We start from the raw sequence: 56,741 nt of genomic DNA, 5'->3' as shown, positions 1-56,741 counted from the left end.
AACAAGCTGTACGTTTTTCAGGGCGCGGACTTTATCACAGCGCAGGCCTTATCCTTCAGGCCTGTGACGATCTGCCACCGATCATGTCGGCAAGATCGACAGGTTTGTGCAAGTCAGTGCGGACACTCTCTGTTAAGATTCTCCATCCTCATTTTCAAACTCTGCCAGCGGACCTCCGGGTCAACGCTGGTGTCGTCGTTTTGCTGGAGTTGCGCATGCTGTTGCCCATTCTTCTGTTGTCCGCCGCCGGTTTCACGGTGCTGACCACGGAATTCGTTATCGTCGGCCTGCTGCCGGCGATTGCCCGAGACCTTGAAGTCACCATCCCGCAGGCCGGATTGCTGGTCACTCTATTCGCTTTTACGGTCGCGATGTTCGGGCCATTCCTTACTGCGTATTTCGCCCGATTCGAGCGCCGCCGGCTGTTTATCACCATCCTGATCATGTTCGGTCTGGCCAATACCGTGGCCGCGCTGGCGCCGAATATCTGGGTCATGGCGATTGCCCGATTGATCCCGGCGCTGGGGCTGCCGGTGTTCTGGGCGCTGGCCAGTGAAACGGCGGTGGACATTGTCGGGCCGGATTACGCCGGTCGCGCCATCGCCAAGATCGGCTTCGGGATTGTCTGTGCCACGGTGTTCGGCATTCCGGTCGGTACGCTGATTTCCGATGCGTTCGGCTGGCGCAGTGCCTTTGGCATTCTGGCGGTGATCGCGTTTGCCAAGGCCTTGCTGTTGTTTGTTTACCTGCCCAAGACCAGCCTGCACCAGCATCAGGTCAGTTTCCGCTCGCAGTTCAAGATCCTGCGCAGTCCGTTGATGATCGGGCACATCCTGCTGTCGATCCTGGTGTTTAGCGGCATGTTTACTGCTTATACGTATCTGGCGGACATCCTTGAGCGCCTGGCCGGTTTCAATGGCACGGTGGTCGGCTGGTGCCTGATGGGCTTCGGTGCGGTCGGCTTGATCGGCAACTCGCTGGGTGGCCGTGCGGTGGATCGTCATCCGCTCGGGGCGTCGGTGTTGTTCTGCGCGTTCATGATTGCCGGCATGGTGTCGCTGGTGCCGAACATCCATTCGCCGCTGGGCCTGGCGGTGGCAATGGGGATCTGGGGCGTGACTCAGGCTGCGTTGTTCCTGGTCAGCCATGTGCGCCTGATGAAAGCCGCACCGGAAGCGCCCGCGTTTGCCGCTTCGTTGAACATCGCCGGGGCCAACCTGGGGATCGGCCTGGGCGCGATGATCGGTGGACGGGTGATCGACAGTGCCGGTCTGGGCTTCCTCGGGTTCGCCGCCGCCGGGTTCATCCTGCTGTCGGTGTTCCTCGCCATGGTGCTGATGACCCTCAAGCCGCGCGACGCCTGCGCGCAAGCGTCATAGCGCGGTAAACAGCTCGCGTCGGGCACCTTCGGTAATCGCCACAATGCCGGGGTGCTTGACCTTGCGTTCTACCGAAATCGCGTAGAACGACTCGGTCACCGCGTCCGTCTGGCCAATCAATTCCACGCCGTACTGGCGCTTCACTTCATCGGCAATCACGCTCGGGCCGATAAAAATCCCGCTGCCGGACTGGCCGAACGCCTGCATCAAGGCACTGTCATCGAATTCGCCGACGATTTGCGGCTGGACCTGCTGCTCGGCGAACCAGCGCTGCAAACGGCTGCGCACCACGGTTTCCGCTCCGGGAATCAATAAGGGGGCGCCGTGGAGGCTGCGCGGGAAGTCTTGTCCGTATTGAGCCGCCAGCTGCGCGGTGGCGAAGAAACTGATCCCGCATTCACCGAGTTTCTGACTGTAGCCCTTGATGTCGAGGTGCGAAGGCATCGGGCTGTCGGAGATCACCAGATCCAGGCGCTGGATCGCCAGGTCCGCCAGCAAACGTTCGAGTTTGTCTTCGCGGCAGGTGATGCGCAGCGGCTCGTTCAGCTCCATGGTCGGCGCGATCAGCCGGTAGACGATGGACTTGGGCACCACGTCCGCCACGCCGACCCGAAACAGGATCTGCTGTTCATTGGGTTGCGCGCGCAGCATCAGTTCCAGCTCGCCGCCGAGCTGGAACATCTGCTCGGCGTAGGGCAGGGCCTGGCGCCCGGCTTCGGTCAGTTCAAGTTGCCGGCCGACCCGTCGGAACAACTCTATGCCGTAGGTTTGTTCAAGCAGCGAAATCTGCCCGCTGATGGTCTGTGGCGTCAGGTTCAACTGTTCGCAGGCGCGCACGATGCTGCCGGTCTTGGCGACCACCCAGAAATAATGCAATTGTCGGTAATTGAGCATAAGCCCGCAGTCCTTGTGTGGGCGCTGCCGGAGGCTGTGATCCTTTGATCCTGTTTTTCAAGAAACAAAGATCGCAGCCTGCGGCAGCTCCTGCATGAATGTTTGGGTTCGTAAAAACCGAAGTATAGCCGCTAAAAATACGAATTTTCCTGAAGTGTCTGCTTGCCTAGAATGCCCAGCCATCGACGGCCGGTCTGCGACCCTGTCTGTTCATTCGAAGGAAAGCCCAATGAAATACACAATCCCTGCGTTGATGTTTACGTCTTTACTGCTCATGGCCGGTTGCGATCAGGCGGAAAAGAGCGCCCAGCAGTTGATGGGCAAAGCCGCCGAAAGCGCCAAGCAGGCCATCGACGACACCCACAAGGCCGCCGAACAAGCGCTGAGTGACGCCACGGGCGGGTTGATCGAGAAAAAAGAAACACCGGAAAAAGACGCGGAAAAATCCGAATCTTCCTCCAAGACCATTTAAACCGTCGTACAACGAGTCAGGACTGACCCATGGAATATCTATTAGAACTCGCCGCCAGCCCTGCCGCCTGGGTTGCTTTGGCCACACTGGTGGTGATGGAGATCGTGCTCGGCATCGATAACCTGATCTTTATCTCGATCCTGACCAACAAACTGCCCGAGCAGCATCGGCAGAAAGCCCGTCGCATCGGTATCGGCATGGCGTTGATTCTGCGTCTGGCCCTGTTGAGCACCATCGCCTTTATCGTGCAGTTGACCGCCCCTGTGATTGAAATCATGGGCCAGGCATTCTCCTGGAAGGACATGATCCTGATTGCCGGTGGTCTGTTCCTGGTGTGGAAAGCCACGACCGAGATCCATCACAGCATGGACCCGGCGCCGGAAGACCCGAAAACCGCGACATCGACCGTGACTCTGGGTTTTGCTGCCGCCATCGGTCAGATCTTGATGCTGGACATGGTGTTCTCCATCGACAGCATCATTACTGCGGTGGGCATGACTGAGCACTTGCCGATCATGGTGATCGCGGTGGTGGTCTCGGTGCTGGTGATGCTGTTCGCGGCTGAGCCTCTGGCCAAGTTCATCAACGACAACCCGACGGTGGTGATGCTGGCCCTGGGCTTCCTGATCATGATCGGCATGACGCTGATCGCCGAAGGCTTCGGCGCCCACGTACCGAAAGGCTATGTGTATGCGGCGATGGCGTTCTCGGCAGCGATTGAAGTGCTGAACATGCTGTCGCGCCGGACGAAGCAGAAGAAGCTCGCTCAGCAGGCTTAATCGGCAACCAAGTAAAAAGGCCGGCTGGACTCCTGGAGTCCAGCCGGCCTTTTGCTTTATGCAGGAACTGCCGAAGGCTGCGATCTTTTGACGTTCATGATCAATGGATCGCGGTCTGCGGCAGCGCTTGCATCGGGTTTATGTCAAACGACCTGTCAGTGCGCAGTCGCGTGGCGCACGCGTTGTTTTTCCGGTTTGTGAGTCGGCGCCAAATCGACAGGATGATGGTGGCGCCGGGCAATACGCAGCACACCCCACAGCATGGCGGTGGCAACGGCCAGCCAGCCGGCAATCAACATCACGATGGTCATGGTCAGGCTCATCAGTGCCTCCTCTTCGCCCTGCATCGGGCGCACACTTATTCAATTCGCTCTGTTTCAGTGACAGTCTAGACAATGCGGTGTTTCAGGCTATTGACCAAAGGTCGCTGGTGACCAATCAGTTCGCTCTATGCAAACGCTGCGGCTACGGTTTAAGGCTATACCGCAGCCGTGCGCGGCCCTATGATCGCTGGCGTTGCCGGAACACGATGACCGGCGTCTGAACAGAGAGTAACGATGGTCCAGGTATTTTCTCGAATTCGTGTGGCGCTGCTGGCGGCCGGTTGCGCGGCGCTGCTGGCCGGTTGTGCGGGCAGTGTGGCGCCAGAGGTCAAGCGTTTGCCGGAGCGGGTCGAACTCAGTGGTACGTTCTATCGGGGCGACGCCCATCAGAGTGGGCCGCAAGTGTTGGCGAGCCTGTTGTCGCAGCAGGGCATCGTGACCACCCCGGGCCTGCTGGAAAAACCGCTGCACCTGCCCGGTGGCGAAGACAAGCTGCAAGAGAATATCCAGAACCTGGCCCGCGAGTACGGCATGGTGGTCTACCCGCTGGACGCCAACCTGCCGGCGCTGCTGACGCAGGTCGCGGCGGGATACCCGGTGATGGTGCGTTTCAGCGAGGGCGCGGCGTTCTGGGCGGAACCGCGTTACGCGATCCTGTCCGGCTATGACCGCAATAAACAGAAGGTGCTGCTGCGTGCCGGTATGAACCGTCGCGAACTGATGAGCTTCAGTTCCTTCGAATCGGCGCTGGAGAAGTCAGGTGGCTGGGCGATCCTGATTCAGAAACCTTCGCAGATTCCGGCGGCAGTCGACCGTGGCCGTTGGCTCAAGGCGGCCGATGAGCTGGCTCAGGCCGGTCAGGAAAACGAAGCGGCACAGGCGCGCAAGGCGCTGGCTGCGCACTGAGGCTCCGTTCGTCATTTGCCGGGCACGACTGCGCCCGGCAACCCTCCAAATCATAGAGCCCGCTTTTCGCGGGTGAACCAGGAGGCGACATGACAGATTCCCCATCACCGAAAGGCCCGCATTCTTCCGAGCATTCCTCGGGAGATGATCTGGGGTTTGATCCGGACTCGCCTGACCTCGATGATCCGCAGGTCGACCCTGTCGGCCCGGCCAAGGCGCCTCTCGATGTGGTGCCCGGCGAGGACCCGAAAAAACCTGCCAGGCCCTACGATCCCTTAGCCAATCTGAAACCTTGATGTGAGGTGCGTATGAGTACCGATTCAAGCTTCGATGACCAAAAACCGGACAGCGTGCCGACCACGCCCGAGACCGATATCGACCCGGTGCTGGACCCGGACAGCGCGCTGCGCGACCCGTTGGCCCGACCGTTGGTGGCGCCCGGACTGTTACCAGATCCGCAAAAGGGCGATGGCATCCCGGATGATGATCAGATGCCATTGCCCAATGATTGAGCAAGGCTGACCGGCGGACTGCCTTTGTAGTGAGGGAGCAAGCTCCCTCACCTCGGGGAAATCTGTCTGAAAGCGTGTTGAATTACTTCGAAGCCTCAACCACGCCGCTCTGCCGCGACTTGAGGTTTTTATCCGCTTTGTATTGCTGCGCCACTGCCGGAACGCTGGCGCTTCTGCCGGTTTCCACCCAACTGCGGATACGGCTGGCATCGGCAAAATGGGTGTATTTGCCAAACGCGTCGAGAATCACCAGGGCGACGGGGCGATTGCCCATCTTCGTCACCAGGACCAGGCAATGACCGGCCGGGTTGGTGAAGCCGGTTTTGGTGATCTTGATGTCCCAGTCGGCTTTGTTCACCAAATGATCGGTGTTGCGAAAGCCCAGGGTGTAATTGGGTTTGCGGAACGAAACGGTCTTTTCCTTGGTAGTGGTCAGCTCGCTGAGAATCGGATGTTTGCTCGCCGCTACCAGCAGCTTGCTCAGGTCGCGGGCCGTCGAAACGTTGCGCTCCGACAGGCCGGTCGGTTCAACGTAGTGGGTGTGGTTCATGCCCAGTGCCTTGGCCTTGGCGTTCATCGCAGCAATAAACGCTGCATAACCACCGGGGTAGTGATGGGCGAGGCTGGCGGCGGCGCGGTTTTCCGAGGACATCAGGGCGATCAGCAGCATTTCGCGGCGCGGCAGTTCACTCTTGAGTTTGACTCGGGAGAACACGCCCTTCATTTCCGGCGTGTTGCTGATATCGACATTGATCCATTCGTCCATGTTCTGCCGGGCTTCGACCACCACCAAACCGGTCATCAGCTTGCTGACGGAGGCGATCGGGACGATCACGTCAGGGTTGCTGGAATAAATGACTTTATTGGTCTGCATATCCATGAGCAGAGCGCTGCCGGAGGCGATCTTCAGTGTCGAAGCATCGCGAGGGGCAGCGGTGGTTTCCGCAGCGTTGATCGTTGGCGTGATGAATGTGCCTGTAAAAGCGAAAAACAGGCTCAGAATCGAAAGACGAATTTTCACGCGGGCGAACTCATAAAGGTTGGATATTCCGTTAGTTTGTAACGGGTTATTTCTTCAAAGCGTCGCATTCTAGGAGTATGGCTGAAGATCTGTCGATGGTTGTTTGAATGACCTGAAAAACTCGTGAAAAGGCCTGTAAAAAGAGGGGTTTCCGGCGAACGGTTAGTGTTTTTTCTCAGGCATGAAAAAACCCGCACGAGGCGGGTTTTTCAACGGTGCAAAATACGCCTCAGGCGTGCAGGGTTTCCGCTGCGTAGAGGGTGTTTTCCAGCAGGCAGGCACGGGTCATCGGGCCAACGCCGCCCGGTACTGGCGTAATCCAGCCGGCGCGGGGCAGGGCGGTGTCATACACCACGTCACCGACCAGTTTGCCGTCGTCCTGGCGGTTGATGCCGACGTCGATCACGATCGCACCTTCCTTGATCCACTCGCCCTTGACCAGACCCGGCTTGCCGGCGGCCACGACGACCAGATCGGCACGGCCGATGTGTCCGGCCAGATCCTTGGTGAAGCGGTGCGTGACAGTGACGGTGCAACCGGCCAGCAGCAGTTCCATCGCCATCGGGCGACCGACGATGTTGGACGCGCCAACCACCACTGCATCCAGACCATAAAGGTCCACACCCGTGCTTTCCAGCAGCGTCATGATGCCTTTAGGGGTGCATGGGCGCAGCAACGGAATGCGCTGTGCCAGGCGACCGACGTTATAAGGATGGAAGCCGTCGACGTCTTTGTCCGGGCGGATGCGCTCCAGCAGTTTGGAAGCGTCCAGGTGCTCGGGCAGCGGCAGTTGCAGCAGCACGCCGTCGATTGCCGGATCGTCGTTGAGACGATCGATCAGATCGGTCAATGCTTCTTGCGTGGTTTCGGCGGGCAGGTCGTAGGCTTGAGAGAGGAAACCGACCTCTTCACAGTCTTTACGCTTGTGCGAGACATAAACCTGAGAGGCAGGATCGCTGCCGACCAGGATCACCGCGAGGCCGGGCGTGCGCAGGCCTTGCTGGCGACGCTCGGCAACACGTTGGGCGATCTGCTGGCGCAGGCTGGCGGCGATCGATTTGCCGTCGATTAGTTGTGCAGTCATTGCGCGTGATTAACCATCGAGAGGGGAAAAAATGAGAACGCATTCTCGCATGTCGAGCGATGAGGGCAAAGGCGCTTGGTCAGCAAATTCCCCTAACTCCTTTAATTAAATGAATTTTTTTCAAAAAGGATTTGACGACCTTCGGAGCGCTCTATACTATTCGTCGCACTTGTCGGGCACAGCCTAGCACTGGTTAAGAAGGTGAAGCGGAATTACGATTCTGTGACACTGGAAAGCACTTAGTTTGTAGTCCTTTAAGAGTACAGATTAATAAGGCGCCCGTAGCTCAGCTGGATAGAGCATCCGCCTTCTAAGCGGATGGTCGCAGGTTCGAGTCCTGCCGGGTGCGCCATTAGGCAGCTTTGGCACAAGTAGCGCGATATGGTGGGCGTAGCTCAGTTGGTAGAGCACGGGATTGTGACTCCCGTTGTCGTGGGTTCGATCCCCATCGTCCACCCCATATTTCGAAAGGCGCCGGATGTAACAGTCTGGCGCCTTTGCTTTAAAAGCTTCATCTGCGGATGTGGTGGAATTGGTAGACACACTGGATTTAGGTTCCAGCGCCGCGAGGCGTAAGAGTTCGAGTCTCTTCATCCGCACCAATTAAAGCTTCATTCATGCCTTGTGCCGGGTGGGGTTTCAACAAAGAAGTTATTTGGCTTTTTTGTTACGCAATATGGTGGGCGTAGCTCAGTTGGTAGAGCACGGGATTGTGACTCCCGTTGTCGTGGGTTCGATCCCCATCGTCCACCCCATATTTCGAAAGGCGCCAGATTTAACAGTCTGGCGCCTTTTTTGTTTTAGTGGTTTGGAAATCCGGCGATTGCCGGTTTCAGGTCGCAGGAGTAGGGCAGTTCGTCGTATTTGTGCGCCACGATGACGCTGCGCTGCTTGCCGGTCCTGCTTGCGGGAGCGGTCGTCAGGGAGTGATTGGCAGTCTCTTCTATATATAGAAGAGGTTGGCGCAGAGCCCTGGCGTGATTGGTTGTATTCGCCTGTGGGGCGTGCTGTATTCGTGCGGCGGTCCCGATAAATTGCCTGCTGTTTTTTTACCCGTTTTCAGTAGGGTGACTTCTTGAGTTTGACCCACTAGAATGCATGCCCTTGATTCTGGGGTCGGAAACGGCCGGCTAACGTCTGTGCAACGAGGAATATCCATGCAAGTTTCTGTTGAAAATACTACTGCTCTCGAGCGCCGCATGAGCGTCACCGTGCCGGCTGAGCGCATCGAGACTCAGGTCAACAAGCGTCTGCAGCAGACCGCCCAAAAGGCCAAGATTGCTGGCTTCCGTCCAGGCAAAGTGCCAATGAGCGAAATCAAGCGCCGTTTCGGTGCTGATGCTCGCCAGGAAGCTGTAGGCGACGTGATCCAGTCCTCCTTTTACGAAGCTGTGGTTGAGCAGAAGCTGAACCCGGCCGGTTCGCCGTCGATCGAGCCGAAGTCGCTCGAAGCTGGCAAAGACCTGGAATACGTAGCCGTATTCGAAGTGTTCCCTGAGTTCACCGTTGCCGGTTTCGAAGGCATCACCGTTGAGCGCCTGAGCGCTGACGTGGCTGACGCTGACCTGGACAAAATGCTCGACATCCTGCGCAAGCAGAACACCCGTTTCGAAGTGGCCGATCGTGCTGCCCAGAACGAAGATCAGCTGAACATCGATTTCGTTGGCAAGGTTGACGGCGAAGCATTCGCTGGCGGCTCCGCCAAAGGCACTCAGCTGGTGCTGGGTTCCGGTCGCATGATCCCTGGCTTCGAAGAAGGCCTGGTTGGCGCTAAAGCCGGTGAAGAGCGCGTTCTGAACCTGACCTTCCCAGAGGACTATCAGAACCTGGACCTGGCTGGCAAAACCGCCGAGTTCACCGTGACGGTCAACACCGTTTCCGAGCCAAAACTGCCAGAGCTGAACGAAGAGTTCTTCGCTCAATTCGGCATCAAGGAAAGCGGCATCGACGGTTTCCGCACCGAAGTTCGCAAGAACATGGAGCGTGAACTGCGTCAGGCGATCAAGTCCAAGGTCAAGAATCAGGTCATGGACGGTCTGCTGGCCACCAACCCGATCGAAGTGCCAAAGGCGCTGCTGTCCAACGAAGTTGACCGTCTGCGCGTGCAGGCTGTTCAGCAGTTCGGTGGCAACATCAAGCCTGACCAACTGCCGGCCGAGCTGTTCGAAGAGCAAGCCAAGCGCCGCGTCGTGCTGGGCCTGATCGTGGCTGAAGTGGTCAAGCAGTTCGACCTGAAGCCTGACGAAGCTCGTGTTCGTGACATGATTCAGGAAATGGCTTCGGCTTATCAAGAGCCTGAGCAGGTCGTGTCCTGGTACTACAAGAACGAGCAGCAACTGAACGAAGTGCGTTCGGTTGTGCTGGAAGAACAAGTTGTGGATACTGTTCTGCAGAAAGCTAGCGTGACCGACAAATCGGTCTCTTACGAAGAAGCGGTCAAGCCGGTAGAAGCTCCAAAAGCCGACTGATTGTTTTTGCGTTAGAAGTGCACACCATAAGCCAGCTCTCGAGCTGGCTTATGCGTATTCAAGACATAACTATTTGGGAGTGACTGCAGAGCATGTTCCGTAATTCGTATATTCAGCAGAACTCTGATATCCAGGCCGCAGGCGGCCTGGTCCCGATGGTTGTCGAGCAATCTGCTCGTGGCGAGCGCGCCTATGACATCTACTCGCGCCTTCTGAAGGAGCGTGTAATCTTTCTGGTGGGTCCTGTAGAGGACTACATGGCCAACCTGATCTGTGCGCAATTGCTGTTCCTTGAAGCGGAAAACCCGGACAAGGACATCCATCTCTATATCAACTCCCCGGGCGGTTCGGTGACAGCGGGCATGTCGATCTACGACACCATGCAGTTCATCAAACCCAACGTATCGACCACTTGCATCGGTCAGGCCTGCAGCATGGGCGCGTTCCTGCTGACTGCCGGTGCGCCGGGCAAGCGTTTCTGCCTGCCAAACTCGCGCGTGATGATTCACCAGCCACTGGGCGGTTTCCAGGGCCAGGCGTCGGACATCGAAATCCATGCCAAGGAAATCCTCTTCATTCGCGAGCGTCTGAACACGCTGATGGCCAAGCACAGCGGCCGTACTCTGGAAGAAATCGAGCGCGATACCAACCGCGACAACTTCATGAGTGCAGAAGCTGCGAAGGAATACGGTCTGATCGATGAAGTGATCAATCAGCGTCCAGCTTAAAAATAAGCAGCTCAAAACAGGCTTGGTCGGCTGGTCTGATCACCAGCGGGCTTGAAAAAGCCCGCAATAGCCTTCATCTTGTGTTGCAAGCCTATCGGATTTGGATCGAACGAATGACTGACACCCGCAACGGCGAGGACAACGGCAAGCTGCTCTATTGCTCCTTCTGTGGCAAAAGCCAGCATGAAGTGCGCAAATTGATTGCCGGCCCCTCGGTCTTTATCTGCGACGAGTGCGTCGACCTGTGCAATGACATCATCCGCGAGGAGGTGCAGGAAGCCCAGGCCGAAAGCAGCGCGCATAAATTGCCTTCGCCTAAAGAAATCAGCGGCATCCTTGACCAGTACGTCATTGGTCAGGAGCGTGCAAAAAAGGTTTTGGCCGTAGCGGTGTACAACCACTACAAGCGCCTGAATCAGCGTGACAAAAAGGCTGACGACGTCGAACTCGGCAAGAGCAACATCCTGCTGATCGGCCCGACCGGCTCGGGTAAGACCCTGCTGGCCGAAACGCTGGCCCGCTTGCTGAACGTTCCGTTCACCATCGCCGACGCAACCACCCTCACCGAGGCCGGTTACGTAGGTGAAGATGTCGAGAACATCATTCAGAAGCTGTTGCAGAAATGTGACTACGATGTAGAAAAAGCCCAGATGGGCATTGTCTACATCGACGAAATCGACAAGATTTCCCGCAAGTCCGACAACCCGTCGATCACCCGCGATGTTTCCGGTGAGGGCGTGCAGCAGGCCTTGCTCAAGTTGATCGAAGGCACGGTCGCTTCCGTTCCGCCGCAAGGTGGCCGCAAGCATCCGCAGCAGGAATTCCTGCAGGTCGACACCCGTAACATCCTGTTCATCTGCGGTGGTGCATTCTCGGGTCTCGAGAAGGTTATCCAGAACCGTTCCACCAAGGGTGGCATCGGTTTCAACGCAGAAGTGCGCAGCAAGGAAGAAGGCAAGAAAGTCGGTGAATCCCTGCGTGAAGTCGAGCCTGACGATCTGGTCAAGTTCGGTCTGATCCCGGAGTTCGTCGGTCGTCTGCCGGTTCTTGCAACGCTCGACGAGCTCGACGAGGCTGCGCTGATGCAGATTCTCACTGAGCCGAAAAATGCTCTGACCAAACAGTATGCCAAGCTGTTCGAGATGGAAGGCGTGGATCTGGAGTTCCGGACCGACGCACTGAAATCGGTCGCCAAGCGAGCCCTGGAGCGTAAAACCGGTGCCCGTGGCCTGCGTTCGATTCTCGAAGGTGTACTGCTCGACACGATGTATGAAATCCCCTCGCAGTCCGAGGTGAGCAAAGTCGTGATCGATGAAAGCGTCATCGAAGGCAAGTCCAAGCCACTGTATATCTACGAAAACAGTGAGCCGACGGCCAAGGCAGCGCCGGACGCCTAAGCGTCCACTCTGCTGCAATAAGGAAGGGGCCTTCGGGCCTCTTTTTTTTTATGTTGTTTTTTACATCCGCTTTGCGCTTGTTTTTTTTCAAGGCAGACCCCATCTTGGTTTCAAGCTTAATTCCATCTGATTACGGCCATATGGCCGCCGTAGAGGCGAAATCATGAAGACAACCATCGAATTGCCTCTCCTGCCATTGCGTGATGTCGTGGTGTATCCGCACATGGTTATCCCGCTGTTCGTGGGGCGCGAGAAATCCATCGAAGCTCTCGAGGCAGCGATGACGGGCGACAAGCAGATCCTCCTGCTGGCCCAGAGAAATCCGGCTGATGACGATCCCGGTGAAGATGCTCTCTATCGCGTAGGTACCATTGCCACTGTTTTGCAGCTGCTCAAGCTGCCTGACGGCACCGTCAAGGTGCTGGTCGAAGGTGAGCAGCGCGGTACCGTTGAACGCTTCAGCGTGATTGACGGGCATTGCCGTGCCGAAGTCTCGCTGATCGAAGAAGTCGATGCCGCCGAGCGCGAATCCGAAGTGTTCGTGCGCACGCTGCTGTCGCAGTTCGAACAATATGTGCAGTTGGGCAAGAAAGTCCCGGCTGAAGTCCTGTCGTCGCTCAACAGCATTGATGAACCGGGTCGCCTGGTCGACACCATGGCGGCGCACATGGCGCTGAAAATCGAGCAGAAGCAGGAAATCCTCGAAATCATCGATTTGTCGGCCCGGGTCGAGCACGTTCTGGCCTTGCTGGATGCCGAGATCGACCTGCTGCAAGTTGAAAAACGCATTCGTGGTCGCGTCAAAAAGCAAATGGAGCGCAGTCAGCGCGAGTACTACCTGAATGAGCAGATGAAGGCCATTCAGAAAGAGCTGGGCGACAGCGACGAAGGCCACAACGAGATCGAAGACCTGAAAAAGCGTATCGACGCTGCCGGTCTGCCGAAAGACGCATTGGCCAAGGCCACTGCGGAGCTGAACAAACTCAAGCAGATGTCGCCGATGTCTGCAGAAGCCACCGTGGTGCGCTCCTACATCGACTGGCTGGTGCAAGTGCCGTGGAAGGCGCAGAGCAAGGTGCGCCTTGACCTGGCGCGCGCAGAAGACATTCTCGATGCCGATCACTACGGTCTGGAAGAGGTCAAGGAGCGTATCCTTGAGTACCTCGCCGTGCAGAAGCGCGTGAAGAAGATCCGTGGTCCGGTGTTGTGCCTGGTCGGTCCTCCGGGCGTGGGTAAAACCTCGTTGGCCGAGTCGATCGCTCATGCTACCAACCGTAAATTCGTGCGGATGGCCCTGGGTGGCGTGCGTGACGAAGCGGAAATTCGTGGTCACCGCCGGACTTACATCGGTTCGATGCCAGGAAGATTGATTCAAAAGATGACAAAAGTGGGCGTGCGCAACCCGCTGTTCCTGCTCGATGAAATCGACAAAATGGGCAGTGACATGCGTGGCGATCCGGCTTCGGCGCTGCTGGAAGTACTCGATCCGGAGCAGAACCACAACTTCAACGATCACTATCTTGAAGTCGATTACGATTTGTCGGACGTGATGTTCCTGTGCACCTCGAACTCGATGAACATTCCGCCGGCATTGCTGGACCGGATGGAAGTCATTCGCCTGCCGGGCTACACCGAAGACGAAAAGATCAACATTGCTGTCAAATACCTGTCGCCAAAACAGATCGCTGCCAATGGTCTGAAGAAGGGCGAGCTGGAATTCGACGAAGAAGCGATCCGCGACATTATCCGTTACTACACTCGTGAAGCCGGTGTGCGGGGCCTCGAACGTCAGATCGCCAAGGTCTGCCGCAAGGCCGTGAAAGAACACGCGCTGGAAAAACGCTTCTCGGTGAAAGTGACAGCTGATCTGCTGGAACACTTCCTCGGTGTGCGCAAGTTCCGCTACGGTCTGGCCGAGCAACAGGATCAGATCGGACAGGTGACGGGCCTCGCCTGGACTCAGGTTGGCGGCGAATTGCTGACTATCGAAGCCGCAGTCGTACCGGGCAAGGGGCAGTTGATCAAGACCGGTTCGCTGGGCGATGTGATGGTCGAATCGATCACAGCAGCGCTCACCGTTGTCCGCAGCCGTGCCAAGAGCCTGGGCATTCCCTTGGACTTCCACGAGAAGCGCGACACGCACATTCACATGCCGGAAGGGGCGACCCCGAAAGACGGTCCTAGCGCCGGCGTAGGCATGTGCACGGCGCTGGTGTCGGCATTGACCGGCATTCCGGTGCGCGCCGATGTGGCCATGACGGGTGAAATCACTTTGCGTGGTCAGGTACTGGCAATCGGTGGCCTGAAGGAAAAACTGCTCGCGGCTCACCGCGGCGGAATCAAGATTGTGATTATTCCGGAAGAGAACGTGCGCGATCTGAAGGAGATTCCTGACAATATCAAGCAGGATCTGCAGATTAAACCGGTTAAATGGATTGACGAGGTCCTGCAAATTGCGCTGCAATACGCGCCGGAGCCCTTGCCGGATGTGGCTCCGGAGATAGTTGCCAAGGACGAAAAACGTGAGTCTGACTCTAAGGAAAGAATTAGCACGCATTAATACGTTTTTGCCTGGGGGGCTTCCTTGACAGCTTTTTAGAGCCCTTGTTATAAAGCGGCTCTTAAGTGTCTGTAGGCCATTCAGCACTCGTTTTTGCTTTCACCAAAAAACTTAGAATCATCTCAAAATAGATATAAGGGGACTTAGAGTGAACAAGTCGGAACTGATTGATGCTATCGCTGCATCCGCTGATATCCCGAAAGCTGCTGCTGGCCGTGCGCTGGACGCTGTAATCGAATCCGTCACTGGCGCTCTGAAGGCTGGCGACTCCGTTGTTCTGGTTGGTTTCGGTACGTTCTCCGTGACTGATCGCCCGGCTCGTACCGGTCGTAACCCACAGACTGGCAAGACTCTGGAAATCCCGGCTGCCAAGAAGCCAGGTTTCAAAGCCGGTAAAGCTCTGAAAGAAGCTGTTAACTAAGTTTCAGGTTTTTACCCATCCGGGTCGGGGTCATGCCTGACTTGGCAGCGGAGCGGTAGAGCAGGTAGCTGATGCAGTTGCCTGTAACGCCGGGATCGAGGGTTCGAGCCCTGTCCGCTCCGCCAGTTACGAGAAGGCGCATCCTCGGATGCGCCTTTCTTCTATCCGGATTCTACCCACGCTCCACGGTTGCCAAATTTTGAAGTTCAACCGTTTCTGGGGGACGCATGCTGCAGAATATCAGGGACAATTCACAAGGCTGGATTGCCAAGACCATTATCGGGGTCATCGTTGCACTGATGGCTCTGACCGGTTTCGATGCCATTTTCAAGGCCACCACTCACAGCAATGAGGCGGCCAAAGTCAATGGTGAAGAAATCAGCCAGAACGAGCTGAGCCAGGCCGTTGATATGCAACGCCGTCAGCTGATGCAACAGCTGGGCAAGGATTTCGACGCTTCGCTGCTCGACGAAAAAATGCTCCGCGAATCGGCCCTCAAGGGTCTGATCGATCGCAAGCTGTTGCTGCAAGGCGCCGAACAGTCGAAATTCGCTTTCTCCGAAGGCGCACTGGATCAAGTGATCCTGCAGACACCTGAGTTTCAGGTGGATGGCAAGTTCAGTTCCGAGCGTTTCGACCAGGTGATCCGTCAACTGGGCTACAGCCGTATGCAATTCCGCCAGATGCTGGCCCAGGAAATGCTGATCGGCCAACTGCGCGCCGGTGTGGCGGGCAGTGGTTTTGTCACCGACGCGCAAGTGCAGGCATTTGCTCGTCTGGAAAAACAGACCCGCGATTTCGCCACGCTGAACGTCAAGGCCGATCCGGCGGCGGTCAAACTGACCGACGACGAGGTCAAGGCTTACTACGACGAGCACGCCAAGGAATTCATGACCCCGGATCAAGTGGTCATTGATTACCTGGAGCTGAAGAAGTCCTCGTTCTTCGATCAGGTTGCCGTCAAGGACGAAGACCTGCAGGCCGCGTATCAGAAAGAGATCGCCAACCTGTCGGAACAGCGTCGTGCGGCGCACATCCTGATCGAAGTCAACGACAAGACCACCGAAGCTCAAGCCAAGGCGAAAATCGAAGAAGTCCAGGCGCGTCTGGCCACGGGCGAGAAGTTCGAAGCATTGGCCAAGGAGTTCTCGCAGGATCCGGGTTCGGCCAACAATGGCGGCGACCTGGGTTACGCAGGTCCTGGCGTGTATGACCCGGCTTTCGAAAAAGCCTTGTACTCGCTGGCCAAGGATCAGGTGTCCGGTCCGGTTCGCACCGACTTCGGCTACCACTTGATCAAGCTGCTGGGCGTTGAAGCGCCGGAAGTGCCGACCCTGGCCAGCCTGAAAGACAAGCTGACTCGCGAGCTGAAAGCTTCGCAGGTCGAGCAGCGTTTCGTCGAGGCGACCAAACAACTGGAAGACTCCGCATTCGAAGCGTCCGACCTGGCCCAGCCAGCGGCGGATCTGAAGCTGACCGTGCACACCTCCAAGCCGTTTGGCCGTGAAGGCGGCGAAGGTGTTGCGGCCAACCGTGCCGTGGTCACTGCAGCCTTCAGCACCGAAGTGATCGATGAAGGCGCCAACAGCACCGCCATCGAACTCGATCCGGAAACCGTGATCGTCCTGCGTGCCAAGGAACACTTGAAGCCTGCTCAACTGCCGCTGGAAAGCGTCGCTGCGGCCATCCGCACTCAGTTGACCAAAGAGCACGCCAGTGCGGCTGCCAAGACCAAGGCGGAGAAGCTGATCGCTGATCTGCGTGAGGGCAAGGCGCCGCTGGACAAGGCGGTTGACGGTCAGAGCTGGAAAGCCACCGCTGCGGCCACTCGTGCGCAAGAGGGGGTTGATCCTGCGGTGCTGCAGGCGCTGTTCCGTATGCCGAAGCCGGCTGCCAAGGACAAGCCGACGTTCAGCAGCGTGACGCTGTCGGATGGCAGTCTCGTGATCGTGCGCCTGAACGGCGTTAACGAAGCGGCTGCGCCGACGGATGAAGAGAAGGCGCAGTATCGTCGCTTCCTGGCTTCCCGTGAGGGGCAGCAGGACTTTGCGGCGTATCGCAAGCAGTTGGAGAGTCAGGCGGATATCAAGCGGTTCTGATGTTTGCTTGAGCTGTCATGAGAAAGCCCCGGCTCGTTGGTCGGGGCTTTTTTTTGGGCTGTGAATCGTGGCGGCCTTTGGGCCGGCCATGCTTTGGGTGGGATGTGTGTATATCCGTTGCTGCGGGTGTTGCTGATTGGGGTTCCGCCCTTACGGCGGGTCACTTTTTCCAGACGCCGAAAAAGTAACCAAAAAGGCTTTACCCTGACGTTCGGCCCTCGCCGTGGCTCGGGTCCCTTCGCTCCGGGATTGATCCGGGGGCATCGCCTCCGGTTTGCTTCGCTGCACCTCCTCTCGATGTGTTTGGCTTCGCCAAACGGTCGCTACGCTCCCACCCCCGGATCAATCCCTCCACTCAGCCTGCCGACGGGCCCTCAGATCAAAAGCGGTACTCGAGCTAACGCTCATCGTGTTGAGTGGTGAGAAGCAAGGGCTGTATGCTGTGTGCTGTGTGCTGCCTTTGCTTTTCTGTGGGAGCTGGCTTGCCAGCGGTGGCGGCCTGCCAGCCGACCAAGCTCTTGCAGACTGCACGCGATCCACCTGTAGGAGTGAGCCTGCTCGCGATGGCGGCCTGCCAGCCGACCAATCCCTAACAGAATGCACTCAACCCCTGTGGGAGCTGGCTTGCCAGCGATGGCGGCCTGAAAGCCGACCAAGCTCTAGGGCGCAATACCGAAGCGAGGCCACTCCATCGAAGCCGTCAGTCATGCGGCGCTGGCCGGGATGGTCTGCCAGCCGGACTTCATGACCCACGAGGATGTGGCGCGGTCGGCTAAAGCGGGCGCTGGATGCGCATCTGCAGCATGTCGGTCAGTTCTGGGTATTGTGGCCGTCCAGTCGTCATGCCTGCGCCAAATTGCGCGTCTTCATTGATCACTTGTCGTTGCGACTTTTCCCGGCAAATGATGGTCAATAGGGTTGTAACGGCTTTAAGACACAATCCATGCGCCGCAGGGCCAAGTTCTGTTGCACAATATGCCCCGGACTGTTTTCCCTCAGGATGTTTAATGTTGATTTCAACTCCCATGCGTGTCGTTGGGTTGGCGCTGTTGTTGACCGCTGTCGCTGGCTGTTCGAAGGACAAGCCGATGTATGAGCATGAGAACTTCGATGATTCCGGCACGTTCTCGCGCAATTATCCGGTGGCTGACACCGCGAGTTGCGAGGCGGCCCGTCGCGCGTTGCTCAGCCAGGGTTACATCATCACCAGCAGTGACCCGAAACTGATCAGTGGCCACAAAAGCTTCCAGCAAACCGGTGAAACCCACATGGAGATCAGCTTCAACGTGGTGTGTACCGAAGATGGCAGTTCCAAACACCATGCCACGATGTTCGCGAATGCCTTGCAGGACCGCTACGCACTGAAAAAAACCAACAATTCCGCCAGCCTCGGGGTTGGCGTGTTGGGTTCGGTGTCGATGCCGATCGGCTCATCGGACGATTCGATGGTCAAGGTCGCCAGCGAAACCGTGACTTCGCAAAAGTTCTATGAGCGTTTCTTTACTCTGGTGGAACTGTTCCTGCCGGCGGATGCGAAGAAAGCCGCACATATCGAAGAAAAGCCCAAGACTGATCTGGGTATGCCGGAGCCGAAGCCCGCCGCAGTCGCGCCGGCAACACCGGCACCGGCGGTAGAGGCGGCGCCCGCGCCGCCGCCTGCGGGGATTGTCGAGCCAGCACAGAGCATGACGCCGGCAGCCCCTGCAGCGACTCCAGCGCCCGCTTCGGTGTCACCGACGCCAACGGGCTCCGAGCCGGTCGTGCCGCCGGTCGAGTCCGCGCCGATCACCCCGGCACCGAGCGCTGAGCCTGCGCCGGCCACCGACACGATCACGCCGCCGGCGAACCCGAGCAATATCCCGCCGCCGTCCGAGCCGATTCCGGCGCTGCAGTAAACGCAGACGGCCCTTTGTGGGCGTGAGCCTGGTCGCGAAGACGGAGTATCAGTCGACATTCATGTTGTCTGGTTCACCGCTTCGCGAGCAGGCTCGCTCCCCCATCAGTTTTGCGGCGTACTCAAATCTCGTTACATTCCCCCGACAAAAATCCCGCGATAAATTCCTGACCGCCTGCTACGTTTTATTCATGAAGGCCGGGTTTCACTTTTCCTTCATACGGGCACGTTATGCTCGAGGCACTGGTTATTTGACCGGGCCCATTCAAGAGACCAGCAGGGGGATTGCACGATGGACGACTATCAAGAAGAGCTGCTCGAGTTTCAGGCCTTTGAACTGGATCAGCCAGAGGCCGCCGAAGACGCCACCGAGCTTTAAGGCTTCAAGCCGTTTTGCGGTGACTGCGGCGGAATTCGCCCGGGGTCTGACCGCTCCAGCGTTTGAATGCGCGCTGGAAGGCTTCGGCTGAGGCGAACCCGAGCAGGTAGGCGATCTCGCCGAAGGCCAGTTCGGTATCGCGGATGTAGGTCATCGCCAGATCACGGCGAGTGTCATTGAGGATTGCGCGAAACTGCGTGCCTTCCTCGGCGAGTTTGCGCCGCAACGTCCAGGTCGGCAGCTTCAGGCGTGCCGCCACTTCTTCCAGGTCCGGTTCGCGACCACCATTGAGCAATGGCCCCAGTAATTGCGTGATGCGTTCGCGCAGGCTGCGGGTGCGCGTCAACTGCTCCAGTTCTCGTTCGCACAAAGCGAGTAAATGCTTCCAGGTGCTGGGGCAGTGCTCGGGATTGCGCTGGGCCAGGCTGCTCAGGCTCAGGCGCAGTTGGTTGCGCTCGGTACCGAACTGAATCGGGCAATCACCCAGTACGGCGTAGGCTTCGCGGTAATCCGGTTCGTCGAATTCAATCTCGATGCGCTCCGCCCGCAACGTCTGCCGGCTGACACTGGACAACTGATGCAGCCACCCGGCGATGATCGAATCCACCACGAACCGGTTGTAGGCGTTGTACGGGCTGATCGAATAGAAACGCAGCCAGGCGCCATGGGCGTCTTCGTGGAAGCTTGACTGGCCCCGATAATTGGAACCGTACAGCGGTTCAAAACGAGTCAGGCAACGAGCGGCTTCGCGCACGGTCGGGGCTTGAGCGGCAGTCACCCCGGCCAGTCCAGCCTGGCTCAAGCGACTGAGCTGGCCCATGCGCAGACCGAGTGCCGGGTCGCCGGTCAACTGAATCGCCGCGTGGCCCAGGCGCATGTAACGCGGTATGGATAAACGCGCCCCGGCCTCGGCCAGGCGGGCAGCATCCAGTCCATATTGCTCCAATAAGGGCTGCGGATCGACACCGTGACTGTGCACCGCGTCGGCGAGGCTGTGCACGAAGCCTACCGATAGATCGCCCAGACGCATCGGCAGCGGTTTCATGGCTTACAACCAGATATTCAATAAACGCGCGCCACGGGCATCGCCGTCGGCGAACTGCTGACCGTTGCTGCTGAGAAAACTCTGACCCGAACCCGCCAGGTTCCAGAACTGCCCGCGCAGGAACACGCTCATACCGGCAAGCGCACGGCTGCTCGGTGGTTGCGCGGTCAGGGTCAGGCGATGCCACGCCTGGCCCTCGCTGACTTCACCAGGCTTGAGGCTGACCGAGCCCGGCGTACTCGAACCCTTGTAGCCGCGCCACGGTTGGTCCCACGCGCCATGGCCGAATACTTGCGCCGGCACGGCCACCAGTTGCACGCCTTGTTCGTCGAGTTTGCGGTAGTTGTCCGGGTACCAGCTGTCGCTGCCGATCAGCACGCCGAGGCGTCCGGCCGGGGTGTCGACCGCGTTGATGGTTTGATCGGTTTCGCCGGCCAGCACTTCCCGTTGATCGAAGACCGGGTGCATCTGCCGCTGCGGTTGCCCGAGCGGTACACCGTCACGCCCGAACACCACGCTGCTGTTGAACAGGGCGCCGCTGCCGGGTTTGAGCTGGCCGTCGCGGATGCTCGGTTCCGGCAGCACGATAGTGCCGGCCACCAGGGTTACATTGAATTCTTTGGCCAGGCCACCGAACAGCGCCTGGTAATCCTTGGCCATGGATTTGGACTTCATCCGCAGGTGCGCGTCGTTGAGCCGGTCGCTGCCCTTGGCGCTGAGCCAGGCGCGGGCGAACAGCAGCGGATTGCTTGCCGCCAGCCAGTTCATCGCTTCGGTGAGGGTCGGTGCCTGATACAACTCGTCCTTCTCGCCGCTGATCATCAACCAGGTGCCGACATGTTCCGGTAACACCACCACGGTTTTTTCATTCAACAGGCCCTGATCCTGTGCTTGCTGCAAATACGCCGCGAGTTTGCGGTGCAGGCGGTCGGGGCTCTGGTAGTCGGTGGGAAACAGCTCGGGCTGGATGCCCAGCAAGTTACCTCGGTCGGCCGGCGTACCCAGATCGACCGCCAGTTTGATGCGCAGGTCCGACAGGTAATGCCCCGCCGGCCGGTCCGCCGCCCACATGGCGTAGGTGGTCAGGGCGGCAACAATGGCCATGGAGAAAAACAGGTACAGAAGTTTGCGCATGAAAACCAACAACAGCCGGGTACAGGGTGTGACGACTAGGGTAGGGCCCATGACGCCGGTTGCCAAGGGGCGCTGCGCATTTGGATCAATAAGTTGTCAGTTACGGTCATTGAGTGACAGCGATGCGACTCTTAGTCTGTCGAACATGACTGACGGGGGACGCAGAGCTCCCGCACTTTTTCCGTGATCGCTCGTTGTGGAGTTACCGATGACCGCCGCTCATTACCCGCACCTGTTGGCCCCGCTGGACCTGGGATTCACCACACTGCGTAACCGCACCCTGATGGGCTCGATGCATACCGGCCTTGAAGAAAAACCGGGTGGTTTCGAGCGCATGGCGGCGTACTTCGCCGAGCGTGCCCGTGGCGGCGTCGGCCTGATGGTCACCGGCGGCATTGGCCCGAACGATGAGGGCGGGGTGTATTCCGGCGCGGCCAAGCTGACCACCGAGGAAGAGGCGCTCAAGCACCGCATCGTCACCCGCGCGGTGCACGAGGCCGGCGGCAAGATCTGCATGCAGATCCTCCACGCAGGGCGTTATGCCTACAGCCCGAAACAGGTCGCGCCGAGTGCGATCCAGGCGCCGATCAACCCGTTCAAGCCCAAAGAGCTGGACGAGGAAGGCATCGAGAAGCAGATCAGCGATTTCGTCACCTGTTCGGTACTGGCGCAGACCGCCGAGTACGACGGTGTCGAGATCATGGGCTCGGAAGGTTATTTCATTAACCAGTTCCTCGCCGCCCACACCAACCACCGCACCGACCGCTGGGGTGGCAGCTACGAAAACCGCATGCGCCTGCCGGTGGAAATCGTCCGCCGCGTGCGTGAAGCGGTTGGTCCGAACTTCATCATCATTTTCCGTCTGTCGATGCTCGACCTGGTCGAGGGCGGCAGCTCCTGGGAAGAAATCGTGACCCTGGCCAAGGCCATCGAGCAGGCCGGCGCGACGATCATCAACACCGGCATTGGCTGGCACGAAGCGCGGATTCCAACCATCGCCACCAAAGTGCCGCGCGCCGCGTTCAGCAAGGTCACCGCCAAGCTGCGCGGTTCGGTGAACATTCCGCTGATCACCACCAACCGCATCAACACCCCGGAAATCGCCGAGCAGATTCTCGCCGAAGGCGACGCCGACATGGTCTCGATGGCGCGGCCGTTCCTCGCCGACCCGGACTTCGTCAACAAGGCCGCTGAAGGCCGCGCCGACGAAATCAACACCTGCATCGGCTGCAATCAGGCCTGCCTCGATCACACCTTCGGCGGCAAGCTCACCAGTTGCCTGGTCAATCCGCGTGCCTGTCACGAAACCGAGCTCAATTATCTGCCGGTGCAGCAAATCAAGAAGATTGCGGTGGTCGGTGCCGGTCCTGCCGGCTTGTCTGCCGCGACCGTGGCCGCCGAGCGCGGGCATCAGGTGACATTGTTCGATTCGGCCAGCGAGATCGGCGGCCAGTTCAATATCGCCAAGCGCGTACCGGGCAAGGAAGAGTTCTTTGAGACCCTGCGTTACTTCAAGCGCAAGTTGCAGACCACCCACGTCGAGGTGTGCCTGAATACCCGCGTCGATGTGGCGAAACTGGTTGAAGGCGGTTACGACGAAATCATCCTCGCCACCGGCATCGCGCCGCGTGTGCCGGCGATTCCGGGCGTGGAGCATGCCAAGGTGCTGAGCTATCTGGACGTGATTCTGGAGCGCAAACCGGTTGGCAAGCGGGTCGCGGTGATCGGCGCCGGCGGTATCGGTTTCGACGTCAGCGAATTCCTCGTGCATGAAGGCGTGGCCACCAGTCTGGATCGCGCCGCGTTCTGGAAAGAGTGGGGCATCGACACCCATCTGGAAGCCCGGGGTGGCGTGGCCGGTATCAAAGCCGCGCCGCATGCACCGGCCCGCGAGGTGTTCCTGCTGCAACGCAAGAAGTCCAAGGTCGGCGACGGCCTGGGCAAGACCACCGGCTGGATTCATCGCACGGGCCTGAAGAACAAGCAGGTACAAATGCTCAACAGCGTCGAATACCTGAAGATCGACGACGAAGGCCTGCACATCCGCATCGGCGAAACCGGCGAGCCGCAAGTGCTGGCGGTGGACAACATCGTGATCTGTGCCGGTCAGGATCCGCTGCGTGAGCTGCACGACGGCCTGGTCGAAGCGGGGCAGAACGTGCACCTGATCGGCGGTGCCGATGTGGCGGCGGAGCTGGATGCCAAGCGTGCGATCAACCAGGGCTCGCGCCTGGCGGCTGAACTGTAATCCAGCGATAACCCCTGTGGGAGCGAGTAAGCCCGCTCCCTCAGCGGGATGTGTTGTGGCTGTTAAGATGGCGGTTCTTGTTCCGGAACCGCTTTCATGTTTTTGCCTTCCTCCGACTGGCTGCCCCAAGCCCCTCTTGAACCCCTTCAACTCGACTGGCTCACCCGCGCCGGCATTGAGGTCGCGATCCTGCGTCTGGACCGGATCGACCCGCTGATCAGCGGCAACAAGTGGTTCAAACTCATCGAACACCTCAAGACGGCCGATCTCGCGGGCGCCGAAGGCATCATCAGCCTTGGGGGCGCGCATTCCAATCATCTGCATGCGTTGGCGGCGGCAGGCAAGCGGTTGGGGTTCAAAACCGTGGGGCTGTTGCGTGGCCATGCGCAGCAAACGCCCACGGTGAAGGACCTGCAGGCGTTTGGCATGCACCTGCACTGGCTGGGTTTTGCCGGTTATCGCGCGCGGCATGCAGCGGATTTCTGGGTGCCGTGGCAGGCGCAATATCCGACGTTGCAGGCGGTGCCGGAGGGCGGCGGAGGATTGGCGGGCGCCTTGGGCTGCAAGGTACTAAAGGCGCAGGTTTGCGCACAATTAAGCAATCTTGGCTGGGACGATTACCACGGCTGGTGGCTGGCCTGCGGCACCGGAACCACCCTGGCCGGGTTGGTGTTGGCCGAGGCGGGCGAGCACCCGGTATATGGCGCTCTCGCGGTGCCGGAGGATCATGGCGTCACGCCGCAGGTCGAGATGATCCTTCACGAAGCCGGCCTGGGCCCTGGCGGGTACGAGCTGATCGACGCCAGTCGGGGCGGATTTGCCAAGGTCGATCCAACGTTGCTGGCATTCATCGAGCAGACCGAACAGGTCAGCGGTGTACCGCTGGAACCGCTGTATACCGGCAAGGCCTTGCTGGCGCTCAAGCAACGCATTGAAGCGGGCCGGTTTGCACATGGCACTCGGCTGGTCTTCGTGCATAGCGGTGGGTTGCAGGGACGTAGAGGATTCAGCCCCCTGCCATCGGGCGAATAACTTTCTGTGGCGAGGGGGCTTGCTCCCGCCGGGCTGTGCAGCAGCCCAAAACCGGATGACGCGGGTTGCTGGATTAATCGCGACCTCAGGGTTTACGACGACTGCACCGCCGAGCGGTAGCAAGCTCCCTCGCCACAGGTAAATCCCCTCAGCGCCAAGCCAATCGCCCGCCTGGAGATCAGCGTTCGACCCGTTTGGGCATCATCCGCAACAACGTGTTATCACCCACCACATAGTGGTGATAAATCCCCGCCAGTGCATGCAGCCCGATCAGCCAGTAACCGATTGTGGCGATCAGCACGTGCCAGCCTTCCACTTGTTTGGCGAATGCCTTGTTTTCCCCCACCAGCAGCGGCAGGTCGAAACCATAGAACATCACTTGATGCCCTTCGGCGCTGGTAATCAGCCAGCCGAGAATCGGCATGCTGATCATGAACAGGTACAGCGCCCAATGCATCAGCCGCGCCACAGTGATCTGCCAGCGTGGTGACGCGGGGAAAATCTTCGGCGCCGGGCCGAGGCTGCGCGCCAGCAGGCGAAACCACACCAGCACGAACACGGTCAGGCCGAGCATGTAATGCACTTCGCGGATCAGCGTGCGGCCGCCGCTGCCTTTGGGGAAGATACCGCGCAATTCCATGCTGGCGTACACCAGCACCAACAACACCAGCATCAGCCAGTGCAGCAGGACCGACACGGTGCTGTAGCGTGATTCGGAACTTGTCCACGGCATACGGTGTTTCCTCACAGATCAGGGTCGAGTCGTGCCGTTCTTGTGCGACGGCCTGCTTTAACTGTAATCCGCTTTGGCGGATTTGCCTGACGCTGATCGGTCTTTCACTGCTCTGAATCAAGGGGTGGGGCAATAAAAAACGCCAGTGTCGGGCAGACACTGGCGTTTTTTGTTTGTCGCGAGCGACAGCATCAGCTCGATTGCGGCATTTCACCGTTGGCCAGACGCTTGTTGATGTCGGCGATCACTTGCGGCAGATCGCTGATGGTGTCGATCATGTAGTGCGGGCGCGAGCCTGCGAACAGGGCGTGGATACGCTTGCGCTCACTGGCCAGCACGTCGCTGCTCAGGGCGCGGAACCCTTGGTAATCCAGGCCCAGCGCATTGCCGGAGCAGATCAGCGCGACGGTCCACATGCCGGCACGACGACCTTCGAGAATGCCCGGCACGGTGTCGTCGATTTTCACGCACGCGGCCACGTCGTCGATGCCCAGCGCAATCACGTTGGCCAACGCCTGTGCCGGCCAAGGGCGACCGTTCGGCACTTCGTCGGTGGCGACCACGTGGTCGGCGATGTAGCCGTTGGTGGCGGCCAGTTGCACAACTTTATCCATCACCTGCTTCGGATAGCCCGAGCAGGAACCGATCTTGATCCCCTGCTGACGCAAATTGGCGATGGTCTCCAGGGCGCCGGGAATCAGCGCCGAGTGCTCGGCAATCTTCTCGATCTGCAGTGGCATGAAGCGGTTGTAGATCGCGGTGACGTCATCGTCGGTCGGTGTGCGGCCGAATGCTTTGCGATAGCGCTCGGCGACCTGCGGCTGATCGCACAGGGTGCGGATGTGATCCCACTTGCCCATGCCCATCGGGCCACGGGCCTCTTCGATGGAGACCTGTACATCGAATTCGGCGAAGGCCTCGACGAAGATCTGGGTGGGGGCGAAGGAGCCGAAATCGACCACGGTGCCGGCCCAGTCGAGGATGGCGGCTTGCAGTTTGTCTGGATTTACATAATTCATGGCAATCAATTCCTGAGTTGGCAATGCAATTCAAACGGTAGGAGTGAGCCTGCTCGCGATAGCGGTTGATCATTCAACAACGTCATCGACTGACGCGGCCTCATCGCGAGCGGGCTTACTCCGGCAGGGGATTTTTGTGTGGAGCTTAGATGTCGAGAACTTCCATCTCGCGCAGCACTTCACCGACTGCCGCCACGGCCTGGCGCATGTCGTCGGGGCTGACGTGGCCGATGCAGCCGACGCGGAAGGTTTCGACCTGGGTCAATTTGCCGGGGTAGAGGATGTAGCCCTTGGCCTTGACCCGCTCGTAGAAGTCCTTGAACTGGTAGCGCGGGTCTTTCGGCGCATGGAAGGTGGCGATGATCGGTGCCTGAATCGCGGCAGGCAGGAAGCTGCGCAGCCCCAATCCAGCCATTTCTTCCATCAGTGCCTGGCAATTGGCGACGTAGCGCGCATGGCGTGCCGACAGGCCACCTTCTTCGTTGTATTGCAGCAGGGCTTCGTGCAGTGCGGCGACCACGTGGGTCGGCGGGGTGAAACGCCACTGGCCGGTCTTCTGCATGTAGGCGTGCTGGTCATACAGGTCCATTGCCAGCGAATGCGAATTGCCGGCCGCTGCAGCCAGTGATTCTTTGCGGGCGAAGACGAAACCCATCCCCGGTACGCCTTCCAGGCATTTGCCGGACGCGGCGATCAGCGCATCGAACGGCACTTTTTGCGCATCCACCGGCAGTGCGCCGAACGAGCTCATGGCGTCGATGATCAGGCGCTTGCCGTGTTGCGCAACCACGTCGGCAATGTCCGGCAGCGGGTTGAGAATGCCGGTGCTGGTTTCGCAGTGAATCAGCGCGACGTGGGTGATGGCGCCGTCGGCGCGCAGCAGCCGGTCAACATCGGCGGCGGTGGTCGGTTCGTCTTCGGCGGTTTCGAAGGTGCTGAAGGAACGGCCGAGCACTTCGCAGATCTTCGCCAGACGCTTGCCGTAGGCACCGTTGATCAGCACCAGGACTTTGCCGTCTCGGGGCACCAGGGTGCCGATCGCCGCTTCGACGGCGAAGGTGCCGCTGCCCTGCAACGGTACGCAGTGGTGAGTCGCCGCGCCGTTAAGAATTGCCAGCAATTGTTCGCAGAGGCTGGCGGTCAGTTGATTGAAGCGGTCATCCCATGACCCCCAGTCGACCATCATCGCCTGACGGGTGCGGGCCGATGTGGTCAACGGGCCGGGAGTGAGCAGGATGGGTTCGGCGATACTCATTCGTGTGTCCTCGGATTGCGCGGTGGGATGAAGCTACGGGGCATACGTTGCAATTCGCCGGTCTATCAATCAAATTGTTTGTTGTTATGCCAGCCATCAGTGAGAGTTATTCATGAACCTGTTCCAGTTGCGTGCCTTCGACGCCGTGGCCCGCGAAGGCAGCTTCACCCGCGCCGCTGCGCGGTTGTTCATCAGCCAGCCAGCCGTCACCGGGCACATCAAGGCGCTGGAGGAGCACTACCAGATCACCCTGTTGCGGCGCACGGCGCGACGGGTGGAACTGACGGAGGAGGGCACCAAACTCGCGGCGATCACCCGGGCAATGTTCGGTCTGGCCGAAGAGGCGCAGACCTTGCTCGAGGCGAATCGGCAGTTGCTGACCGGGCGCCTGGAGGTGGCGGCGGATGGCCCGCACATGGTCATGCCGATGCTCGCCAGCCTGCGTGCGCGTTATCCGGGGATCACGGTGAACTTGCGTCTGGGCAATGCTCAGGAAACCCTCGCGGCGCTGATATCGGAGCATGCGGACGTAGCGGTGCTGACCGAGGTCGAGCCACGCAAGGGCCTGCATCTGCAGGCGCTGAGCGAGTCGAGGATCTGCGCGCTGGTGCCGGCGGGGCACCCTTGGGCGGCGCGCTCCGGGGAATTGAAGCTCAAGGCGCTCGATCAGGTGATCATGGTGCTGCGCGAACCGGGTTCGATCACTCGCCGTACCTTCGACCAGGCGTGCGCGCAGGCGGCGGTCAATCCGCGGGTGCTGCTGGAACTCGATAGCCGCGAGGCGGTGACCGAGGCGGTGGCGGCCGAGCTGGGGGTTGGCGTGGTGTCGTCGGTGGAGGTCAGCCATGATCCGCGGGTGGTGGCGATTCCGATTGTCGGGGAAGGGCTGGTCAATCGACACATGATCGGCTGTATGGAGCGGCGGCAGGAGTTGCGCTTGATTCGGGCGTTCTTTGGTCTGGCACCGGCCTGATACACCGCGGTGCGTTCATCGCTGGCAAGCCAGCTCCCACAGGGATGGCGTCGTACACCAATTCGGGGCCACTACCAATTCTGTGGGAGCTGGCTTGCCAGCGATGGGGCCAGACCTGTTTACACCAGACTCTTGCGAACCATATCCAGGAACGTCGCCACCACTCGCCGCGAACTCTGCTCACGCAAACACACCAGCGTCTCGGTCAAGCGCCGGGTGCAATCGGTAATCGGCAACGCGCACACCCGTGAGTCCGCACCAAACTCCGCCGCCGACACCACCCCGACACCAATCCCCACCACCACCGCCTCGCGCGCTGCTTCCCGGCCTTCAACCTGAATCGCCGGGCGAATGCGAAACCCCGCCCGGGCCATTTCTTCTTCCAGGGTCTGGCGCGTCACCGAGCCGTGTTCGCGCAGCACCAGCGGTGTGTCATCCAGGTCCGCCAGGCAGATCGACTCACGTTCGGCCCACGGGTGATGGCGAGAGACGAACGCCACCATCGGGTCGTTGCGCAGCGGTACGCACAGCAGGCGTTCATCGCTGACATCACGCCCGAGCAAGGCCAGGTCGGCCTGGTAGTTGAACAGGCGAAACAGTGATTCATCGGTGTTGCCGGTCTCGATCTTCACGCTGATGCCCGGGTAGCGCTCGCAAAACCGCGCAATCTGCGGCAACACGTGCACCGGCGCATCCACTGCCAGAATCAGGCTGCCGGTCTGCAAGGCCTGGGATTCCTGCAACAACTCCTGTGCTTCAGCCTCAATCACGAACAGGCGCTGGGTGATTGCCAGCAGGCGTTCGCCAAGATCCGTCAGGCGCACGGAACGTTTATTGCGATGAAACAGCAGCACGCCGAAGCGTTCTTCGAGTTTGCGCACCTGGTCGGAAATAGCCGGTTGCGTGAGGAAAAGGCGCTCGGCGGCTTTGGTGAAGCTTCCATGGACGGCCACGGCGTGGAAGGCTTTGAGCTGGGCGTGGGACACCGACATGCAACCTCCAGTAATAAGCTGAGCTTATGTGTGAAATACGATAAATCGACTTTATTTATTAAACAGTAATTGCTTTGATCCGCTCACGCCATCGCTGACTGCCCGTTCGGGCAGCGCGCTGGCGATGAGCCTGTGCGTGCAACCGCAGGACTCATCTGACCGCTATCGCCTTAGGGATGGGGCGTTGGCGCAGTGCTCAACAATAAAAAACACAGGCGTTTACTTAACGATTCTGCCGGCACACTCACACCCTGAGGTCAGAACCACAATGAACAAGCACATCGGCACCCTTGCGCGTTGGCGCATGCAGATTTTCGCTATCACCTGGCTCGCGTACGCCGCTTTCTACTTCACCCGCAAAGCGTTTTCGGTGGCCAAGCTGGGCATCGCCGAAGACCCGACGTTCATGCTCGACAAGATGGCCATGGCCAACCTCGATGCGATCTATCTGGCGGCTTACGCCATCGGCCAATTCACCTGGGGCATGCTCGCCGACCGCTTTGGCCCACGGGTCGTGGTGCTGGGCGGCTTGCTGATTTCCGCCGCTGCAGCGTTGGTGATGGGCAGTTTCGCCACGCTGCCGATCTTTGCCACCTGCATGTTGATTCAGGGCCTGGCGCAATCCACCGGCTGGTCGGGACTGTGCAAAAACCTCGGCAGCTTTTTCCCGGCGCAACAGCGGGGGCGGGTGCTTGGCTTGTGGAGTTCCTGCTACGCGTTTGGCGGTCTGGTGGCGTCGCCGTTCGCCGGCTGGTGGGCGTATACGCTGATCGGCACTTGGCACGCGGCGTTTATTTCCAGCGCGGTGGTGGTCGCCGTGGTGGCGGTATTGTTCTTTATTTTCCAGCGTAACAAACCGGAAGATGTCGGCCTGCCGGCCGTGGAGCCGGAGCCGGTCCTGTCCGCCGAGGAAACCGAAGCCAACAGCAAGCTCAGCGTCTGGGAGCCGTTGAAGGAAATCCTGCGCAACCGCACGGTGCTGGTGCTGGGCCTGGCGTACTTCATGTTGAAACCGGCGCGTTACGCGATTCTGCTGTGGGGCCCGGTGATCGTGTTTGAACAGATGCCCAGTGTCGGCAAGGTCGGCGCGGCAATCATTCCGACGTCGTTCGAACTGGCCGGGTTGCTTGGGCCGATCATGATCGGCCTGGCTTCGGACAAACTGTTCGGCGCCCGGCGCATGCCGGCCTGCGTGTTGAGCCTGCTGGCGCTGACCGTGACCCTGGCGCTGTTTATGGGCGCCTTGCACACCGGCAGTGTGTTGCTGGTGGTGGCGCTGCTGTTTGTCATGGGCCTGACTCTGTACGGCCCCGACTCGATGATCAGCGGCGCGGCCGCCATCGACTTCGGCAAGGCCAAGGCCGGCGCCACTGCCGCCGGATTCGTCAACGGTTGCGGCTCGGTCGGTGCGGTCCTTGGCGGGTTGCTGCCGGGTTATTTCGACTCGGTGACGGTGTTCATCGTGTTTGCCGGGTGCGCGCTGTTCTCGGCGCTGGTGCTGATCCCGCACTGGAACAGCCGCCCGGTCGGCGTGATGGAGCCGCGTGCGTCCATTCCCAATTGCCCGCTGAAGATCAAACCCCTGCGTTCCTGAACCCCCTTTGCCTCGCGGCCTGCTGCGGTGTTCGCGGCAGGCTGTGTCGTGGCCATCTGACTGGAGATATCCCATGAGACCGTTTTGGCTGGCGCAGGCCCTGCAGGCCGACACCTCCGACGCTTGCCCGGCGCTGCAAGGCGAAGTGCGCACCGACGTGTGCATCGTCGGCGGTGGTTACACCGGGTTGTGGACGGCAATCATGCTCAAGCAACAGAACCCCGAACTCGCTGTGTTGTTGATCGAGGCCGACATCTGCGGCGCCGGGGCCAGTGGCCGCAATGGCGGGTGCGCGCTGTCGTGGTCGGCCAAGTACTTCACCCTTGAGCGTTTGTTCGGTGTTGAAGAAGCGGTGCGCCTGGTCAAGGAATCGGAACGCAGCATCCACGCCATTGGCGAGTTCTGTGAACAGTACGGCGTCGATGCCGATTACCGCCTCGACGGCACGCTGTACACCGCCACCAACGCCGCGCAGATCGGCACGACCGATGCGGTGATCGCGGCGCTGGAACGCAACGGCATCAACTCGTTCACCCAGCGCCCGGTGGCCGACGTGCAGCGCATGGCCGGTTCCAGCAAGCATCTGGAAGGCTGGTTCTCGCCGGCGGCGGCCAGTGTGCAACCGGGCAAACTGGTGCGCGGCTTGCGCCGGGTGGCGTTGCAACTGGGGGTGAAAATCCACGAACACACTGCGATGACCGGGCTGGAGGAGGGGCGTGCGGCGCGTATCCAGACGCCGGACGGCTGCGTCATCGCCGATCGTGTGGTGCTGGCGATGAACGCGTGGATGGCTCGTGCCTTCCCGCAGTTCGAACGCAGCGTAGCAATTGTCTCCAGCGACATGCTGATCACCGAGCCGCGCCCGGATCTGTTGCAGGACATCGGTTTGACCAGCGGTGTCACCGTGCTTGATTCGCGGATCTTCGTGCACTACTACCACAACACCCCGGACGGCCGGATCATGCTCGGCAAGGGTGGCAACACCTTTGCCTATGGCGGGCGGATGCTGCCGGTGTTCGATCAGCCGTCGCCGTATGCCGGCCTGCTCAAGCGCAGCCTCGACGATTTCTTTCCGGCGTTTGCCGATGTAAAAGTGGACGCAACCTGGAACGGCCCGTCGGATCGCTCGGTCACCGGTCTGCCGTTTTTCGGCCAGATGAGCCACAGCGGTAACGTCTTCTACGGTTTTGGCTATTCCGGCAGCGGCGTCGGCCCGTGCCATATGGGCGGGCAGATTCTCGCCTCGCTGGTGCAGGGGCTGGATAACCCGTGGACACGCTCACCGCTGGTCAACGGGCCGTTGGGCTATTTCCCGCCGGAGCCGATTCGTTACCTCGGCTCCTTGATGGTGCGCAACGCCATCCGCCGCAAGGAACGCGCCGAGGATCACGGTCGCCGGCCACGGCATCTGGATGTGCGCCTGGCCAGGTTTGCCGCGGCGGCGGGCAAGGCCGATAAAGGCTGACCACCCCTCCTGCAGGAAGAGGTCAGGGTGCATTCATTAGCCAGTCGAGCAGCAAGTCGTCGTTGTGCGTGATGTCCCGGGGCGGGGGCTGACGTGAATCGGCGAGGCACAGGATCGGCCGGTCGGGATCGCCGTCGAGGAAACTCACCCATACCTCGCTGCCGGCGCAGGGCAAATCGTCGGCGCAGATGCGGCTACTGGCGCGGGTCATGGCGATGGGCAGCCACAGCTTGGCGCTCGCGTCGCAGGGTTCACCGTGCTCGGGCCAGAGCGTGACAGCCATGCGGCCGTGCTCGTCGAGTTGCGCCGGTCGCCCCGGTATTCCCGACACCTGCGCCAGGTGATAGCCGGCAATGCCGGGGCGCCGCTGCTTGAGTGGCGGACGGAAATCGGTTGACCAGGGCTGCGCGGTGAAGTCGTTGTAATAACGGTGTGCGGTCGAGGCCGGTTCGAGTATCGACGGGTGCTGCCCATGATGTTGCAGGTGGGTGATCAGCCATTGTTCGTTGAATTGGCTGAGCGGGTGTTCCAGCACTTGCAGCAAATGCCCGCTGAGCAAACTCACGCAGTCGCTGCGACCGTGAACCGAGCGCTGCTGACAGCGTTGCCGTTCGAGGTGCCGACGGCTGCGTTGCTCGGCATGGCGTTGTGCCGGTGAAGTGGATAACGGCTGCGGATTCGTCGCGGTCTGATTGGCCGCCGCCTCACCGCCCGCCTGCTGGCCGCGATTGCGCACGGCATGCAGGGGCACAACGGGCGCGCCATGATGCTGCTGATACAGCGAACTGATCCGGGGTGACGGAGTCGGCTCATCGGCCTCGAACGGCAGCAACGTGGGCGACTGCGGCAGGCTCAGGCTGTCGTCGGCAAACACCACGACATGGCCATCCGGCCGGTGTTCGAAATGGTAGTGGATGCCTTCTTCTTCGCACAGGCGCTGCAACAACGCCAGATCGCTTTCCTCGTACTGAATGCAAAACGGCCGCACCGGGTAATGGCCCACGGTCGTTTCAATCCGGTAATTGCCGCTCGGCAGCGCGTTTTCGAGTAACCGCTGGAGAATCTGCGGCACGCTCAGTTGCACGAAGACCCGGCGTTTGCCCGGCGCTGCCAGCCCGTGCAGGTGCGGCACCAGCTCCAGTCGGTAGCCGACCCGGTGCGTGCCGCGATGTTCGCAGCTGGCGCTGTGGATCACGCCGTGAACCCCGTGTCGTGAGTCAAGGCGCAGAAAGGCCTGTTGCTGCAACAGCGCTCCCGGCGGTATCGCGGGGGCGAGGCCGATCAGTTCGACGTCGAAACGATAAGGCTGGTTGAGGGCCTCTTCGCCGTCGAAGCGCAATACCGGCAGGATCAACCCGCTGGTGGTCAGGGTCAGGGTGAAGGGACTTTCCTTGTCATTGAGCATTCGCACGGGCTCTGTCAGGCGAAACGAAGCTCAGAGGGTACGAAACCACAGCGCTGATGGGGCAGGTTAAAGCTGCTTTTCAGAATCGCCCTACAAGGTGTGGTGAAGATCTCGATTTCGCAGGACGATTTTTTTGGTCGATTGACGACTTTAGGCCGTATAAACTTGGCGCCACGCGTCGGCCAATAGATGTCTCGGCGCCACAGATCAAGAGAGTGAGTAATGGGCGCACAGTGGAAGGTTAAACACAAAGAAGCGGCAGCCAACGCCAAGGGCAAGATCTTCGGCAAACTGGTGAAGGAAATCACCATCGCTGCCCGCAACGGTGCCGATACCGCCACCAACGCACACCTGCGTCTGGTGGTTGAACAGGCCAAGAAAGCCTCGATGCCGAAGGAAACCCTGGACCGCGCCATCAAGAAAGGCGCGGGCCTGTTGGGCGAGACCGTGCAGTACCATCGCGTGACCTACGAAGGGTTTGCCCCGCACCAGGTGCCGCTGATCGTCGAATGCGTCACCGACAACATCAACCGCACGGTCGCTGAGATTCGCGTGGCGTTCCGCAAGGGTCAACTGGGCGCCTCCGGCTCCGTGGCCTGGGACTTCAACCACGTCGGGATGATCGAAGCGTCGCCGGACACTCCGGACGCCGACCCGGAAATGGCCGCGATCGAAGCCGGAGCCCAGGATTTCGAAGCCGGCGAAGACGGCGCGACCCTGTTCCTGACCGACCCGACCGACCTCGACGCCGTGCAGAAAGCCCTGCCGGAGCAGGGTTTCACCGTGTTGTCGGCCAAGCTGGGTTACCAGCCGAAGAACCCGGTCAGCGGCCTGAGCGACGAGCAGATGGCTGAAGTCGAAGCGTTCCTGGAAGGCCTCGACAACCACGATGACGTGCAGGACATGTTCGTCGGCCTGGCTGGCTGATTGGTTGTATCAGTAAGTGCCTCATCGTGAGCCGGCTCGCTCCCACCGTTGCAATGCATTCCAAGGTGGGAGCGAGCGGGCTCGCGATTGACCGCGCAGCGGTCACTGCTTCGCCAATACCTCGATGACTTCACTGAAGCCCGGCCGCGCCAGCACATCTGCCTGACAGCAGCGCCGCTCCAGATCTTCCAGCACGACGCGCCGTTCATCACTCAGGCCCGAGTCGATGCGCGCCAGCAGTTCCCCCAGCAAGACGCCGAACGCCCGCACTTCGAGGCGTTGCAGTGCGCGGGTTTCCAGGGTGTCGGTGGTGGCATGAAACGACGCCGCACCGAAATCCCCGAGCAGGCAGTCACCGTGCTCGTTCAACAAAATATTGTGTCCGTACAGATCACCGTGGGTGATGCCTTGCCGGTGCAGGTGTTCCGCCGCCGACGCCACGCCTTGGGCAATGCGCAACGCCACGTTGGCGCTGAACCGGCAATCCTCGGCGTAAACATCCCGAGAGCACGACGCCAGGCTCGGCAGACTCGCGAGGTTGCGGTAGCTCGGGTCGATCAGTTGCATCACCAGCCCTTGCTGGTCGTCGGGGTGGGCGCCGATGCGACCTTCCACCCGAATCAGATTGGGGTGCAGCCCGGCGGTGATGCAGGCATTCATTTCGTGCAGCGGCGAGCCGTCGCTGGTCATCTCGCCTTTGTACAGTTTCACCGCCACCGGTTGCGCTGCACCGTCGTCGCGCTGCCAGAGCGCCCGGGAAATCACCCCGGAAGCGCCTTCGCCCAGTTGTTGTTCCAGGCGCAGCGCCGACCAGTCGATCGACGGCGTGGCATCCAGGGCGCTGGCGTCTGCCTCGGTTTCCAGCGGGTTACCGGCGTAGGCCAGCCAGGTCAGGCTCGGCAGCGTCAATAGCCACTGCGGCAGTTCGGTCAACCGATTGGCGGCGATGCGAATCAGCTCCAGGCGATGGCAACCACTCAGCGCTGCGGGCAGTGCTTGCAGGCGATTGCCGGCCAGCATGAGCTTTTGCAGGTGAGGACGTTCGCCGAGCGCGTCAGGCAGGGTTTCGATGTGGTTGTCGGTGAGGATCAGCCAGCGCAACAGTGGCGGCAGGGCGGCAGCGGGCACATCGACGATTGCATTGGCCTTGAAGCCGATCATCGTCAGCGCCGCGCATTGGCCGAGGCAGGCCGGCAGTTCGGTGAATTGATTGTCCGAGCAAAACAGCACGCGCAAACGCTTCAGGCGATGCAGGTCATCCGGCAGGCGGCTCAAGGCGTTGCCGCTGAGGTTGAGGATTTCCAGGGTATCGGCCAGGTCGAAGATCTCCGCCGGGAACTCGGTCAGTCCGCAAGACAGGTCCAGACGGGTGATGCCCGACAACTCGCCGGCACGCAATTGAGCAAGGGTGTGCATAGAAATATTCGCATCAGAGTCGCAAGAATGGCCGCCATCATAACGGCAGCGCCTACGCCGGTGGAATTTCCTGTAACTGGCCCAGACGGCTGCGGGTGCGGGCCAGGTCGATGGCGTGGCCGGCGAGGCTTTCGCGCAGTGGCAGGCGGCCAAGCAGGGTCAAGTGTTTGTCCTGGTCGTAGAGCACGTCGATCAGGTTGATGAAGCGTTGTTGGGCGGCGATCGAGCATTCGTCCAAGAGCGGCAGGTCGTCGATGACCCAGTGGTCGAAACGCCGGCACAACTCCAGATAATCCATCACCGCCGTGGGTTGTTCACACAGATCGTTGAAGGTAAAACCCACGCGGCTGCCCTCGCACAAACGGGCCTGAAAATGTCGGGTGCCGACCGGCAGTGCCAACGGCGGCGCATCCTGTTGCGGCAGGTTGAGGTCACGGCGTTGGGCTGCGGTGGCTGGCCATACGTAATGGCCCTGAGTAAACAGCTGATGCGCATGGTTGCGCGCATGACTGCGGTAATCATGCGGACCACCGACTTCCATGACCTGCATGCGCGCGTTGATCAGCTCGATCACCGGCTTGAAGCGAGCGTGGTACAGCGGATTGGGCAGCAGGCCCTCCGGTGCATAGTTAGAGGTGACCAACAGCAGGGTCCCGCGCTGGAACAAGGCCTTGAACAGCCGGGTGATGAGCATCGCATCGCCGATGTCATGCACATGAAACTCGTCGAAACACAGGACCTGACAATCCTCCAGCAATTCATCCAGGGTCATGGCGAGGGCGTCGTCGTGCTCGCGATGCCGGAACATGCCCTGATGCAGTTGCGCGAAGAACTCATGGAAATGCAGGCGGCGTTTGCGGCTGATCGGCAGCGCCTGGAAGAACCCGTCGAGTAACCAGCTCTTGCCGCGTCCGACGGCGCCATGCAGGTACAGGCTCGGCGGCGTGTGTGCCGGGGTCGCGCACAACAGACTGGCTTGCTGCGCCATGCAGTCGATCACGCGCTGCTGACTGTGGCTGAGGGTGTAACCCTGGCTCTGGGCCTTGAGCCGGAAATAATCACGGATCGACTGGGCGCTGGCGTCTTGCCCTGCGTGCGCCGGCAAGCCTTTGCCGAACCAGCGGCGCAACGCTGGCCAGCGTTGGGTCAGACGCGATCGTTTGGACGGTCGGGCGGGCACTTCAGGATCACTCCGTATTTATCGGGCCGGATCCCCGGAGTGGGGCGTCGTAGTGTAACCAGAGGTCGGTCCGGCCATCCACCGCGGCTCGTCGAGAGAGGGCGGTCACTGAACAAGTCTGGCGGTGTTGTACAGTAATTTGCAGCGACATTTCTGGCGTGTTTGCCAACGTTTCGAAACATATCCCGGGAAAAGCGTGGATCCAATCGACTGGCGGAATCGTCGACCGTTGCTAGTCTGAAACACAGTAACGACCGTGCGAGTGATCGCTGACAAGGAAAAGCGCCGTGAATGTACGTGGGGTCATCGGTCTGCTGGGGGCGCTCGTCGCACCGGTCGAGGCGGCAGATCTGCAGGTCGAAGTGCGTGTCGATGTGCAGCGCGGTTGCCAGTTGATCGGTCAGCAACGCGAGGCGGGCGTGCAACAACTGGGCGTGCTCGACTTTGGCAGCACCGCACGCCTCGACGATCCTGCCGGACCTTTGGCGGCGGCGCTGACCAACCAGCGTTTGCCACGCCTTGAGTGCAACCCGGACACGCCTTATCAGATGCGCGTCGACGGCGGTTTACATGGCGGTGTCGGTGAGGTGCGCTACATGGTCGGTGCGGCGGGCGGCAAGCCGATTCCATACCGCCTGTTTCAGGATGCCGCGCGGCGGGTGCCGCTGGTGGTGGATGTGCCGGTCAGTGGCCGGGTGCCCGACAGCGGCACTGTGGAGTTGCCGCTGTATGCGCGGATCGAGCGGCTGGCCGAAGTGCCGCGGGTCAGCCGCTACTCGGATCTGGTCAAGGTGACGGTCACCTGGTGAGCACACGGTTGCAGTCGGCAACCCGCTGGAATGGATTACGCAGGGAAGGGCGTTCGATGATGAGCACGGTGGTCAAGTCAACCTGAAGGAGTAGGGCGGGCGCAATGGCAGGTAAACACTGGATGGTTCTGGCGGCAGGGACGCTGGCGCTGCTCGCTGAAAACGCACAGGCAGCCGTGAGTGGGCAGATTCATGCGCGACTGATCCTGATCGCCGGCTGTGAGGTGACCCATGCATCCAGTCCCGCCAGCCCGGTCAGCCATCTCGGCACCCTCGACTTTGGCCCTCAGGGGCCAACCTGGAATGCACCGATCAAGGCCAGTCTGGATGGCGACAGCAGCGGCAAACTCAATGTGGCCTGCAATCCTTCGGTCACCGGTTTCACTGTCACCATCGACGGCGGCACCCACGGTGACGGTAACACCCGGCGCCTGAGCAATGGCCGCCAGACCCTTCCCTATGAGCTGTTCGTCGATCCCTCCGGCGCCCGCAGCTACAGCATCGGCCAACAACACAATTTCGCTGTCACCAGCGGTGCGCAGATACCGATTCCGGTCTTTGGCACGGTGGTGGCGAATACCCGCGCGGTGCCGGCAGGTGTCTATACCGACACGCTGACGGTGACGCTCGACTGGTAACCCGAAGAGGACGGACACCATGCGCAGGATTGCTTCAACACTCGGTTTGTCGCTGCTGGGCCTGACACTGGCATCCAGTGCCAATGCAGCCACGACGGTCACCGGCCAGATCACCTCCAGCCTGATCCTGATCAGCAGTTGCCAGGTCAATGGCGCCGGCGGCTCCAGCGGGTTGAATTTCGGTGCGTTGAACTTCGGCACCGCCAACAGCCTGTTCACCACCGCCACCGGGCAAGTGCTCGGCGGTGGCGGCGGGGCGCTGTCGATTCTGTGCTCCAGCGGCACCACGCCGACAGTGAAGGTGCGGGCCGGCTCCCATGACGGCATGTCACCGGGCGGTACGCGAGCCTTGTACGACGGGGTGGCCAACTACGTGCCTTACGACCTGTACACCGATGCCGGGCATTCGCAGCTGCTGGCAATTGACGGGACGATCAACCTCGCCGCCAGTACCGGTGTGGCGCAGACCGTGAACATTTACGGTCAGGCGGTGGGCAAGGCCGGTTTGCCGGCCGGGACGTACACCGACACCGTCGCTGTTGAACTGACGTTCTGATGCCATGGGCCGCTCTGGCGCTGTCGCCTTGCTCCTGTTTTGCGCGGGCAGTGCGCCGCTGCCGTTGACGGCGGCCACCAGCCAGAGCTTTCAGGTCAGCGCGACGGTGACGGCGGGCTGCCTGGTGGTGGGCGGGGTGTCGAACTATGGCGGGCTGAATTTCGGTTCGCGCTCGGCCCTGGCCACTGACACGGTGCAGGTGGCCCTGACCGGGGGCGTGCAACTGCAGTGCACACCGGGGGTGACGCTGAACATGAGTGTCGACGGCGGCCAGTACAACAACAGCGGCCGGCACATGCAGCTCAACAGTGGCAGTGCACGGGTGGCGTATGCGCTGTTTCGCGATGCGGCGTACAGCCAGAGTCTGGGCGTTGGTCAGAGTGTGGCGGTGGCGTACAGCGACGCGAACAACATCAGCCTGCCGATTTATGGGCAGGTGCAATTGCCGGGCAATCAGCCTGGGGGGACGTACAGCGATGTGTTGCAGGTGCAACTGTCGTGGTGAGGCGAAGTCTCGATGGCCGACAAGGAGCAGGTTTATGGGGTGTTACACGTCACGGCGGTCGCTCGGGCATGGCGCGGTAGCGGCGTTGCTCATGATGGGAATGAGTCATGTACAGGCCGCCAGCTCGGTGTTGATCTGGCCCATTGATCCGGTGCTGGAAGCCGATCAACAGGCCAGCGCACTGTGGCTGGAGAACCGCGGCAACGAAACCGCCAACCTGCAGATCCGCGTGTTTGGCTGGAGCCAGAACGGCTTCCAGGAGCAATACCAGAACCAGCGCGACGTGATCGGCAGCCCGCCGGTGGCGAAAATCGAACCGGGGCAGAAACAGCTGGTGCGCCTGACACGGACCAAAGACGTGCCGCCGGGGCAGGAACTGGCTTACCGAATCATCATCGACGAAATCCCTTCTGCTCAACCCCCCGTCGCTGATGGTGGCAAGACTGCCGCGGCGATCCGCTTCCAGATGCGCTATTCAGTGCCGCTGTTCGCCTATGGCGCGGGGCTGTGGAGCAAGGAAGACAGCACCCGCGCGCGCGATCCCAAAGGCATTGGCTTGCCGCAATTGAGCTGGCGCACGGTGGCGGTGGACGGCAAGCCTTACGTGGAAGTGCGTAATCAGGGCGCGGTGCATGCGCGGCTGACCGATGTGGCAATCAAACAGGGCGGGCACAGCAAACCGCTGGCCGAAGGGCTGCTGGGTTACGTGCTGCCGGGGGCGGTGATGCGCTGGCCGGCACCGGGTGGATTGGCCGGTGATTCGGCGTTGCAGGTGCGGGTCAATGGTGCGACGCAGGTGCAGAGCATTACGCCGGCACGCTGACTTCGTGTGGTGAAGGGGGGATCCGAGATGAAGGCATTTCTCTGAGGTGAGCGAATTGATCTGTGGAGCGAATTGATCTGTGGTGAGGGGATTTATCTGTGGCGAGGGGATTTATCCCCGTTGGGCCGCGAAGCGGCCCCGTCCTTTCTTCCATTTAGCCGAGCACCGCCGGGCGACTGCTGTGCAGCCGAACGGGGATAAATCCCCTCGCCACAGATAATCCCGTCGCGACAAGGAATGAGCCACCTCGCAACCCCCGGTTTCGGCAAAGCAATATCAGGAGGATTCAGTCCATTGACGGACGTCAAACGTGTATGAGCCCAGGATGGGCTCGCCGTCTCCAGCGTCCGTTGTGGCTCATGACCGGCGCGTGTTGCCTGGTGTTCGTTCAACCGGCCGGGGCCGGCGAACTGCCGCCGCCCCCCAGCGGCATGGAGGCCGTCAGTGATGCACAGTTGTTTCTGGAACTGGTGGTCAACCAGATGAATACCGGGCGTGTCGTGGCCGTGGAGCAGCGTGGCGGGCGCCTGTTTCTGCCAGCCACAGCGTTGCGCGAAACCGGCATGAAATTGCCGGACAACATCAGCGCTGAAGTCGATCTCGACAGCTTGCCCGGGCTGCACAGTGATTACGACAGCGTCGGCCAGCGCCTGCTGCTGGACGTGCCGCCGGAGTGGTTGCCGGAGCAGTTTATCGGCAATCGCGAGGCCTATCCGCGGACGCCGGCGCTGAGCAGTTTCGGCGCGTTGTTCAACTATGACCTGTACTTCAACGACACCGATGATGCCGGTACTTACCTGGCCGCGTGGAACGAAGTGCGGCTGTTTGACAGCTGGGGCACGCTGTCCAATACCGGGCAATACCGGCGCACCTTGTCGGGGGATTCGCTCAGCACGCTGAACGATGGTTACCTGCGTTACGACACCACATGGCGTTATTCCGATGACGAGCGAATGCTCACCTACGAAGCCGGTGACGTGGTCAGCGGCGCCTTGCCATGGAGCAGTTCGGTGCGCCTGGGTGGCGTCCAGTTCTCTCGCGATTTCGCCGTGCGTCCGGATCTGGTCACCTATCCGTTGCCGCAGTTTGCCGGCGAAGCAGCGGTGCCGTCCTCGGTGGACCTGTTTATCAATGGCTACAAGTCCAGCAGTGCGCAGCTGCAACCGGGGCCGTACACCCTGACCAATATTCCGTTCATCAACGGTGCCGGGGAAGCGGTGGTGGTGACCACCGATGCGCTGGGGCGGCAGGTGTCGACCACGGTGCCGTTCTACGTCACCAGCAGCCTGTTGCAGAAGGGCTTGAGTGACTTTTCCGTGGCCGCCGGGACCTTGCGCCGCGACTACGCCCTGAAAGATTTCAGCTACGGCCCGGGCGTGAGCGCTGGCAGCCTGCGCTATGGCGTCAGCGACAGCTTCACCCTCGAAAGCCATGCCGAGGCCGCCGACTCGCTGACCCTCGGCGGTCTGGGCGGCAACCTGCGCCTGGGCAATTTTGGCGTGCTCAACAGCGCCGTCAGCGAAAGCCGTTTCGACGGCGAGGGCGGTCAGCAGTTGAGCCTCGGCTATCAGTACAGCAATCAGCGTTTCAGCTTTTCTTACCAGCGCCTGCAACGTCACGCTCAGTACGCCGACCTGACTGTGGTCGACAGCCCTTACATCAGTCTCAGCCGCCGCAGCGAACAGGCCACCCTGAGCCTCAACCTCGACCGCTGGGGCAGCCTCGGTGCGGGTTATTTCGACGTGCGCGCCGCCGACGATTCGCGCACACGCCTGCTCAACCTGAGCTGGAGCAAGCCGCTGTGGCGCAACAGCAGTTTCTACCTGTCGGCCAATCGCGAAATCGGCGACAGCAACTGGGCCGTGCAGGCGCAACTGGTGATTCCGTTCGATCTGCGTGGCAGCCTGGCGCTCAGCAGCGAACGCAGCAAGACCGGGCAGACCCAGCAGCGCGTCAACTACAGTCGTGCGGTGCCGACCGAGGGCGGAGTGGGGTTCAATCTGGGCTATGCCAAGGGTGACGGGCCGGATTACCGACAGGCCGACGTGACCTGGCGTCTGCAATCAGTGCAATTGCAGGCCGGTGTCTACGGCACCTCCGACGCCGAAACTCGTTGGGCTGATGCCAGCGGTTCGCTGGTGTGGATGGATCGGCAGGTGTTCGCCGCCAATCGCATCGACGATGCGTTTGTCGTGGTCAGCACCGACGGTTTCGCCGACATTCCGGTGCGCTATGAAAACCAGCGGGTCGGCCAGACTGACAAGAACGGTCACTTGCTGGTGCCGTGGAGCAGCGCCTATTACCGCGGCAAATACGAAATCGATCCGCTCAACCTGCCAGCGAACGTGCGCAGCCCCAACGTCGAGCAACGCATCGCGGTGCGTCGTGGCAGCGGTTATCTGCTGGAGTTTGCGCTGACCCGGGTCAGCGCCGCGAGCATCGTTCTGGTCGACGCGCAGCAGCGCGAACTGCCGCTGGGCGCAGGCGTGTTGCATGACCAAAGCGGCACGCGCACGGTGGTCGGTTGGGACGGACTGGTGTATCTGGAGAACCTGCAGGCGCAGAATTCGCTGCAGGTGACACTGGCCGACGGCAAGACCTGCCAGGTGCAGTTCAGCGTCGATCTGAATCAGGACCAGGTGCCGTTGATTGGCCCGTTGGTGTGTCAGTGATGGCCGCGCGGTTGTGCCTGTGGCTGATGCTGATGCTGCCGGGCGCGGCGCAGGCGCTGTGTTCGGTGGTGGGCACCACGCCGGCGGCCTTCGGCACGATCAGTTCGATTGCCGTGCGCACCGTTTCGCAGCCCAGTTCCACACTCAATGGCGGATTGAGTTGCACCGGTTCGCTGTTGTCGCTGTTGACCAGCAGTGATCATTTCTGGGGCACGGTGTCCTCGACGCAAAGTGGGCTGGTCGGCCCCACGGGTGACGTCATCAGTTACACGATCTACGCCAACAACAGCACCAGTTACCCGCTGACGCGCGGCACCGCCTTCGACTTTGCGCGCAATGGCATCATCGACGCCCTCGGCCTGCTCAACGGCACGACACCGAAAACCGTGCCGTTGTACCTTGGCACGACCATTGGCAGCAATGTGGCGGCCGGGGTGTACACCGAGACCCTGAGCATTTTCTGGAACTGGAATTACTGCTCGGGCATCGGCATCGGTTCGGTGTGTGTCGGTCGCGACATCAACAGTGGCACGACGACGTTGACGGTCAACCTGACCGTGTCCAACGATTGCACGATCACCGCGCCGAACATTGCCTTCGGCAGTGCCCCGGTGGTCAGCGCTTTCACGCCGGTCACCGGGCAGACCATCAACCTGGCCTGCACCAAGGGCAGCGCCTACACCGTGGGTTTGAGCGACGGGCAGAATCCGCTCAGCACCGGCGGGCGGCGGCGGATGATTTCCGGGAGTAATTATCTGGCCTACGACATTTTCAAAAGCGCCGGCAGTACCCGCTGGGGCAGCGTCGGCGCGGCACGGCGGGCGAGCACTGATGCCGAGGTCAATCCTGGCAACGGGCTGGGCACGGGCAGTCAGATTTTCAATTACAACGCGAAGATCTACACCGACCAGGCCACGCCGCCAGCGGGGACGTATGTGGACAACGTGGTGCTCGACGTGGGGTTCTGAGCAGACACGGATTTCTCCTGTGGAGTAGAAAGTGTGGCTGATCCGACGCCATCGCCAACAGGTCGGCTCCCACCGGTTTTTCGGCATTTTCAGAAGGATTGGGACTGCTTGAGCAATGAGGTGACCGGTGTGTCGACCGGGCTGACCATCGCATAGTTGTACCCGCCGCCCGACCAGTATTGGGCCTGCAAATCCCCGTCACTGCGGCTGCCCCGTGGCAAAAAGGTGTTTTTCGGTCCCGGCGGGCGCACATAGAAACTCACCTTGTGCCCGCCACCGTCCTCATAGATCACCATCGCCGCCGGGCCCTCATCGGTGCTGAGCAGTCGCCCGCTGACCGGTTGAAAGCCTGCTGCCGTCAGGTCCGGCAGGCGACTGGCCCGGGCGAAATAGCGGTCGAGCCAGCGCTGCATATCGCCGTTGTCAGCCACCTTGTAGTCCGCCGGCAACATGCCTTGCTGGGCAATCAGTCGATACGCCTGCAACGCGTCGGTCATCGGTAGCAGGGACGGGCGCACAAGGGTCATTTCCCGCGCCTGCCAGCCACTGAAACCGCCAATGCCCACGGCCATCAACAAGACGGCGGCGCTCGCCAGGTGCCGCTGCGTCTGGCGCTTGCGGCGCTGCCGGATCATCGCCGGGTCGAGGGCCGGATTGGCCGGTTGCAGCAACGCCCCCCCGAGCGCCGCCCGCAATTGCTGGGCATCCTGTTGCCAGGCGCGAACCTGGGCCGCTTGATCCGGGTGACTGGCCAGCCAGGTGTCCAGTGCACGCCGGTCGGCGTCGCTGAGCTGGTGGTCGACATAAGCGTGCAAATCACGCTCGCTGGGAGGCAGGCTGATCATTTGAGTATCCGCAAAGAAGGGCTATTGATTTCGCCGTCGCTGAGGAGGCGCAAGGCCTGGCGGGCACGGGACAGACGCGACATCACGGTGCCGATCGGGGCGTCGAGAACCTCGGCGACCTCTTTATAAGTCAGGCCTTCCACCGAAACCATGAGCAGCAGGGCGCGTTGCTCGGTGGGCAGGCGATCAAAGGCTTGCAGCGTCGATTGGGCGATGACTGTGCGTTCGACCGAAGGTTGGGCATCGTCCCGGCCGGTAAAGAATTCGAGCATCCGCGCATAGCGTCGGGAGCGCCGATAGGCATCGAGAAACTGCCGGTAGAGGATCGCAAACAGCCAGGCACGCACATCACCGTCGGCGCGTTTGTCGCCCCAACTCGACAGGGCCCGTTCAAGGCTCGCCTGGACCAGATCGTCGGCGCTGCTGCTGTTGTGCGTCAATGACACGGCAAAGCGGCGCAATCTGGGGATGAGTTCACGCAGTTGTTCGTCGAGTGCGTTCATGCCGAAGTCTTCATGGAGGGTAATGCTCTGAGGCGCAAAAAACAGCGTCGGGAAGCAAGACGCTCCTCGTCGAAGGTTATTCCAGAGGAGGTGCTGTAAATCTTTTTCCTTTGCTTTGTAGGATAGTTCGTCGCGATTTGTAGTGCGTGTAATGGTTTTCGTATTCCCGGATCAACCCGTTTGAAAGGCGCGTTTCCCGACGGTGCAATCAATGCCCCCGACGGACGTGACCACCAAAAATGGTTGAAATCAGAAAACGGGAGTTTCCTCATGCAAGCGTTCGCGATATCTAGCCGGTCCCTACGAGGCTTTGCACCCGAGGTGACCGTTGAGCCCAATCCCTGGCAGCGTTTCGGTCGAGGCCCGCAAGTCGCGCCGGAGGCGCCATTGATTCATCGCGCAATCGAAGCGCAAGCCGTTGAACGGCCCGAAGCTGTCGCGGCGCAGCATCAGGGCCAGTCCATCACTTACGGCGAGTTGAACCGCCAGGCGAATCGGCTCGCAACGACGCTGCTCGAACACGGTGTATTTCCTGGCGACCACGTGGCGCTGTTTGTCGAGCGCTCGATTCCGATGCTGGTGGGCATGCTGGCGGTGTTGAAAGTTGGCGCTGCTTACATTCCTCAACACGTGAGCATTACTCCCGCTGCGCAGTTGCGCCACATCATGACGGTCGCCCGGGTGCGGGTCGTGCTGACCCTGTCTGAGCTGGCGCAGGCGATTCCCTTGGACTCGGAGCAACAGTGCATTCATCTGGATGAAGTCATCCGTGCTGACACCGTGGCCGAAGACGAACTGAACATCGGTGGCGCAACGTCGTCAGCGGATTCACTGTGTTTTGTCCTGTTTACCTCGGGCACCACCGGACTGCCCAATGGCGTGCGCGTGACCCAACGCAACGTGTGCAATATTTTGCTGACCAGCCCCGGTGATCTCGGGATGCGCCCGGGGTTGAAAGTCGGACAGATCCTCAACATCGCGTTCGATATGGCGGCCTGGGAAGTACTGGGTTGTCTGGCCCACGGTGCAACCCTGCTGATCCGGGGCAAAGACATCGCGCAGACCGCTGAACACTGTGATGTGCTGATTGCGACGCCGTCGATTCTCGCCACCCTTGATCCCGCCCGTTGCACCCGGGTGAAAGTCGTCGCTCTGGCGGGTGAACCTTGCCCGCAACCGCTGGCAGATCGCTGGGCGAAGTTCTGCACGTTTTACAACGCCTGTGGGCCCACCGAAACCACCATCGTCAATACCATGCAGCACTATCGGGGTTCGGGGGCGCTGACGATCGGCAAGCCGACGCCCAATAACACGGTGTATGTGCTTGATGAAGCAGGGCAGCTGTGCGGACCGGGCGAGCAGGGTGAGATGTGGGCGGGCGGGGATTGTGTGACGGCGGGTTACCTGGGCAATGCTCAATTGACCCGCGAGCGGTATCAGCCCGATCCGTTTCTGGGCCAGGGACGTATGATGTTTCGCACGCGTGACCTGGGGCGCTGGACCGCAGACGGTGAGCTTGAACATCTGGGGCGTGTCGATGATCAGGTCAAAGTCAGAGGCTTTCGGGTTGAACTCGACGCGGTGTCGGCGGCGCTGGAGTCCGCGCCGACCTGCGAGCGGGCGGTCACGCTGAAGCTCGACAATCGTCATCTGGTGGCCTTCGTTTATCCCGCCAGTACAGATGTCGATGCAGCGCGTGCCTGTTGTGAAGCGCGGCTTGCCTACTATTGCGTGCCGTCGTTGATACTCGCCGTTGACGAGATTCCGCTGACGTCCCGGGGCAAGGTCGACAAGCGTTTGCTTCTTGAGTGGGCAGTGGCGCATCAGGCCGAACAAACAGACGGCGGGCAGCCAGTGCGGGTGCAGGCATGAGTGCGCCACAGGTGAGCATCGTCCTGCCTGCCCGGCGGCCACTCTGGCAACGTCTGGGAACACTGCCGATGTTCTCGCATTACAACCGTCTGGTGGTGTTAGTGCTGGCCTGCAACATCGCCGTGCTGGTGTACGGCATCACGGTCGGGCAGTGGTGGTCCACCGCCGGTGTGAATTTGCCGATGTTGTCGGCACTGGTGGTGGCGAATCTGTCTCTGGCGATACTGATTCGTCAGCAGTACCTCATCAATCTGTTGTTCTGGCTGGCCACCCGGGCGCCCACGACTTGGCCGTTGGCGGTTCGCCGGTCGCTGGCCAAGGTTTATCACTTCGGCGGCCTGCACAGTGGTGGCGCAATGGCCGCGATTGCGTGGTTTGCCCTGTTGTTCGGTTCGATGATCTGGCAGCGGCTCGAAGGGGCGGGGGGCGTTTCGCTGACGCTGATCGGGCTGAGTGGCGGGTTGTTGGGGCTCCTGTTACTGGTGGCAGTCATGGCGATGCCAACCTTGCGCGGGCGTTTTCATAATGCGTTCGAACGCACCCACCGTTTCGCCGGGTGGGCCGCGTTGGCGATGTTTTGGGCAATGACGCTGGTCTCTGCGCGGGAGCAGGATGGCGCGGCTGCGCTGAACGATGTGCTGGTGCAGTCCGCCTCGTTCTGGATGTTGCTGCTGGTCACGATGAGCATTGCCTTGCCGTGGCTGCGATTACGCAAAGTGCCAGTCAGCCTCGTGCGGCCTTCGTCGCATGCGGTGATAGTGCGCCTGGAGCACCACACCCCGTTTGCCGGCTCCGCCACAGCGATCAGCCGTAATCCGCTGTGGGAATGGCATTCGTTCGCCAACATTCCCACACCGGGAAAGGAGGGTTTCCGCCTGATCATTTCCCGGGCCGGCGACTGGACCGGGGCGTTCATCGAGCAGGCGCCAACACATGTCTGGGTCAAGGGCATCACCACGGCCGGCGTGGCGCATATCGAAACACTGTTCAAATCGGTGGTGTATATCGCCACCGGCAGCGGTATCGGACCGGTGTTGCCCCATTTACTCGCCAGGCAAGTGCCCATCCGCCTGATCTGGTCGACCCGCAGTCCGAGAGCCACGTATGGCGATTCGCTGGTGGACGAAATCCTCGAGGCCCAGCCTGATGCGCTGATCTGGGACACGGATGTGTCCGGCAAACCCGATCTGGTGACATTGGCCTATGCCGCCGTGCAGTCGTTCGGCGCTGAAGCGGTGATTTGCATCTCAAATCAGCGGCTGACTGAACGTGTGGTCGAAGAAATGGAAGCGCGTGGCATACCGGCCTACGGCGCCATCTGGGATTCCTGAGCTCGCGGCGACTGTTTTCCTCCCGACACTTTTTACCGACATGAGATGAATATGAATCTGTTGATCGAAAGACAGGGCCGAGTCGTGTTGATCCGGCTCAACCGCCCGCAAGCCCGAAATGCCCTGAACACCGAAATGATGCGTGAACTGCTGGAAACCCTGCACGGGCTGGACACTGATCCGGGCGTTGGGTGCTTCGTGATTACCGGGACCAAGGATTACTTTGCCGCCGGCGCCGATATCAAGGAAATGCATGAAAAATCCTGCCTGGACATGATTGAGCAAGATTACTTCGCCGGATGGGATGCCTTTGCCCGGCTCCGGACGCCGAAGGTGGCTGCTGTCGCGGGCTACGCTTATGGCGGTGGCTGTGAGCTGGCGATGATGTGTGACCTGATCATCGCCGCCGAATCCGCGACGTTCGCCTTGCCGGAAATTACCCTCGGGGTGATGCCCGGCATGGGTGGTACTCAACGGCTGACGCGCCTGATTGGCCGGGCAAAATCCATGGACATGATCCTGACCGGGCGTTCGATCAGTGCTCGGGAAGCGGAACAGGCGGGGTTGCTGTCGCGGGTGACGGCCGCCGATCAATTGCTTGAGCAGGCGCTGGCCGTTGCGCAGCGCATCGCCGGGTTTCCACGAACGGCGACATTGGCAGCCCGTGAAGCGGTTGATCGAGCGCTGGAGTCGGGGTTGAGCGATGGCATCCTGTTCGAGCGCAGAGTGTTTCATGGCTTGTTTGCCACCCCGGCGCAAAAAGAGGGCATGCAGGCGTTTCTGGAGAAGCGCGAACCCCGTTTTGATCAGGTGTAGCCTGCCTGCACGCGGCATCACACGCAGAGCCATGAAAGAAACTACAGTGCAAAGGGAATAACCCTACGAGACGGGCGTCTTATAGCACCTTCCCCTATGGCCATTGGCCCTGGAGTCTTTCATGGTTGATCCCACCTCACCCCACGCTTCTCCGCCTGGCAGGCCGCAGCGCCCGCCCTTGAGTGCCGCGAGCCTGCTATTTCGACTGGCCGGCATTGCCGTTGTGGTCGGCGCTGTAGCCGGGGCGTTTGCCTACGTGCACGGTAACTTTGAGCCACAACGGCTGACGCCCAAGGCGTTGGTCGATGTGCTGGAGAAAAACAACGGCGTGCATCCCGGCTTCCGCCGCAATCACGCCAAGGGCGTGTGCGTGATCGGGCATTTCGAGAGCAGCGGTGAGGCGCGCGCGTTCTCCACGGCGCAGGTGTTCAACGATCCGCGGACCCCGGTGGTCGGACGTTTCGCCTTGCCGGCGGGCAATCCCTATGCGCCGGACAACAGCGTGCCGATTCGCAGTCTGGCGTTGCGCTTCACCCAGGCCAACGGTCAGCAGTGGCGTACCGGGATGAACAGCATGCCGGTGTTCCCGGTGGGCACGCCCGAGGCGTTCTATCAGTTGCAACAGGCGCAGTCGCCGGACCCGGCCACCGGTAAACCGGACCCGGCCAAGGTCCCGGCGTTCTTTGCCGCGCACCCGGAGGCGGTGCCATTTCTGACGTGGATCAAGACCGCCAGGCCGTCAGCCAGTTACGCCACTGAAACCTACAACAGCGTCAACGCGTTCTATCTGGTGGATGCCAGCGGCAAGAAGCAGGCCGTGCGCTGGAGCATGAAACCGTTGGCCCAGGACACGGCGGGCGCCACCGCGCCTGAGGGCAGCGATTTTCTGGAGAAAGACTTGGTGCAACGCCTGGCCGCGGCGCCCCTGCGTTTTCAGTTGAACATCACCCTGGCCAATGCCGATGACCCGGTGAACGACGCCAGCAAAACCTGGCCCGAGGGGCGCAAGGTACTGAACGCCGGCACCCTGGTGCTGGAGAAAACCCAACCGCAGTTGAGCGGCGAGTGCCGTGACATCAACTATGACCCGCTGGTGCTGCCAGCCGGTATCCAAGGCACCGACGACCCGCTGCTCGCAGCACGCTCCGCCGGTTACGCCAATTCCTACCTGCGTCGCACCAGCGAAGTCAGCCAGTTGCCCGCCGCCAGACAGGAGGCTCGTCCATGAGCACTCAACCGACACATTTCGCTTTGTTGGCGCGGCTGCTGCACTGGTTGATGGCGCTGATGATCATCGCGATGCTGTTTATCGGTGCCGGTATGGTGACTTCGGTTTCCGAGCGGCATGAATGGCTGATTCATCTGCACAAACCGTTGGGCATAGCGATTCTGGCGCTGGTGATTGTGCGCTTGCTGGTGCGCATTTCCACTCGACAGCCGCCATTGCCGGCGGACCTGCCGGGTTGGCAAGTGATGGCGGCGAAGGCATCGCACGTGCTGCTCTATGCCTTGATGCTGGTGTTGCCGTTGCTCGGCTGGGCGATGATCAGTGCATCGGGCGAACCGGTAATGCTCAGCACCACAATGCAACTGCCGTCGATCGTGCCGGCCGATGCGCAGCTGTTTGCGTTATTGCGCAAGGCCCACGGGTATCTGGCGTACCTGTTGTTCCTGACAGTGCTGTTGCACCTGGCGGCTGCGCTGTTTCATGGCTGGGTGCGCCGCGACGAGGTGCTCGACAGCATGTTGCGCGGACGCGATCGCGGCTGATTTTCCTGAGTGGCGCATTGTGTCGATGCGCCACTTTGCAGGGGCAGCCACCCGTATCCCACAGCGGTTGTGCGTTGTACACGTTACCCGGGAACTGCCCTGAAGATCGCAGACGCGCTGCGATCTTCAGGGCACGCGGGGAGGGGGTCAGCGCAAGATATCGACCATGTCGGCGAGGGTGGTCAACACGTCTTTACCCAGTTGTTTCGAGCGTTTGCCCGACCAGCCGGTCAGCGGGTTCGGCGCATCGTCGTGGTCCTTGAATGGCATTTCCAGGGTCTGCGACAGGCAATCGTATTTCTGACCAACGGCGTTGCAGGCCAGGGTCATATTGGCCTGGCCCGGTTCGTCGCGGGTATAGCCGTATTTGGTCTGGAAATCTTTGGTGGTGCGCTTGAGGTGCGTGCGGAAATGCTCTTCAAGCTTCTCTATCCGTGACGTGTATCCCGGATTGCCTTCGCTACCAGCGGTGAACACATGGGGGATTTCTTCGTCGCCGTGTACGTCGAGGAACATGTCGACGCCGTACTTTTCCATCTGCTGTTGTACGAAAAGTACCTCGGGGCTGAGTTCCTGACTCGCGTTCTGCCAGGCGCGGTTCAAATCCTGGCCCATGGCGTTGGTGCGCAAGTGACCGTGGAAGGCACCGTCCGGGTTCATGTTCGGCACCAGATACAGGTCGGCGCTGGCCAGCAGCGTGTTCAACACCGGGTCGTCGTGGCGCTCCAGGCGCTCGATCACGCCTTCCATGAACCATTCGCCCATGTGTTCGCCGGGGTGTTGTTGCGCGATGATCCAGACCTTGCGCTGGCCTTCGGCGCCGCTGCCCTTGCGCAGCAACTGAATGTCGCGGCCCTCGACGCTTTTGCCGGTGGCCAGCAGTTCGGTGCCAGCCTTGGTCTGCGCTTGAGCGATCAGCCAGTCATGGCGACCGCGGCTGTAGGGTTCGAAGTAGGCGAACCAGGCGTGCGTCTGCTCGGCTTCGAGGCAAAAGCGCAGGCTGTCACCTTCAAAACTGGTAGGAATGCGGAACCAGTTGACGTGGTCGTAGGACGCGACGGCCTGATAGCCGGTCCACGCCTTGTTGTAAGAGGACTGGCTGGCGTTGACCAGGCGAAACCAGTGTTCTTGATGAACATGCAGGCCGCTGGCCTTGAAGTGAAACCACTGGAAGTGCGGGCTGCGAGTGTCCGGGCGGATGGCCAGGACCGGATTGAGCGGATTGGAGATGTCGATGACTTGAATGTTGCCGCTGTCGAAATTGGCACTGATATCGAACGAAGATTTGGCCACGGTCATAATCGTTTCCTGAATATGATTTTTATGGCTGTTACTTTACACGCAAGCTTGAAGTGAGACCGAGGGGATTTGCAGGGCTGTAGCGGGGGGCGTCTTCCATGACGCGAATGCAGCTTAGAGACTGTGTAGTTGATTCTCAAGTGCTAATTATCTGAAGTTCGCCCCAATGTGGCCGGGCTTCGCTTGCCAACCGATATTCTTTTGATATTATCCGCGCCATCGAATTTGCAGCACTCAAAGACTTCATTAGCCTGAAGCCATAAGCCCGAAAAACGGGTAAAAAAAGACCCGGCAAAAAGCCGGGTCAAAAACCGTGATTAGCCTGATGAGGAGATAGTCCAGAAGACCGACCTAAGGTCTCTGGCCCATCGACTGATCTCGCGACCAGTTGCTTGCAATAATAATCATTATCATTTGCAAGTCAAATGTTTTTATCTGCGCGATTGGAAAATTCTTTTCCGTCCGTTCCACTCAAGGTTGTTCAGACCTCATCGCCATCGAGCGAATGGTCGACCATTGCCCGCGCCATATCCACCATGTGCACCACTGAAAACGCCAGGTCGCGACTCGCGCCCTGCAGGTTCTCTGCGGCCTTGAACGCAGTGGCGGCGGCGCAACGCAACAGATCCGAGGCGTGCACCAGTGCTTCTTCGCCACTGAGATGGTGCCTGACATTGAAAAAACGCTCGCCCGACTCGGGTTCTGACACAGCTGGTTTCAAGTAGTAATCCAGGGCGCGCTGCGCCGCGGCATTGCCTTGAGGCGAGGTGAACATGGTGTCCATTTGCAGATCGGGCAAGTCTTTGCTGCTGATATTCATGATGATGGGCCACTCCTTGTTTGATTGAAAATCCGTGCTTGCAGAATAGTACGATGCGTAGTTGTGACCAGAATTTAAATACTACAATATGTGTTTTGCTAGCCGAAGGCGTCCGCGTAAGGTGCCGCACATGGATAAATGGATTGAGTTGGTCAAGGCCAAGATGAGTGAACTCAAAATCACTCAAACAGAGCTCGGAGAGCGCGTCGGCATGTCCCAGGGCGGGATCGGCCATTGGCTGAACAAACGTCGCGAACCTGGGATCACGGAAATGAACCGTGTGTTGCAGGCACTGGGCATGGACTTCCTGGAAGTGGTGCTGGTGATTCGCGAGCCGCCGCTGACCCCGGATGACGAAATGCCGCTGGCGCAGAAGTACAACCCCTACTTCCGCTACCCGGTCAGTGACTGGCACATGCCCTGTGAGGTGCGCGAAAGCGGGGAATCAGCTTATGCCGCATCGGACAAGCAGCGTTTCGAACTGACGGATTACCACGCCCGTGGTGCGGCATTCTGGTTGACGGTGGCGGGGGATTCGATGACCGCGCCCAGCGGCCCCAGCATCGCCGAGGGCATGCTGATTCTGGTCGATCCGGAGGTGGAGGCAGTGCCCGGCAAACTGGTCATCGCCCAGTGGGCGGACAGCGCTGAAGCGATCTTTCGCAAACTCGACGAAGAGGGCGGCCAGCGTTACCTGGTGCCGCTCAATCCGACCTGGCCGAAAGCCTTGTTGACCGACGAGTGTCGCATCATCGGTGTTGTGGTGCAGGCAACGGCACGTTACTAGTCAGATCGATCCTCGCTCGGCGCAGGATCGATCGCTCACTCAGACTTCTTCCAGTTCAACCAAAGCGCTGCCTTCGCCAACCATCTCGCCTTCCTGGCAATACAGCGCTTTGATCACCCCGGCGTGCGGCGCACGAATGCTGTGCTCCATTTTCATGGCTTCCAGCACCACCAGTTGTGCGCCGGCCTCGACAGATTGCCCGGCCTCAACCAGCACCCGCACGATGCTGCCGTTCATCGGTGCCGTCAGGCCGCCCTGATGACTGTGGCTGGCTTCCACGGCGCTGATCGGATCGTAAGCCTCAATGCGACGCAACTCGCCTTCCCATTGCAGGTACAGCGCATCGCCCTGGCGAATCGCCCGCAATGTCCGGCGTACGCCGTCGTGCTCGATGATCAGCGTTTCACCTGACAGCGTAGCGTTGCCAACAGCCCCCAGCGTCCGCGCGCGATCCTGACTCTCGCAAGTCAAATGCAGGGTCAGTTCCCGAGGCAGACCTGCTCGCAAGCCGCTGTTGAGCGACCACGGCGACGCGGGATCATCCGACCGTGCAATCGCCGGCAGACTCTGCGCAAACGCCTGCCCGGCGGCGGCCCAGAACTCATCGCTCAAGGGTTGTGGAGCAGGCAGCAGTTGCTCCTGGTAACGCGGAATAAACCCGGTATCCAGTTCCGCTGCGGCAAACGCCGGGTGCGCAATGATCCGCCGCAAAAAGTTGATGTTGGTCTTCAGTCCGCCAATCGCGAACTCATCGAGCATGCTCAACAACCGCAGACGCGCCTGTTCACGGTCCTCGCCCCAGGCAATCAATTTGCCGAGCATCGGGTCATAGAACGGTGAAATCTCGTCCCCTTCCTCAACGCCGCTGTCCACCCGCCGCCCCGGCCCTTGCGCCGACTCGCGATACAGCGCCAGACGCCCGGTCGCCGGCAGAAAATCATTTGCCGGATCCTCGGCATACAACCGGACTTCAATCGCGTGGCCATTGAGCGGCACTTGATCCTGAGTCATCGGTAACGCTTCACCACGGGCCACGCGAATCTGCCAGGCCACCAGGTCCAGACCGGTGATGGCTTCCGTCACCGGGTGCTCGACCTGCAGCCGCGTATTCATCTCCATAAAGAAGAATTCGCCGCGCGCATCCAGCAGGAACTCCACCGTGCCGGCGCCGACATAGCCAATCGCCTGGGCCGAACGCACTGCCGCTTCACCCATGGCGCGGCGCAGTTGCGGCGACAGCCCCGGTGCCGGCGCTTCTTCGACGACTTTCTGATGCCGACGCTGAATCGAGCAATCGCGCTCGTTGAGATACAGGCAATGGCCATGCTGATCGGCAAACACCTGGATTTCCACGTGACGCGGCTTGAGCAGGTATTTCTCCACCAGCATCCGCGAATCGCCGAACGATGACTGCGCCTCACGCTGGGCCGAGGCGAGGGCTTCGGCCAACTGGCTGACGTCCTCGACTACTTTCATGCCTTTGCCGCCGCCGCCCGCGGTGGCTTTGAGCAACACCGGATAACCGATGCGCTCGCAGGCCTCGCGGAAGGTGTCCAGATCCTGCGCCTCGCCGTGATAGCCGGGCACCAGCGGCACGCCGGCGGTTTCCATCAAGGCCTTGGCGGCAGACTTGCTGCCCATGGCGTCAATGGCCGCGGCGGGCGGGCCGAGGAAAATCAGCCCGGCCGCTTCGATGGCGCGAGCGAACCCGGCGTTCTCCGAGAGAAAGCCATAACCCGGATGAATCGCCTGGGCGCCGCTGGCCTTGGCCGCGGCGATCAGTTTGTCGATCTGCAGATAGCTCTCGGCAGCTTTGCTGCCACCCAGATCGACCCGGATATCGGCTTCGCGGCTGTGCCGCGCCTCACGGTCGGTGGCGCTGTGCACCGCCACGGTGGTCAGGCCCAGCGCCTTGGCGGTACGCATGACCCGGCAAGCGATTTCGCCGCGGTTGGCCACCAGCAGGGTAGTGATAACAGGTGCGTTCATCAAC

Annotated in this window: 51 protein-coding genes, 4 tRNA genes and 1 pseudogene (1 of these 56 running past the window's edge); 37 read left to right on the top strand and 19 right to left on the bottom strand. The window is 60.5% G+C overall.

All coding sequences use genetic code 11. The features are described 5' to 3' along the window. The first annotated feature begins 215 nt into the window (after window positions 1-215). Window positions 216-1,379: an MFS transporter gene (locus tag HV782_RS18995; protein WP_123462304.1), complete on the top strand. Its 1,164-nt coding sequence runs from the start codon at window positions 216-218 to the stop codon at window positions 1,377-1,379. Here HV782_RS18995 and nhaR read toward each other — a convergent pair. Further along, window positions 1,374-2,273 (bottom strand): transcriptional activator NhaR, encoded by a 900-nt coding sequence (gene nhaR / locus HV782_RS18990; protein ID WP_186748110.1) that lies wholly within the window; start codon window positions 2,271-2,273, stop codon window positions 1,374-1,376. The genes HV782_RS18995 and nhaR overlap by 6 nt on opposite strands. A gap of 229 nt (window positions 2,274-2,502) precedes the next feature. On the opposite strand from nhaR, the gene HV782_RS18985 reads away from it, so the two are divergent. Together HV782_RS18985 and HV782_RS18980 are read left to right on the top strand one after the other, a co-directional pair. Beyond that, window positions 2,503-2,745: a hypothetical protein gene (locus HV782_RS18985; protein ID WP_007965379.1), complete on the top strand. Its 243-nt coding sequence runs from the start codon at window positions 2,503-2,505 to the stop codon at window positions 2,743-2,745. A gap of 29 nt (window positions 2,746-2,774) precedes the next feature. Further along, on the top strand, window positions 2,775-3,524 hold the full coding sequence (locus HV782_RS18980; protein ID WP_123462306.1) for a TerC family protein: 750 nt from the start codon (window positions 2,775-2,777) through the stop codon (window positions 3,522-3,524). 155 nt (window positions 3,525-3,679) lie between these two features. On the opposite strand, the gene HV782_RS18975 is transcribed toward HV782_RS18980, so the two are convergent. Continuing rightward, a complete protein-coding gene (locus tag HV782_RS18975; protein ID WP_177490520.1) occupies window positions 3,680-3,847 on the bottom strand; it encodes a hypothetical protein in 168 nt (55 codons plus the stop codon). A gap of 234 nt (window positions 3,848-4,081) precedes the next feature. Here HV782_RS18975 and HV782_RS18970 point away from each other — a divergent pair, with 234 nt between their 5' ends. From HV782_RS18970 to HV782_RS18960, 3 genes are all read left to right on the top strand, one after another. Then, the gene (locus tag HV782_RS18970) at window positions 4,082-4,753 is read left to right on the top strand and encodes a cysteine peptidase family C39 domain-containing protein (protein ID WP_123462307.1); all 672 of its coding nucleotides are present in this window, start codon (window positions 4,082-4,084) and stop codon (window positions 4,751-4,753) included. 89 nt (window positions 4,754-4,842) lie between these two features. After that, window positions 4,843-5,049 (top strand): DUF6021 family protein, encoded by a 207-nt coding sequence (locus HV782_RS18965; protein WP_123462308.1) that lies wholly within the window; start codon window positions 4,843-4,845, stop codon window positions 5,047-5,049. Window positions 5,050-5,061: 12 nt separating this feature from the next. Continuing rightward, window positions 5,062-5,265, top strand: coding sequence for a hypothetical protein (locus HV782_RS18960; RefSeq protein WP_123462309.1), 204 nt, complete (start codon window positions 5,062-5,064; stop codon window positions 5,263-5,265). An 82-nt stretch (window positions 5,266-5,347) separates the two neighbouring features. Here the strand turns inward: HV782_RS18960 and pbpG are convergent, their stop codons facing one another. Further along, window positions 5,348-6,286 carry a D-alanyl-D-alanine endopeptidase gene (pbpG, locus tag HV782_RS18955; RefSeq protein WP_186748109.1) on the bottom strand — a complete coding sequence of 313 codons (939 nt, stop codon included), beginning with the start codon at window positions 6,284-6,286 and terminating at the stop codon, window positions 5,348-5,350. A 229-nt stretch (window positions 6,287-6,515) separates the two neighbouring features. Beyond that, window positions 6,516-7,370, bottom strand: a complete 855-nt coding sequence (folD, locus tag HV782_RS18950; RefSeq protein WP_186748108.1) for a bifunctional methylenetetrahydrofolate dehydrogenase/methenyltetrahydrofolate cyclohydrolase FolD — start codon at window positions 7,368-7,370, stop codon at window positions 6,516-6,518. A gap of 275 nt (window positions 7,371-7,645) precedes the next feature. Here folD and HV782_RS18945 point away from each other — a divergent pair. From HV782_RS18945 to HV782_RS18890, 12 genes and pseudogenes are all read left to right on the top strand, one after another. After that, window positions 7,646-7,722 (top strand) — tRNA-Arg (locus HV782_RS18945). A 32-nt stretch (window positions 7,723-7,754) separates the two neighbouring features. Beyond that, window positions 7,755-7,830 (top strand) — tRNA-His (locus tag HV782_RS18940). A 57-nt stretch (window positions 7,831-7,887) separates the two neighbouring features. Then, a tRNA-Leu gene (locus HV782_RS18935) sits at window positions 7,888-7,972 on the top strand. 77 nt (window positions 7,973-8,049) lie between these two features. Beyond that, window positions 8,050-8,125, top strand: a tRNA-His gene (locus HV782_RS18930). Between the two features lie 402 nt (window positions 8,126-8,527). Beyond that, on the top strand, window positions 8,528-9,838 hold the full coding sequence (gene tig / locus HV782_RS18925; RefSeq protein WP_123462312.1) for a trigger factor: 1,311 nt from the start codon (window positions 8,528-8,530) through the stop codon (window positions 9,836-9,838). Window positions 9,839-9,930: 92 nt separating this feature from the next. Further along, window positions 9,931-10,566: an ATP-dependent Clp endopeptidase proteolytic subunit ClpP gene (gene clpP / locus HV782_RS18920; RefSeq protein ID WP_007951559.1), complete on the top strand. Its 636-nt coding sequence runs from the start codon at window positions 9,931-9,933 to the stop codon at window positions 10,564-10,566. A gap of 113 nt (window positions 10,567-10,679) precedes the next feature. Then, complete coding sequence (gene clpX, locus HV782_RS18915; protein ID WP_003223632.1) at window positions 10,680-11,963, top strand: ATP-dependent Clp protease ATP-binding subunit ClpX; 1,284 nt, start codon at window positions 10,680-10,682, stop codon at window positions 11,961-11,963. A 163-nt stretch (window positions 11,964-12,126) separates the two neighbouring features. Beyond that, window positions 12,127-14,523: an endopeptidase La gene (lon, locus tag HV782_RS18910; protein WP_123462313.1), complete on the top strand. Its 2,397-nt coding sequence runs from the start codon at window positions 12,127-12,129 to the stop codon at window positions 14,521-14,523. A 148-nt stretch (window positions 14,524-14,671) separates the two neighbouring features. Further along, the gene (locus tag HV782_RS18905) at window positions 14,672-14,944 is read left to right on the top strand and encodes an HU family DNA-binding protein (protein WP_003183171.1); all 273 of its coding nucleotides are present in this window, start codon (window positions 14,672-14,674) and stop codon (window positions 14,942-14,944) included. Window positions 14,945-15,171: 227 nt separating this feature from the next. Beyond that, a complete protein-coding gene (locus tag HV782_RS18900; RefSeq protein WP_186744448.1) occupies window positions 15,172-17,043 on the top strand; it encodes a SurA N-terminal domain-containing protein in 1,872 nt (623 codons plus the stop codon). Between the two features lie 687 nt (window positions 17,044-17,730). Further along, window positions 17,731-17,959, top strand: a pseudogene (locus HV782_RS28640) (LysR family transcriptional regulator); the annotation flags it as partial. 91 nt (window positions 17,960-18,050) lie between these two features. Beyond that, window positions 18,051-18,938: a DUF2242 domain-containing protein gene (locus tag HV782_RS18890; protein ID WP_186744443.1), complete on the top strand. Its 888-nt coding sequence runs from the start codon at window positions 18,051-18,053 to the stop codon at window positions 18,936-18,938. A 382-nt stretch (window positions 18,939-19,320) separates the two neighbouring features. Here the strand turns inward: HV782_RS18890 and HV782_RS18885 are convergent, their stop codons facing one another. Beyond that, entirely contained in the window at window positions 19,321-20,361 is a 1,041-nt protein-coding gene (locus HV782_RS18885; RefSeq protein ID WP_128616423.1) for an AraC family transcriptional regulator, read from the bottom strand. A gap of 3 nt (window positions 20,362-20,364) precedes the next feature. Beyond that, window positions 20,365-21,495 (bottom strand): carbon-nitrogen hydrolase family protein, encoded by a 1,131-nt coding sequence (locus HV782_RS18880; RefSeq protein ID WP_186744440.1) that lies wholly within the window; start codon window positions 21,493-21,495, stop codon window positions 20,365-20,367. Window positions 21,496-21,703: 208 nt separating this feature from the next. On the opposite strand from HV782_RS18880, the gene HV782_RS18875 reads away from it, so the two are divergent. Together HV782_RS18875 and HV782_RS18870 are read left to right on the top strand one after the other, a co-directional pair. Beyond that, the gene (locus HV782_RS18875; RefSeq protein ID WP_123462318.1) at window positions 21,704-23,743 is read left to right on the top strand and encodes an oxidoreductase; all 2,040 of its coding nucleotides are present in this window, start codon (window positions 21,704-21,706) and stop codon (window positions 23,741-23,743) included. Window positions 23,744-23,839: 96 nt separating this feature from the next. Beyond that, window positions 23,840-24,775: a 1-aminocyclopropane-1-carboxylate deaminase/D-cysteine desulfhydrase gene (locus HV782_RS18870; protein ID WP_186744438.1), complete on the top strand. Its 936-nt coding sequence runs from the start codon at window positions 23,840-23,842 to the stop codon at window positions 24,773-24,775. Between the two features lie 178 nt (window positions 24,776-24,953). Here the strand turns inward: HV782_RS18870 and HV782_RS18865 are convergent, their stop codons facing one another. The 3 genes from HV782_RS18865 to HV782_RS18855 form a co-directional block, all read right to left on the bottom strand. Next, a complete protein-coding gene (locus HV782_RS18865) occupies window positions 24,954-25,508 on the bottom strand; it encodes a cytochrome b (RefSeq protein ID WP_128615980.1) in 555 nt (184 codons plus the stop codon). 191 nt (window positions 25,509-25,699) lie between these two features. Next, window positions 25,700-26,527, bottom strand: coding sequence for a phosphonoacetaldehyde hydrolase (gene phnX, locus HV782_RS18860; RefSeq protein WP_128615979.1), 828 nt, complete (start codon window positions 26,525-26,527; stop codon window positions 25,700-25,702). A 145-nt stretch (window positions 26,528-26,672) separates the two neighbouring features. Beyond that, window positions 26,673-27,782: a 2-aminoethylphosphonate--pyruvate transaminase gene (locus HV782_RS18855; RefSeq protein WP_128615978.1), complete on the bottom strand. Its 1,110-nt coding sequence runs from the start codon at window positions 27,780-27,782 to the stop codon at window positions 26,673-26,675. 112 nt (window positions 27,783-27,894) lie between these two features. Between HV782_RS18855 and HV782_RS18850 the strand changes: the two genes are divergently transcribed. Next, window positions 27,895-28,755 (top strand): LysR substrate-binding domain-containing protein, encoded by an 861-nt coding sequence (locus HV782_RS18850; protein ID WP_128615977.1) that lies wholly within the window; start codon window positions 27,895-27,897, stop codon window positions 28,753-28,755. Between the two features lie 119 nt (window positions 28,756-28,874). Here HV782_RS18850 and HV782_RS18845 read toward each other — a convergent pair whose 3' ends face one another. Continuing rightward, window positions 28,875-29,747: a LysR family transcriptional regulator gene (locus tag HV782_RS18845; RefSeq protein WP_123462326.1), complete on the bottom strand. Its 873-nt coding sequence runs from the start codon at window positions 29,745-29,747 to the stop codon at window positions 28,875-28,877. Between the two features lie 268 nt (window positions 29,748-30,015). Between HV782_RS18845 and HV782_RS18840 the strand changes: the two genes are divergently transcribed. Both HV782_RS18840 and HV782_RS18835 read left to right on the top strand, forming a co-directional pair. Further along, on the top strand, window positions 30,016-31,341 hold the full coding sequence (locus tag HV782_RS18840) for an MFS transporter (protein WP_123462327.1): 1,326 nt from the start codon (window positions 30,016-30,018) through the stop codon (window positions 31,339-31,341). 73 nt (window positions 31,342-31,414) lie between these two features. Continuing rightward, the gene (locus HV782_RS18835; protein ID WP_186744436.1) at window positions 31,415-32,806 is read left to right on the top strand and encodes an FAD-dependent oxidoreductase; all 1,392 of its coding nucleotides are present in this window, start codon (window positions 31,415-31,417) and stop codon (window positions 32,804-32,806) included. 22 nt (window positions 32,807-32,828) lie between these two features. Here HV782_RS18835 and HV782_RS18830 read toward each other — a convergent pair whose 3' ends face one another. Next, on the bottom strand, window positions 32,829-34,211 hold the full coding sequence (locus HV782_RS18830; protein ID WP_186744434.1) for a type VI secretion system Vgr family protein: 1,383 nt from the start codon (window positions 34,209-34,211) through the stop codon (window positions 32,829-32,831). A 222-nt stretch (window positions 34,212-34,433) separates the two neighbouring features. Between HV782_RS18830 and HV782_RS18825 the strand changes: the two genes are divergently transcribed. Beyond that, window positions 34,434-35,138, top strand: coding sequence for a YebC/PmpR family DNA-binding transcriptional regulator (locus HV782_RS18825; protein WP_123462334.1), 705 nt, complete (start codon window positions 34,434-34,436; stop codon window positions 35,136-35,138). Between the two features lie 102 nt (window positions 35,139-35,240). Here HV782_RS18825 and HV782_RS18820 read toward each other — a convergent pair whose 3' ends face one another. After that, a complete protein-coding gene (locus tag HV782_RS18820) occupies window positions 35,241-36,554 on the bottom strand; it encodes a protein kinase (RefSeq protein ID WP_186744431.1) in 1,314 nt (437 codons plus the stop codon). Window positions 36,555-36,606: 52 nt separating this feature from the next. Beyond that, entirely contained in the window at window positions 36,607-37,734 is a 1,128-nt protein-coding gene (gene zapE / locus HV782_RS18815) for a cell division protein ZapE (protein WP_123462338.1), read from the bottom strand. Window positions 37,735-38,021: 287 nt separating this feature from the next. Here zapE and HV782_RS18810 point away from each other — a divergent pair, with 287 nt between their 5' ends. From HV782_RS18810 to HV782_RS18780, 7 genes are all read left to right on the top strand, one after another. Next, window positions 38,022-38,543, top strand: a complete 522-nt coding sequence (locus HV782_RS18810; protein WP_123462341.1) for a Csu type fimbrial protein — start codon at window positions 38,022-38,024, stop codon at window positions 38,541-38,543. A gap of 104 nt (window positions 38,544-38,647) precedes the next feature. Continuing rightward, the gene (locus tag HV782_RS18805) at window positions 38,648-39,181 is read left to right on the top strand and encodes a Csu type fimbrial protein (protein WP_128614800.1); all 534 of its coding nucleotides are present in this window, start codon (window positions 38,648-38,650) and stop codon (window positions 39,179-39,181) included. A gap of 19 nt (window positions 39,182-39,200) precedes the next feature. Next, window positions 39,201-39,737 (top strand): Csu type fimbrial protein, encoded by a 537-nt coding sequence (locus HV782_RS18800; protein WP_123462345.1) that lies wholly within the window; start codon window positions 39,201-39,203, stop codon window positions 39,735-39,737. A 4-nt stretch (window positions 39,738-39,741) separates the two neighbouring features. Continuing rightward, a complete protein-coding gene (locus HV782_RS18795; protein WP_186744429.1) occupies window positions 39,742-40,242 on the top strand; it encodes a Csu type fimbrial protein in 501 nt (166 codons plus the stop codon). 34 nt (window positions 40,243-40,276) lie between these two features. Next, a complete protein-coding gene (locus HV782_RS18790; RefSeq protein ID WP_186744420.1) occupies window positions 40,277-41,065 on the top strand; it encodes a fimbrial biogenesis chaperone in 789 nt (262 codons plus the stop codon). Window positions 41,066-41,379: 314 nt separating this feature from the next. Continuing rightward, on the top strand, window positions 41,380-43,737 hold the full coding sequence (locus HV782_RS18785) for a fimbria/pilus outer membrane usher protein (protein ID WP_186744418.1): 2,358 nt from the start codon (window positions 41,380-41,382) through the stop codon (window positions 43,735-43,737). Then, window positions 43,737-44,705, top strand: a complete 969-nt coding sequence (locus tag HV782_RS18780) for a Csu type fimbrial protein (protein ID WP_123462353.1) — start codon at window positions 43,737-43,739, stop codon at window positions 44,703-44,705. The genes HV782_RS18785 and HV782_RS18780 overlap by 1 nt, the downstream gene beginning before the upstream one ends. Before the next feature lie 89 nt (window positions 44,706-44,794). Here HV782_RS18780 and HV782_RS18775 read toward each other — a convergent pair whose 3' ends face one another. Further along, a complete protein-coding gene (locus HV782_RS18775; protein ID WP_128614790.1) occupies window positions 44,795-45,550 on the bottom strand; it encodes an anti-sigma factor family protein in 756 nt (251 codons plus the stop codon). Then, the gene (locus HV782_RS18770; RefSeq protein ID WP_128614791.1) at window positions 45,547-46,053 is read right to left on the bottom strand and encodes an RNA polymerase sigma factor; all 507 of its coding nucleotides are present in this window, start codon (window positions 46,051-46,053) and stop codon (window positions 45,547-45,549) included. The genes HV782_RS18775 and HV782_RS18770 overlap by 4 nt, the downstream gene beginning before the upstream one ends. Window positions 46,054-46,323: 270 nt before the next feature. Between HV782_RS18770 and HV782_RS18765 the strand changes: the two genes are divergently transcribed. From HV782_RS18765 to HV782_RS18745, 5 genes are all read left to right on the top strand, one after another. Beyond that, entirely contained in the window at window positions 46,324-47,925 is a 1,602-nt protein-coding gene (locus HV782_RS18765; RefSeq protein ID WP_186744416.1) for an amino acid adenylation domain-containing protein, read from the top strand. Next, on the top strand, window positions 47,922-49,256 hold the full coding sequence (locus HV782_RS18760) for a ferredoxin reductase domain-containing protein (RefSeq protein WP_186744414.1): 1,335 nt from the start codon (window positions 47,922-47,924) through the stop codon (window positions 49,254-49,256). The genes HV782_RS18765 and HV782_RS18760 overlap by 4 nt, the downstream gene beginning before the upstream one ends. 51 nt (window positions 49,257-49,307) lie before the next feature. Continuing rightward, a complete protein-coding gene (locus tag HV782_RS18755; protein ID WP_186744412.1) occupies window positions 49,308-50,072 on the top strand; it encodes an enoyl-CoA hydratase-related protein in 765 nt (254 codons plus the stop codon). A gap of 121 nt (window positions 50,073-50,193) precedes the next feature. Further along, complete coding sequence (locus HV782_RS18750) at window positions 50,194-51,300, top strand: catalase family peroxidase (RefSeq protein ID WP_123462365.1); 1,107 nt, start codon at window positions 50,194-50,196, stop codon at window positions 51,298-51,300. Then, window positions 51,297-51,842 (top strand): cytochrome b, encoded by a 546-nt coding sequence (locus HV782_RS18745; RefSeq protein WP_128615418.1) that lies wholly within the window; start codon window positions 51,297-51,299, stop codon window positions 51,840-51,842. The genes HV782_RS18750 and HV782_RS18745 overlap by 4 nt, the downstream gene beginning before the upstream one ends. 147 nt (window positions 51,843-51,989) lie before the next feature. On the opposite strand, the gene HV782_RS18740 is transcribed toward HV782_RS18745, so the two are convergent. Both HV782_RS18740 and HV782_RS18735 read right to left on the bottom strand, forming a co-directional pair. Then, the gene (locus tag HV782_RS18740) at window positions 51,990-53,141 is read right to left on the bottom strand and encodes a M14 family metallopeptidase (RefSeq protein ID WP_186744410.1); all 1,152 of its coding nucleotides are present in this window, start codon (window positions 53,139-53,141) and stop codon (window positions 51,990-51,992) included. Window positions 53,142-53,622: 481 nt separating this feature from the next. Further along, the gene (locus tag HV782_RS18735) at window positions 53,623-53,961 is read right to left on the bottom strand and encodes a DUF6124 family protein (protein WP_123462371.1); all 339 of its coding nucleotides are present in this window, start codon (window positions 53,959-53,961) and stop codon (window positions 53,623-53,625) included. A 130-nt stretch (window positions 53,962-54,091) separates the two neighbouring features. Here HV782_RS18735 and HV782_RS18730 point away from each other — a divergent pair, with 130 nt between their 5' ends. Next, window positions 54,092-54,748, top strand: a complete 657-nt coding sequence (locus tag HV782_RS18730; protein ID WP_123462373.1) for a LexA family protein — start codon at window positions 54,092-54,094, stop codon at window positions 54,746-54,748. A gap of 39 nt (window positions 54,749-54,787) precedes the next feature. On the opposite strand, the gene HV782_RS18725 is transcribed toward HV782_RS18730, so the two are convergent. Further along, window positions 54,788-56,737 (bottom strand): acetyl/propionyl/methylcrotonyl-CoA carboxylase subunit alpha, encoded by a 1,950-nt coding sequence (locus HV782_RS18725; RefSeq protein ID WP_186744408.1) that lies wholly within the window; start codon window positions 56,735-56,737, stop codon window positions 54,788-54,790. Further along, window positions 56,737-56,741, bottom strand: partial view of a gamma-carboxygeranoyl-CoA hydratase gene (locus HV782_RS18720; protein WP_128615417.1) — the final stretch only. 805 nt of this gene lie beyond the right edge of the window; 5 of the gene's 810 nt are visible here — the last part of the coding sequence; its start codon lies beyond the right edge, outside the window; it ends in the stop codon at window positions 56,737-56,739. The genes HV782_RS18725 and HV782_RS18720 overlap by 1 nt, the downstream gene beginning before the upstream one ends.

It is taken from the genome of Pseudomonas monsensis (genome assembly GCF_014268495.2).
Lineage (GTDB): Bacteria > Pseudomonadota > Gammaproteobacteria > Pseudomonadales > Pseudomonadaceae > Aquipseudomonas > Aquipseudomonas monsensis.
This window is presented reverse-complemented; position numbering and strand designations above follow the sequence as displayed.

Coding starts and splice junctions, on each gene's coding strand:
- HV782_RS18840 (WP_123462327.1), top strand. CDS start 30,016: ATGAACAAGCACATCGGCACCCTTGCGCGTTGGCGCATGCAGATTTTC.
- HV782_RS18900 (WP_186744448.1), top strand. CDS start 15,172: ATGCTGCAGAATATCAGGGACAATTCACAAGGCTGGATTGCCAAGACC.
- HV782_RS18995 (WP_123462304.1), top strand. CDS start 216: ATGCTGTTGCCCATTCTTCTGTTGTCCGCCGCCGGTTTCACGGTGCTG.
- HV782_RS18745 (WP_128615418.1), top strand. CDS start 51,297: ATGAGCACTCAACCGACACATTTCGCTTTGTTGGCGCGGCTGCTGCAC.
- HV782_RS18965 (WP_123462308.1), top strand. CDS start 4,843: ATGACAGATTCCCCATCACCGAAAGGCCCGCATTCTTCCGAGCATTCC.
- HV782_RS18765 (WP_186744416.1), top strand. CDS start 46,324: ATGCAAGCGTTCGCGATATCTAGCCGGTCCCTACGAGGCTTTGCACCC.
- HV782_RS18985 (WP_007965379.1), top strand. CDS start 2,503: ATGAAATACACAATCCCTGCGTTGATGTTTACGTCTTTACTGCTCATG.
- HV782_RS18770 (WP_128614791.1), bottom strand. CDS start 46,053: ATGAACGCACTCGACGAACAACTGCGTGAACTCATCCCCAGATTGCGC.
- HV782_RS18855 (WP_128615978.1), bottom strand. CDS start 27,782: ATGAGTATCGCCGAACCCATCCTGCTCACTCCCGGCCCGTTGACCACA.
- HV782_RS18970 (WP_123462307.1), top strand. CDS start 4,082: ATGGTCCAGGTATTTTCTCGAATTCGTGTGGCGCTGCTGGCGGCCGGT.
- HV782_RS18760 (WP_186744414.1), top strand. CDS start 47,922: ATGAGTGCGCCACAGGTGAGCATCGTCCTGCCTGCCCGGCGGCCACTC.
- HV782_RS18865 (WP_128615980.1), bottom strand. CDS start 25,508: ATGCCGTGGACAAGTTCCGAATCACGCTACAGCACCGTGTCGGTCCTG.
- nhaR (WP_186748110.1), bottom strand. CDS start 2,273: ATGCTCAATTACCGACAATTGCATTATTTCTGGGTGGTCGCCAAGACC.
- tig (WP_123462312.1), top strand. CDS start 8,528: ATGCAAGTTTCTGTTGAAAATACTACTGCTCTCGAGCGCCGCATGAGC.
- HV782_RS18725 (WP_186744408.1), bottom strand. CDS start 56,737: ATGAACGCACCTGTTATCACTACCCTGCTGGTGGCCAACCGCGGCGAA.
- HV782_RS18850 (WP_128615977.1), top strand. CDS start 27,895: ATGAACCTGTTCCAGTTGCGTGCCTTCGACGCCGTGGCCCGCGAAGGC.
- HV782_RS18730 (WP_123462373.1), top strand. CDS start 54,092: ATGGATAAATGGATTGAGTTGGTCAAGGCCAAGATGAGTGAACTCAAA.
- HV782_RS18830 (WP_186744434.1), bottom strand. CDS start 34,211: ATGCTCAATGACAAGGAAAGTCCCTTCACCCTGACCCTGACCACCAGC.
- clpP (WP_007951559.1), top strand. CDS start 9,931: ATGTTCCGTAATTCGTATATTCAGCAGAACTCTGATATCCAGGCCGCA.
- lon (WP_123462313.1), top strand. CDS start 12,127: ATGAAGACAACCATCGAATTGCCTCTCCTGCCATTGCGTGATGTCGTG.
- clpX (WP_003223632.1), top strand. CDS start 10,680: ATGACTGACACCCGCAACGGCGAGGACAACGGCAAGCTGCTCTATTGC.
- HV782_RS18960 (WP_123462309.1), top strand. CDS start 5,062: ATGAGTACCGATTCAAGCTTCGATGACCAAAAACCGGACAGCGTGCCG.
- HV782_RS18980 (WP_123462306.1), top strand. CDS start 2,775: ATGGAATATCTATTAGAACTCGCCGCCAGCCCTGCCGCCTGGGTTGCT.
- HV782_RS18885 (WP_128616423.1), bottom strand. CDS start 20,361: ATGAAACCGCTGCCGATGCGTCTGGGCGATCTATCGGTAGGCTTCGTG.
- HV782_RS18795 (WP_186744429.1), top strand. CDS start 39,742: ATGGGCCGCTCTGGCGCTGTCGCCTTGCTCCTGTTTTGCGCGGGCAGT.
- HV782_RS18825 (WP_123462334.1), top strand. CDS start 34,434: ATGGGCGCACAGTGGAAGGTTAAACACAAAGAAGCGGCAGCCAACGCC.
- HV782_RS18845 (WP_123462326.1), bottom strand. CDS start 29,747: ATGTCGGTGTCCCACGCCCAGCTCAAAGCCTTCCACGCCGTGGCCGTC.
- HV782_RS18875 (WP_123462318.1), top strand. CDS start 21,704: ATGACCGCCGCTCATTACCCGCACCTGTTGGCCCCGCTGGACCTGGGA.
- HV782_RS18790 (WP_186744420.1), top strand. CDS start 40,277: ATGGGGTGTTACACGTCACGGCGGTCGCTCGGGCATGGCGCGGTAGCG.
- HV782_RS18735 (WP_123462371.1), bottom strand. CDS start 53,961: ATGAATATCAGCAGCAAAGACTTGCCCGATCTGCAAATGGACACCATG.
- HV782_RS18975 (WP_177490520.1), bottom strand. CDS start 3,847: ATGAGCCTGACCATGACCATCGTGATGTTGATTGCCGGCTGGCTGGCC.
- HV782_RS18800 (WP_123462345.1), top strand. CDS start 39,201: ATGCGCAGGATTGCTTCAACACTCGGTTTGTCGCTGCTGGGCCTGACA.
- HV782_RS18775 (WP_128614790.1), bottom strand. CDS start 45,550: ATGATCAGCCTGCCTCCCAGCGAGCGTGATTTGCACGCTTATGTCGAC.
- HV782_RS18785 (WP_186744418.1), top strand. CDS start 41,380: ATGAGCCCAGGATGGGCTCGCCGTCTCCAGCGTCCGTTGTGGCTCATG.
- HV782_RS18755 (WP_186744412.1), top strand. CDS start 49,308: ATGAATCTGTTGATCGAAAGACAGGGCCGAGTCGTGTTGATCCGGCTC.
- HV782_RS18835 (WP_186744436.1), top strand. CDS start 31,415: ATGAGACCGTTTTGGCTGGCGCAGGCCCTGCAGGCCGACACCTCCGAC.
- HV782_RS18890 (WP_186744443.1), top strand. CDS start 18,051: ATGTTGATTTCAACTCCCATGCGTGTCGTTGGGTTGGCGCTGTTGTTG.
- folD (WP_186748108.1), bottom strand. CDS start 7,370: ATGACTGCACAACTAATCGACGGCAAATCGATCGCCGCCAGCCTGCGC.
- HV782_RS18805 (WP_128614800.1), top strand. CDS start 38,648: ATGGCAGGTAAACACTGGATGGTTCTGGCGGCAGGGACGCTGGCGCTG.
- HV782_RS18740 (WP_186744410.1), bottom strand. CDS start 53,141: ATGACCGTGGCCAAATCTTCGTTCGATATCAGTGCCAATTTCGACAGC.
- HV782_RS18880 (WP_186744440.1), bottom strand. CDS start 21,495: ATGCGCAAACTTCTGTACCTGTTTTTCTCCATGGCCATTGTTGCCGCC.
- phnX (WP_128615979.1), bottom strand. CDS start 26,527: ATGAATTATGTAAATCCAGACAAACTGCAAGCCGCCATCCTCGACTGG.
- HV782_RS18750 (WP_123462365.1), top strand. CDS start 50,194: ATGGTTGATCCCACCTCACCCCACGCTTCTCCGCCTGGCAGGCCGCAG.
- HV782_RS18780 (WP_123462353.1), top strand. CDS start 43,737: ATGGCCGCGCGGTTGTGCCTGTGGCTGATGCTGATGCTGCCGGGCGCG.
- HV782_RS18870 (WP_186744438.1), top strand. CDS start 23,840: ATGTTTTTGCCTTCCTCCGACTGGCTGCCCCAAGCCCCTCTTGAACCC.
- HV782_RS18820 (WP_186744431.1), bottom strand. CDS start 36,554: ATGCACACCCTTGCTCAATTGCGTGCCGGCGAGTTGTCGGGCATCACC.